Origin of the sequence: Thiohalophilus sp. (assembly GCF_034522235.1) — a bacterium.
In the GTDB taxonomy this organism is placed as follows: Bacteria; Pseudomonadota; Gammaproteobacteria; order UBA6429; family Thiohalophilaceae; genus Thiohalophilus.
In genome coordinates this window covers 339,885-396,687 of sequence record NZ_JAXHLN010000003.1, presented here as the reverse complement: position 1 = coordinate 396,687, position 56,803 = coordinate 339,885, and the positions used below count along the sequence as shown (strand labels likewise).

The 56,803-nt window shown below is 54.7% G+C and carries 54 protein-coding genes (1 of these 54 running past the window's edge); 12 read left to right on the top strand and 42 right to left on the bottom strand.

The genetic code is table 11. The features are described 5' to 3' along the window. The first annotated feature begins 200 nt into the window (after positions 1-200). Positions 201-692 (top strand): DsrE family protein, encoded by a 492-nt coding sequence (locus U5J94_RS04780; protein ID WP_322564499.1) that lies wholly within the window; start codon positions 201-203, stop codon positions 690-692. Between the two features lie 166 nt (positions 693-858). Here U5J94_RS04780 and msrA read toward each other — a convergent pair whose 3' ends face one another. The 3 genes from msrA to U5J94_RS04765 form a co-directional block, all read right to left on the bottom strand. After that, on the bottom strand, positions 859-1,440 hold the full coding sequence (msrA, locus tag U5J94_RS04775) for a peptide-methionine (S)-S-oxide reductase MsrA (protein ID WP_322564498.1): 582 nt from the start codon (positions 1,438-1,440) through the stop codon (positions 859-861). Positions 1,441-1,643: 203 nt separating this feature from the next. Further along, positions 1,644-3,098 carry an exodeoxyribonuclease I gene (sbcB, locus tag U5J94_RS04770; RefSeq protein WP_322564497.1) on the bottom strand — a complete coding sequence of 485 codons (1,455 nt, stop codon included), beginning with the start codon at positions 3,096-3,098 and terminating at the stop codon, positions 1,644-1,646. Between the two features lie 147 nt (positions 3,099-3,245). Further along, positions 3,246-4,226, bottom strand: coding sequence for an MBL fold metallo-hydrolase (locus U5J94_RS04765; protein ID WP_322564496.1), 981 nt, complete (start codon positions 4,224-4,226; stop codon positions 3,246-3,248). A gap of 149 nt (positions 4,227-4,375) precedes the next feature. Between U5J94_RS04765 and U5J94_RS04760 the strand changes: the two genes are divergently transcribed. Beyond that, positions 4,376-4,780, top strand: a complete 405-nt coding sequence (locus tag U5J94_RS04760; RefSeq protein WP_322564495.1) for a hypothetical protein — start codon at positions 4,376-4,378, stop codon at positions 4,778-4,780. Between the two features lie 80 nt (positions 4,781-4,860). Here the strand turns inward: U5J94_RS04760 and U5J94_RS04755 are convergent, their stop codons facing one another. The 3 genes from U5J94_RS04755 to U5J94_RS04745 form a co-directional block, all read right to left on the bottom strand. Beyond that, positions 4,861-5,262 carry a GGDEF domain-containing protein gene (locus tag U5J94_RS04755; protein ID WP_322564494.1) on the bottom strand — a complete coding sequence of 134 codons (402 nt, stop codon included), beginning with the start codon at positions 5,260-5,262 and terminating at the stop codon, positions 4,861-4,863. Between the two features lie 10 nt (positions 5,263-5,272). Continuing rightward, entirely contained in the window at positions 5,273-6,034 is a 762-nt protein-coding gene (locus U5J94_RS04750) for an ABC transporter permease (RefSeq protein WP_322564493.1), read from the bottom strand. Positions 6,035-6,269: 235 nt separating this feature from the next. Beyond that, the gene (locus U5J94_RS04745; RefSeq protein WP_322564492.1) at positions 6,270-7,196 is read right to left on the bottom strand and encodes an ABC transporter ATP-binding protein; all 927 of its coding nucleotides are present in this window, start codon (positions 7,194-7,196) and stop codon (positions 6,270-6,272) included. Positions 7,197-7,511: 315 nt separating this feature from the next. Between U5J94_RS04745 and U5J94_RS04740 the strand changes: the two genes are divergently transcribed. The 3 genes from U5J94_RS04740 to msrB all read left to right on the top strand — a co-directional run bounded on the left by U5J94_RS04740 (position 7,512) and on the right by msrB (position 10,732). After that, on the top strand, positions 7,512-8,627 hold the full coding sequence (locus tag U5J94_RS04740; protein ID WP_322564491.1) for a PQQ-dependent sugar dehydrogenase: 1,116 nt from the start codon (positions 7,512-7,514) through the stop codon (positions 8,625-8,627). Between the two features lie 257 nt (positions 8,628-8,884). After that, entirely contained in the window at positions 8,885-9,727 is an 843-nt protein-coding gene (locus U5J94_RS04735; protein ID WP_322564490.1) for a hypothetical protein, read from the top strand. A 516-nt stretch (positions 9,728-10,243) separates the two neighbouring features. Next, the gene (msrB, locus tag U5J94_RS04730; RefSeq protein WP_322564489.1) at positions 10,244-10,732 is read left to right on the top strand and encodes a peptide-methionine (R)-S-oxide reductase MsrB; all 489 of its coding nucleotides are present in this window, start codon (positions 10,244-10,246) and stop codon (positions 10,730-10,732) included. 76 nt (positions 10,733-10,808) lie between these two features. Here msrB and U5J94_RS04725 read toward each other — a convergent pair whose 3' ends face one another. Together U5J94_RS04725 and U5J94_RS04720 are read right to left on the bottom strand one after the other, a co-directional pair. Beyond that, entirely contained in the window at positions 10,809-11,261 is a 453-nt protein-coding gene (locus tag U5J94_RS04725) for a DUF1499 domain-containing protein (RefSeq protein WP_322564488.1), read from the bottom strand. Between the two features lie 18 nt (positions 11,262-11,279). Next, a complete protein-coding gene (locus tag U5J94_RS04720) occupies positions 11,280-11,492 on the bottom strand; it encodes a hypothetical protein (protein ID WP_322564487.1) in 213 nt (70 codons plus the stop codon). 515 nt (positions 11,493-12,007) lie between these two features. Here U5J94_RS04720 and U5J94_RS04715 point away from each other — a divergent pair. The 3 genes from U5J94_RS04715 to U5J94_RS04705 all read left to right on the top strand — a co-directional run bounded on the left by U5J94_RS04715 (position 12,008) and on the right by U5J94_RS04705 (position 12,587). Beyond that, a complete protein-coding gene (locus U5J94_RS04715) occupies positions 12,008-12,160 on the top strand; it encodes a hypothetical protein (protein WP_322564486.1) in 153 nt (50 codons plus the stop codon). A gap of 23 nt (positions 12,161-12,183) precedes the next feature. Then, positions 12,184-12,339: a hypothetical protein gene (locus tag U5J94_RS04710; protein WP_322564485.1), complete on the top strand. Its 156-nt coding sequence runs from the start codon at positions 12,184-12,186 to the stop codon at positions 12,337-12,339. Positions 12,340-12,434: 95 nt separating this feature from the next. Further along, a complete protein-coding gene (locus U5J94_RS04705; protein ID WP_322564484.1) occupies positions 12,435-12,587 on the top strand; it encodes a hypothetical protein in 153 nt (50 codons plus the stop codon). Between the two features lie 109 nt (positions 12,588-12,696). On the opposite strand, the gene U5J94_RS04700 is transcribed toward U5J94_RS04705, so the two are convergent. The 16 genes from U5J94_RS04700 to U5J94_RS15230 form a co-directional block, all read right to left on the bottom strand. Beyond that, positions 12,697-13,374 (bottom strand): cupin domain-containing protein, encoded by a 678-nt coding sequence (locus U5J94_RS04700; RefSeq protein WP_322564483.1) that lies wholly within the window; start codon positions 13,372-13,374, stop codon positions 12,697-12,699. 79 nt (positions 13,375-13,453) lie between these two features. Beyond that, positions 13,454-17,494, bottom strand: coding sequence for an ATP-dependent RNA helicase HrpA (gene hrpA / locus U5J94_RS04695; protein WP_322564482.1), 4,041 nt, complete (start codon positions 17,492-17,494; stop codon positions 13,454-13,456). Between the two features lie 158 nt (positions 17,495-17,652). Then, the gene (locus U5J94_RS04690) at positions 17,653-17,913 is read right to left on the bottom strand and encodes a hypothetical protein (protein WP_322564481.1); all 261 of its coding nucleotides are present in this window, start codon (positions 17,911-17,913) and stop codon (positions 17,653-17,655) included. Further along, positions 17,910-18,569, bottom strand: coding sequence for a nucleotidyl transferase AbiEii/AbiGii toxin family protein (locus U5J94_RS04685; protein WP_322564480.1), 660 nt, complete (start codon positions 18,567-18,569; stop codon positions 17,910-17,912). The genes U5J94_RS04690 and U5J94_RS04685 overlap by 4 nt, the downstream gene beginning before the upstream one ends. After that, positions 18,544-19,371 carry a type IV toxin-antitoxin system AbiEi family antitoxin domain-containing protein gene (locus U5J94_RS04680; RefSeq protein WP_322564479.1) on the bottom strand — a complete coding sequence of 276 codons (828 nt, stop codon included), beginning with the start codon at positions 19,369-19,371 and terminating at the stop codon, positions 18,544-18,546. Before U5J94_RS04680 ends, U5J94_RS04685 begins: the two co-directional genes overlap by 26 nt. A gap of 103 nt (positions 19,372-19,474) precedes the next feature. Continuing rightward, positions 19,475-20,182 (bottom strand): UPF0149 family protein, encoded by a 708-nt coding sequence (locus U5J94_RS04675; protein WP_322564478.1) that lies wholly within the window; start codon positions 20,180-20,182, stop codon positions 19,475-19,477. A gap of 91 nt (positions 20,183-20,273) precedes the next feature. Further along, positions 20,274-21,128 carry a nucleotidyl transferase AbiEii/AbiGii toxin family protein gene (locus tag U5J94_RS04670; protein ID WP_322564477.1) on the bottom strand — a complete coding sequence of 285 codons (855 nt, stop codon included), beginning with the start codon at positions 21,126-21,128 and terminating at the stop codon, positions 20,274-20,276. Then, positions 21,125-21,775: a hypothetical protein gene (locus U5J94_RS04665; RefSeq protein ID WP_322564476.1), complete on the bottom strand. Its 651-nt coding sequence runs from the start codon at positions 21,773-21,775 to the stop codon at positions 21,125-21,127. The genes U5J94_RS04670 and U5J94_RS04665 overlap by 4 nt, the downstream gene beginning before the upstream one ends. A gap of 1,117 nt (positions 21,776-22,892) precedes the next feature. Further along, positions 22,893-24,647 carry a protein adenylyltransferase SelO gene (locus U5J94_RS04660; RefSeq protein WP_322564475.1) on the bottom strand — a complete coding sequence of 585 codons (1,755 nt, stop codon included), beginning with the start codon at positions 24,645-24,647 and terminating at the stop codon, positions 22,893-22,895. 164 nt (positions 24,648-24,811) lie between these two features. Then, entirely contained in the window at positions 24,812-25,111 is a 300-nt protein-coding gene (locus tag U5J94_RS04655; protein WP_322564474.1) for a DUF3883 domain-containing protein, read from the bottom strand. A 175-nt stretch (positions 25,112-25,286) separates the two neighbouring features. Beyond that, entirely contained in the window at positions 25,287-25,991 is a 705-nt protein-coding gene (locus U5J94_RS04650) for a hypothetical protein (protein WP_322564473.1), read from the bottom strand. After that, positions 25,984-26,547: a hypothetical protein gene (locus tag U5J94_RS04645; protein WP_322564472.1), complete on the bottom strand. Its 564-nt coding sequence runs from the start codon at positions 26,545-26,547 to the stop codon at positions 25,984-25,986. The genes U5J94_RS04650 and U5J94_RS04645 overlap by 8 nt, the downstream gene beginning before the upstream one ends. Positions 26,548-26,669: 122 nt before the next feature. Continuing rightward, the gene (locus U5J94_RS04640) at positions 26,670-27,083 is read right to left on the bottom strand and encodes a transcriptional regulator (RefSeq protein WP_322564471.1); all 414 of its coding nucleotides are present in this window, start codon (positions 27,081-27,083) and stop codon (positions 26,670-26,672) included. A gap of 141 nt (positions 27,084-27,224) precedes the next feature. Beyond that, positions 27,225-27,980, bottom strand: coding sequence for an IS21-like element helper ATPase IstB (gene istB / locus U5J94_RS04635; protein ID WP_322564470.1), 756 nt, complete (start codon positions 27,978-27,980; stop codon positions 27,225-27,227). A 26-nt stretch (positions 27,981-28,006) separates the two neighbouring features. Next, positions 28,007-29,548 (bottom strand): IS21 family transposase, encoded by a 1,542-nt coding sequence (gene istA / locus U5J94_RS04630; RefSeq protein ID WP_322564469.1) that lies wholly within the window; start codon positions 29,546-29,548, stop codon positions 28,007-28,009. Between the two features lie 198 nt (positions 29,549-29,746). Continuing rightward, positions 29,747-29,938 (bottom strand): type II toxin-antitoxin system HigB family toxin, encoded by a 192-nt coding sequence (locus U5J94_RS15230; protein WP_416224150.1) that lies wholly within the window; start codon positions 29,936-29,938, stop codon positions 29,747-29,749. On the opposite strand from U5J94_RS15230, the gene U5J94_RS04625 reads away from it, so the two are divergent. Then, positions 29,924-30,505: a DUF6933 domain-containing protein gene (locus tag U5J94_RS04625; protein WP_322564468.1), complete on the top strand. Its 582-nt coding sequence runs from the start codon at positions 29,924-29,926 to the stop codon at positions 30,503-30,505. The genes U5J94_RS15230 and U5J94_RS04625 overlap by 15 nt on opposite strands. A 328-nt stretch (positions 30,506-30,833) precedes the next feature. Here the strand turns inward: U5J94_RS04625 and U5J94_RS04620 are convergent, their stop codons facing one another. From U5J94_RS04620 to U5J94_RS04575, 12 genes are all read right to left on the bottom strand, one after another. Next, positions 30,834-31,550: a hypothetical protein gene (locus U5J94_RS04620; protein ID WP_322564467.1), complete on the bottom strand. Its 717-nt coding sequence runs from the start codon at positions 31,548-31,550 to the stop codon at positions 30,834-30,836. Between the two features lie 103 nt (positions 31,551-31,653). Next, positions 31,654-32,430 carry a DUF3883 domain-containing protein gene (locus tag U5J94_RS04615; protein ID WP_322564466.1) on the bottom strand — a complete coding sequence of 259 codons (777 nt, stop codon included), beginning with the start codon at positions 32,428-32,430 and terminating at the stop codon, positions 31,654-31,656. A gap of 254 nt (positions 32,431-32,684) precedes the next feature. Continuing rightward, positions 32,685-33,494: a hypothetical protein gene (locus tag U5J94_RS04610; RefSeq protein ID WP_322564465.1), complete on the bottom strand. Its 810-nt coding sequence runs from the start codon at positions 33,492-33,494 to the stop codon at positions 32,685-32,687. Further along, a complete protein-coding gene (locus U5J94_RS04605; protein ID WP_322564464.1) occupies positions 33,487-34,827 on the bottom strand; it encodes a DNA cytosine methyltransferase in 1,341 nt (446 codons plus the stop codon). Before U5J94_RS04605 ends, U5J94_RS04610 begins: the two co-directional genes overlap by 8 nt. A gap of 52 nt (positions 34,828-34,879) precedes the next feature. Next, positions 34,880-35,287 (bottom strand): very short patch repair endonuclease, encoded by a 408-nt coding sequence (locus tag U5J94_RS15225; protein ID WP_416224149.1) that lies wholly within the window; start codon positions 35,285-35,287, stop codon positions 34,880-34,882. Between the two features lie 33 nt (positions 35,288-35,320). Beyond that, on the bottom strand, positions 35,321-35,500 hold the full coding sequence (locus tag U5J94_RS15220; RefSeq protein ID WP_416224190.1) for a plasmid-related protein: 180 nt from the start codon (positions 35,498-35,500) through the stop codon (positions 35,321-35,323). A gap of 249 nt (positions 35,501-35,749) precedes the next feature. Next, complete coding sequence (locus tag U5J94_RS04600) at positions 35,750-36,709, bottom strand: O-methyltransferase (protein WP_322564463.1); 960 nt, start codon at positions 36,707-36,709, stop codon at positions 35,750-35,752. After that, complete coding sequence (locus U5J94_RS04595; RefSeq protein ID WP_322564462.1) at positions 36,709-38,034, bottom strand: ATP-binding protein; 1,326 nt, start codon at positions 38,032-38,034, stop codon at positions 36,709-36,711. Before U5J94_RS04595 ends, U5J94_RS04600 begins: the two co-directional genes overlap by 1 nt. A 292-nt stretch (positions 38,035-38,326) precedes the next feature. Continuing rightward, a complete protein-coding gene (locus tag U5J94_RS04590; RefSeq protein ID WP_322564461.1) occupies positions 38,327-39,310 on the bottom strand; it encodes a rhomboid family intramembrane serine protease in 984 nt (327 codons plus the stop codon). 587 nt (positions 39,311-39,897) lie between these two features. Further along, the gene (locus U5J94_RS04585) at positions 39,898-41,127 is read right to left on the bottom strand and encodes a type II toxin-antitoxin system HipA family toxin (protein WP_322564460.1); all 1,230 of its coding nucleotides are present in this window, start codon (positions 41,125-41,127) and stop codon (positions 39,898-39,900) included. Next, positions 41,120-41,737 carry a helix-turn-helix transcriptional regulator gene (locus U5J94_RS04580; RefSeq protein ID WP_322564459.1) on the bottom strand — a complete coding sequence of 206 codons (618 nt, stop codon included), beginning with the start codon at positions 41,735-41,737 and terminating at the stop codon, positions 41,120-41,122. The genes U5J94_RS04585 and U5J94_RS04580 overlap by 8 nt, the downstream gene beginning before the upstream one ends. A gap of 748 nt (positions 41,738-42,485) precedes the next feature. Continuing rightward, positions 42,486-43,412 (bottom strand): hypothetical protein, encoded by a 927-nt coding sequence (locus U5J94_RS04575; RefSeq protein WP_322564458.1) that lies wholly within the window; start codon positions 43,410-43,412, stop codon positions 42,486-42,488. Positions 43,413-44,205: 793 nt separating this feature from the next. On the opposite strand from U5J94_RS04575, the gene U5J94_RS04570 reads away from it, so the two are divergent. Next, positions 44,206-46,461 carry a diguanylate cyclase gene (locus U5J94_RS04570; RefSeq protein WP_322564457.1) on the top strand — a complete coding sequence of 752 codons (2,256 nt, stop codon included), beginning with the start codon at positions 44,206-44,208 and terminating at the stop codon, positions 46,459-46,461. A 433-nt stretch (positions 46,462-46,894) separates the two neighbouring features. On the opposite strand, the gene U5J94_RS04565 is transcribed toward U5J94_RS04570, so the two are convergent. The 3 genes from U5J94_RS04565 to U5J94_RS04555 form a co-directional block, all read right to left on the bottom strand. After that, positions 46,895-48,835, bottom strand: a complete 1,941-nt coding sequence (locus U5J94_RS04565; RefSeq protein WP_322564456.1) for a M48 family metallopeptidase — start codon at positions 48,833-48,835, stop codon at positions 46,895-46,897. Positions 48,836-49,041: 206 nt separating this feature from the next. Beyond that, positions 49,042-49,638 (bottom strand): LemA family protein, encoded by a 597-nt coding sequence (locus U5J94_RS04560; RefSeq protein ID WP_322564455.1) that lies wholly within the window; start codon positions 49,636-49,638, stop codon positions 49,042-49,044. A 373-nt stretch (positions 49,639-50,011) separates the two neighbouring features. Then, on the bottom strand, positions 50,012-50,947 hold the full coding sequence (locus U5J94_RS04555) for a hydrogen peroxide-inducible genes activator (protein WP_322564454.1): 936 nt from the start codon (positions 50,945-50,947) through the stop codon (positions 50,012-50,014). A 98-nt stretch (positions 50,948-51,045) separates the two neighbouring features. Between U5J94_RS04555 and U5J94_RS04550 the strand changes: the two genes are divergently transcribed. After that, the gene (locus tag U5J94_RS04550) at positions 51,046-51,798 is read left to right on the top strand and encodes a 2,3-bisphosphoglycerate-dependent phosphoglycerate mutase (RefSeq protein ID WP_416224189.1); all 753 of its coding nucleotides are present in this window, start codon (positions 51,046-51,048) and stop codon (positions 51,796-51,798) included. A 216-nt stretch (positions 51,799-52,014) separates the two neighbouring features. Here the strand turns inward: U5J94_RS04550 and U5J94_RS04545 are convergent, their stop codons facing one another. Beyond that, positions 52,015-52,374, bottom strand: coding sequence for a PhnD/SsuA/transferrin family substrate-binding protein (locus U5J94_RS04545; protein ID WP_322564452.1), 360 nt, complete (start codon positions 52,372-52,374; stop codon positions 52,015-52,017). 549 nt (positions 52,375-52,923) lie between these two features. Here U5J94_RS04545 and U5J94_RS04540 point away from each other — a divergent pair. Beyond that, the gene (locus U5J94_RS04540; RefSeq protein ID WP_322564451.1) at positions 52,924-54,621 is read left to right on the top strand and encodes a hypothetical protein; all 1,698 of its coding nucleotides are present in this window, start codon (positions 52,924-52,926) and stop codon (positions 54,619-54,621) included. A gap of 17 nt (positions 54,622-54,638) precedes the next feature. Here U5J94_RS04540 and U5J94_RS04535 read toward each other — a convergent pair whose 3' ends face one another. Together U5J94_RS04535 and U5J94_RS04530 are read right to left on the bottom strand one after the other, a co-directional pair. Beyond that, entirely contained in the window at positions 54,639-56,453 is a 1,815-nt protein-coding gene (locus U5J94_RS04535; RefSeq protein ID WP_322564450.1) for a thioredoxin domain-containing protein, read from the bottom strand. Between the two features lie 298 nt (positions 56,454-56,751). Further along, positions 56,752-56,803, bottom strand: the final stretch of a protein-coding gene (locus U5J94_RS04530; RefSeq protein WP_322564449.1) for a sigma-54 dependent transcriptional regulator. It continues 1,298 nt past the right edge of the window; the window shows 52 of its 1,350 coding nt (coding positions 1,299-1,350); its start codon lies beyond the right edge, outside the window; the stop codon is at positions 56,752-56,754.

Sequence of the window (56,803 nt, the reverse complement as noted above, 5' to 3'; positions counted from 1 at the left end):
TTAGCCGGACTTTTTTCGGGTAGCACCCCGACACCGGCACAGATCATACAGCTTGTCTTGTCTATAATTAACAGTAGCGTGTTGTCGCCCAAAAGGTCAAAAACTATCACTGCAAACTTCACTGCCAAAACGGAACAAATTTTGAGGGACTCGCTAACTCTTTGCGGAGGTTTCTTATGCCCCCCATGACCCTATCCTCAATGCGTACTCTTCATCCCTGGTTGGCCGCGATCCTGCTTGCCTTTGCCGTGTATCTCGTGCCTGTCCCATCCGCGCAAGCCATCGAAGAGAAAAAGGTGGCCTATCATGCCGATTTTTCTGATCCGCGTCGCTTCAGTGCCATGCTGACCAGCATCAATAACATGGTAACCACCTACAAGAGTGAATTGTTGAACTACGATATCCGAATTGTGTTCGTCGCCCACGGGATCCGTTTTTTGACCGATGATAATCTGGAAGATACACCGTTTGAAGCCGACAGCGAATTACGTGAACGCCGCCAGGATCTGTCAGGCCGCCTGAAAAGTCTGGTCGATGTACACAACGTCAAGCTCGAGCTGTGCAATATCACGCGCTCCGAAATCAACCTCTCCAGGGACAAACTGTATGACGGTGTCGAGATGGTCCAGTCAGGCGTCGTACGACTTACCGAATTGCAGGAAGACGGCTTCGCCTATCTGAAAATCGAGTAAGCCGCGGCAGAAACAGGGAGTGGCGAGACTAATGTGTGTTCAGAATACCATTTCAGAAAGATTGCTTCGTCACGTTGTTCCTCGCAATGACCGCACTATTTTCGATCATTGCGAACGACGAGAAGCAATCTTTCGAACAAAGTGATCGGGTATTCGAAACAGTTATTTAGTCCCTCTTACCCCATATCTCTTCCAGGCGACTGTCGCGCCCACAGCTCAGGCGGTAGAACCTGTAACGCAGGGGCGATTTCTTGTAATAGTCCTGGTGGTAACTCTCGTTGCCTTTGATTGGCCAGAACGTGTCGGCCTCCAGGATCGGCGTGACCACCTTTTTATCGGGGAACTGTTCGACCACTTTCTGGCGCGAGGCTTCGGCCAGGCGCCGCTGCTTGTCATTGGCAACAAAGATGGCGCTCAAATAGGAGTGCCCTTTGTCGCAAAACTGACCCTTGTCATCAAACGGGTCGATATTCACCCAGTAATGATCCAGCAGATCCCGGTAACTCACGACCTCGGGATCATAGATCACCCGCACTGCTTCATAATGGCCTTCGTGATTGCCTTTATAGGTCGGGTTCTTGATCTCACCGCCGGTAAAGCCCGAGATGACCTCGGAAACCCCGTCGAGCTTTTCAAAATCCGCTTCCATGCACCAGAAACAACCTCCGGCGAAAACGGCTTCATCGGCCAGCGCCGAAGAAAACGGAAATAACATCACGAATAAAAATACCAGGACTTTATGATGCATGGGGATAACCTCTTGTAAAACAGGTTTCAGGCGCCGATAAACAGCCCGGACGCTGTGGGAGCGCCTTTCAGGCGCAACTCTCGAACCGGGCAGGTCGCCGCTAAAAGCGCCTCCCACAGCCCTTCGGACGGGGGCTATAAATCCTCGTACCTCGTAACTCGTACCTCGTACCTCGTCCCTGCCCGAAGGGCCGCGGAGGGCCATTACTGCTGTTTGATAAAACTCTCCAGCTCACGCCCGAAGGCTTCCACTTCCTTTAATAGACCCGCTTTACCCGCATCCAGTTCCCCGCCGTTACGCAATGCCTCGATTTCGGCATAAAAATCCTTGAAGCTCAAAAACCCGGACTCCCCTTCGACCAGCCGGGCCCGGCAATGTTCCAGCCACTGGACCTGTTCATCAGGATTCAGGCTTTCGGGATAATTGCGCGCCCGGTAGCGGAACAGCATCTCCGGCAGACGCTTGTCGCCAAAACTCCAGGTCTGCGTTCCCAGTTCCTCTGGCGAGGTATCATGAATACGCTGCATCAGCGCCTTGTCCTTGTCATCGAAAAATCCGCCGGCGTAGATCATCATATCGGGATCCTCCACCGGCTCGAAGGGGCGCTGCTCGAAGATCTTGGTCAGCTTCTGCTGGATCGCCTTGCGCTGGTTGAGCAGGGTTTGTCGGTGCTGCTTGCACTTCATAATATCGATATTGAGGCGTTTGGCAGCCGCCCCGTCCAGCGTCGAGGTCGGTGCAATAACCGGACACTTGTTGATCAGCAGCTGCTTTAATGCCGGACGCTCCACGCCCTCGGGCAGATCGTCATTGGCCGTATAGAGTCGTTCGACCAGGGTCCTGGCGCTGTGATCCAGCAACAACGACGGATTCTGGCTCAGGTCGAAGACGATAATGCTGTTCTTGTTGGTCGGGTGTGCGGCGATCGGCACGACCATGCGGGTATTGCCGTGGTCACTGCCGTACATACCGGAGGTATGCAGGATCGGTGTCATCTCCTTGAGATCGATATATTTCAACACTTCCTGCTTGCGCCGCAGCTGATAGAAGAAATCAAACAGATTCGGTTGATGCTTTTTAAGCAGCCGCGCGATACCCAGCGTGGCATAGACATCGGCCAGTGCGTCATGCGCCTGACCATGCTCGATGCCGTTGGTCACGCTCAGCTCATCGAGTTTGTAGCTGGGTCGATCGGCATCCTCGCGCTGCGGCCAGGTGATTCCCTCCGGGCGCAGATCGTGACAGGCACGTACTACATCGATCAGATCCCAACGGGAGTTGCTGTTCTGCCATTCCCGCCCGTAAGGATCGTAGAGATTGCGATACAACGTGTTGCGCGTTACCTCATCATCAAAACGGATCGAGTTGTAGCCCACGCCGCAGGTTCCCGGTTGCGACAATTCCGCCAGGATACGGCTGATAAACTCGGTTTCGGGCAGCCCCTGTTCCAGCGCCTGCTGCGGGGTGATGCCGGTGATCAGCGTCGACATCGGATGGGGCAGATTGTCCGGCGCGGGCCGGGCCATGATATTCAGCGGCTCGCCGATAATGTTGAGATCTTCGTCGGTGCGCAGCCCGGCGAACTGCACCGGGCGATCCCGGCGGGGATCCGTACCAAAGGTTTCATAATCGTGCCAGTAGAGGGTGTTTTGCGTCATGGAACTACCTTATAGATATGCTGAACGCACCCTAGCATATAGCCCGCTCCGGGACGACTCCGGGGATGAACCAGGGTGGCTCCCGGACGATACCCGGCCGGCTAACCAGATGGATTCAGGCCAGTCCCGCTTTCCCGCCTGCGGGGATCAACAACCCGACTGACAATGCCCGTTAGGCCCGAACGTTATCGTACGGCCGCTGAGCGGTACATGCACCGGCATCCCTGCCGCCTTGATAAAGGCCTCGGTACGTGTGCCGGCGATCACCTTGCCCTCCTCGGTCGCCGCCTCGTTGGCATGGGAGGCGATCACGGCGCGGGGTTTGACCAGCTCGTTCACCACATAGGCCGCCTCGGCCGGGCCCGTGGTAAAGGTATCGCCGATATTCATGACCGCCAGCTTGGCATCATAGTGGCGGCGTACCGCCGACTCCTGATCAGCAGTAATGCCGGTATCGCCGGAGAGATAGACCTCCATGCCGTTGGAGAAGGTCAGCACATAACCGGTGGGCGGCCCGGCATAGGCCGTCAGTCCCGCGGCATCGAGCATCGCCCCCAACTCGCCGCCAATCATCTCCCCGCTGATCCCGTTGGAGTGCACCGCGGGAACGGTGGTGATCGTCACCCCGCCCGCCCTGAGCGATCCGCCAAAGCGCACCAGTTTTGATGCACCGGGATCACCGCCCACTGCCTTGAGCTTGGCGGCAAAAAACTTCGGCATCTCGCTGCCTGTAATGATGGTGGCGTTTTTGGCCAGGGCGATGTTCACGCTGTTGGTGTTGGGCAACACATTCACCGGGGTCTCGGGTTGCGCGCAGCTGCCGGCATTGCGCTGCCGGATATGCCGGTCACCCACATGATCGCCGTGCAAATGCGACACCAGCACCACATCGATCTTGCCCAGGCGTTCGTCCTCCGGGCCCGCCACCGTGCGCCCGGCGTCATACAGGATCCGCGTGCCGTCCGGGTCCTCGAAAATCAGCGCCCGGTCCCGACTGCAAAACTCGCCGTCGTGACTGCCCAGTGGCGTGACCCTGACCACCTTCTCGGCGGCGAATACCACCGGGGCAAGAACAACGCCGATCCCACCGATGAACAAGGGCAAAAGCGATCGAAGAGAATGGCGCATGATGACGGACTCCGGGATGGGGTAAACAGAGTTCCATTCTAACTGGAAACAACACAACATCAATCAATACCCGGGCCGGGCCCACTGGCCAATCCCGGGCACGCCTGTTATTGTTTTCAGGTCTTCTTGCCAGGCGGAGCCGTTCTCCCATGCACCGATTCACCCGCACCATCCTCGTCGTCACGCTACCGATGCTGCTGTTTTTCGCGCAATCTGCACCAGCCGCCGAAACCCTCAATGCCGATCAGGTCAGGGCGTTGTTCAGCGGCAAGACCATCGAATACCAGCATGAAAGACTGGGCTTCAAATTTGTCGTCTACCACGCCCCCGACGGCAGCCTGCGCGGCACCCGCGAAGGCCAGCTTATGAGCGAGCTGCAGTGGTCAGTCAACGAACAGGGAGAGCTGTGTATCGCCTACGGCGGAAAAAATCGCTGTCAGCCGATCATGAAGGATAACGGGGTTTACAAAAAATATACTGTCGGCAAAGACGGGCAAAAGAAAACCGTGGTGACCTACCAGCGATTTATCGAGGGCAATCCGAATAATTTCTAGAGGCCATCGCACGCACCCGGCGGACTGATAACAACCACTGTGGACTCAGTAACATTCCCTGTTGCGTTTTTACCTGATTATCAGGCTTTTCCGGCATCGCGCTGCGCCTGGTCCGCATCAGGCGCCGGTGAGGCAGGCTGTACAAGGTTGCGCCCGAGCGCCTTTGCCTCATACAGGGCGTTGTCTGCTCGATTGATCAGCTCATCCAGCGAAGAATGTCCATCCCACTGCGCCACACCCAGGCTCACCGTTACCACGAGAGTCTGATCTTCATAGCTGATTTGCAGGGCTTCGAGCGCCTTGCGGATCCGCTCGGCAACCTTGACGGCCATATCCTGCGGCACATCCGGCAGCAGAATCAAAAATTCCTCCCCACCGAAACGACCAAACATATCCAGTGGGCGAATCGTCTCTTTCACAACATCAACAATCCGATTGAGAACCATGTCGCCGGCGTGCTGCTTTTCCTCGCCACTCGCCACTCGTCACTCGTCACTGTTTTAGCCGATACCCGGTCTTGAACATCCACCAGACAATGCTCAGGCAGACAATCAAAAACCCCAGGATCATCCCGACACTCACCGCCACACTCACATCAGCAATCTCGAAAAAGCTCCAGCGAAAGCCACTGATGAGATAAACCACCGGGTTAAACAGGGTCACGGTCTGCCAGGCCTCGGGCAGCATATCGATGGAATAGAAGGTACCGCCGAGAAACACCAGCGGGGTCACTACCAGCAGCGGGATCAGTTGCAGTTTTTCAAAGTCGGTCGCCCACAGGCCGATGATGAACCCGAACAGGCTGAACGACACACAGGTGAGCACCAGAAACGTCAGCATCCAGAACGGATGGGCAATCTCGATGGGCACAAAGAAGCCGGCAGTGGCCAGGATGACCAGGCCGATGATCAGCGACTTGGTCGCCGCCGCGCCCACGTAACCGATCACGATCTCCACAAACGAGACCGGCGCGGAAAGCAGTTCATAGATCGCCCCGGTAAACTTGGGAAAGAATATCCCGAACGAGGCATTAGACAGGCTCTGGGTCAGGATCGCCAGCATCATCAGCCCGGGCACGATGAACGAACCATACGCCACACCACCCACTGACTCGATACGTGAGCCAATGGCCGAGCCGAACACCACGAAGTACAGCACCGTGGTCAGCACCGGCGAGGCGAAACTCTGCGCCACGGTCTCGAACGCCCGGCGCATTTCGTGTTTGTAGATCACCCGTATGGCGTAAATATTCATTGGTTTTTGTAATAGCCTGTCATCGCGAATTGATACTTTGTATACAGAGATTGCTTCGTTATTTCATTCCTCGCAATGACCCTGCCAGTTGCTGTCATTGCGAGCGAGCAACGCGAGCGCGGCAATCTTTCCACTAATCGCATGCCAGCCTGGTTCATCCCGGTTCCACTCTGCCTGATCCGGCCTTCCTCTTTTGACTGCCATCTGCCAACTGCAAACTGCCAACTGTTCCTTTTCATTTTTTACCCTTCACCAGATTGACGAAGATCTCTTCAAGCGACGTTTGCGTCGTCTGCACATCCTTGATCACCAGTCCGCTCTCGGCGAGGGCCTGCAGCAGTTCGTGGATCCCGGTATGCGATTTATGCGGATCATACGTATAGGCCAGTTTATCCCCGGCCTCCGACAGCTCCAGCTTCCAGGGCGCCAGTTCCCCGGGCAAGGCTGACAACGGCGTCTCCAGTTCGATTACCAGCTGGCGCTTGCCCAGCTTGTGCATCAGCGCGTCCTTGTCATCCACCAGCAGCAATTCACCATTGTTAATCACCCCGACCCGATCCGCGATCGCCTCGGCCTCTTCGATATAGTGGGTCGTGAGAATAATGGTCACCCCCGAGGCGCGCAGCCGCCGCACCAGCGCCCACATCTCCTGGCGCAGCTCCACGTCCACCCCGGCGGTCGGTTCGTCCAGAAACAGAACCATCGGCTCATGGGCCAGCGCCTTGCCGATCAGCACCCGGCGTTTCATGCCGCCGGAGAGCATCATCAGCATGTTGTTGCGCTTGTCCCACAGGGTCAGGTCTTTGAGTAGCTGCTCGATATAGTCCGGGTTGGGCGGCTTGCCGAACAGCCCGCGGCTGAAACACATCGTGTGCCAGACCTTCTCGAACGCCCCCAGGCTCAGCTCCTGCGGCACCAGCCCGATACGGCTGCGGGTCTGGCGATAATCACGCTGAATATCATAACCGTCCACCGTCACCGATCCGCCGCCGGGATTGACGATGCCGCAGATGATCGAGATCAGCGTGGTCTTGCCCGCGCCGTTGGGTCCCAGCAGCGCCAGGATCTCGCCCGGCTGAATCTCCAGGTTGACGTTCTTCAGCGCCTTGAACCCGCTGCCGTAGGTCTTGGACAGGTTGTTAATGGAGACGATGGGCTGCATGGGATATCCGTGAATAGTGCATCCCTAATAGTAAAAGGAAAAGACGGTTATTACGAGGGCCTCTCCCGGCGCTTTCTCCAGGAAAAGGGAAAAACCATTCCGGTTAACTGACCCGGTAATGAGGGAGTATGCGCTGTACGACAAACGCTATTACGAGCCGGGCGCTGAACGCCGCTTTTACGCCGGCCTCGAAGTCACCTGGCCCTGATTACCAACGGGTTGTTGATAAGGAAACCATCGACACTGTCGCCGGTCTGACTACACTGAAAGCACCACCCTCGGTATCCAGCGCCGACTATATATAAGGAGCCCGGTATGTTCCGACCTCTGTTTTTCGCCAGCCTGAGCCTGTTGTTGCTCGGCGCGTGCAACGCCGCCACCGATACCGACCAGTCCCGGGCCTACCAGGTGGAGGTGCTGACCGACGAACTCCGTCATCCCTGGTCCATGGCCTTTTTGCCCAATGGCGTGGTGTTGATTACCGAACGAGCCGGACGCCTGCGCCTGTTCCGCGACGGCAAGCTGGATCCCGAAGCGGTCAATGGCCTGCCGCCGATCCATCCCACCGGCCAGGGCGGGCTGCTGGATCTGGCCCTGCATCCTGATTTTGCCAACAACCGCTGGCTCTACTTCAGCTATGCGGCGAAACATCACGGAGATGCCACCACCCACGTGGCGCGCGGCCGCTATCGCGACGGCAAACTGAGTGACGTGGCAGTGCTGTTTATCGCCGAGCCGGTCGGGCGCACCGGCCGCCACTTTGGCTCGCGGCTGGTCTTTGATAAACAGGGCTATCTGTATCTCACCGTCGGCGATCGCGGCGAGCAACCCCGCGCCCAGGATTTGAGCGATGATGCCGGCGGCACCCATCGCCTGCACGACGACGGGCGCATCCCTGATGACAACCCGTTCGTGAACAAGCCTGACGCGAAACCCTCGTTCTACACCTACGGCAACCGCAACGCCCAGGGTATGACCGTGCATCCCGGCACCGGCGTCATCTGGCAGGTGGAACACGGCCCGCGCGGCGGCGATGAACTGAACATCATCCGCGCCGGGGTCAACTACGGCTGGCCGGTAATCAGCTACGGCATCAACTACAGCGGCACTCAGGTGGGCGAAGGCATCACCCATAAAGAAGGCATGGCACAACCCGTTTACTACTGGGATCCCTCCATCGCCCCCTCCGGCCTGGCCGTCTACACCGGCGACGCCTTCCCCGACTGGCAGGGCAACCTGTTCGTTGGCGCCCTGGCCCACGAACATCTCGCGCGGCTGGTGATAAAAGACAACAAGGTGGTTAAAGAAGAAAAGCTGTTACAGGAGCGCGGCGAGCGCATCCGCGACGTACGCCAGGGACCGGACGGCCTGCTGTGGATCCTCACCGACGAATCCAACGGATCATTACTGCGGCTCAAACCCGCTAAATAAATCCCTCGCCCTGTCCGAAGGGCATGTAGGAGCGCCCCACGGGCGCGATTCTCAACGAGCCGGATCCGCTCCGCTTGATCCGGCCTACCGGAACTGACGACCGCCTCTGCCCTCTGCCCTCTGCCAACTGCCCTCTGCCAACTGCTATCTGCCAACTATCTCCCGGGGCCTGGTTCACAAACTCCGGCATTGACTTCGGCCGTCGCCCCCAAACATGTTATAAAACAGGCTGATAATAACAATCAGAGAAACCCAGCATGGGACGACTGCTACTCATCACCCTGGTCCTGTTCTCGGCCACCGCACTCTATAGCGAGACACAGGCGGCGGAGTACCGGGTACTCAGCCAGGCGAACGATACAGACATCGCCTACCAGGCCAACGATTTTTATTCGATCTATTATCTCTACTTCAATCTCATCCAGGCCCTGAACGTGGAGCGGCATCTGCCCGAGGCGGCCGTCCGCGAGATCATCTTCGATACCCTCGACAACCTGAAACGCCAGCGCTTCAGCCAGCTGCAGATCCGCGACGCCTACGCAGGCCCCGAACCCCTGCGCGTCACCCTGCGCACCGATGTCATCGCCGACGACAACAAACCGATCCTCTGGCTGATTTCCAACTACAGCCTCAAGGAACAGGCCGTGGTCACCGGCAAGGCGGCCCGACACGCCTACGGCACCTATTTTTACCTGGCCGGCGACAAGCTGGTGAAATACCAGCGTCTCAAGGAGCCCAAAACCGCCGAACAGCTGGCCGCCCTGTCGGCCAATGCCCGCGCCGACTATTACTTGCTGGATGAAAGCGCCGACAACGATCAGGCCGGCAAACAGCTGCTGCTCAACGCCCTGGACAAACCCGCCAGCCAGGGTGAAGAGGTAATCCTGAACCTCACCCTCTCTCAATATCACCTGCTGGACGGCAATCTCAAAGGGGCCAACGCCCGGCTCGACCGGGCCCGGGACATCCTGCGCGCGATGTCGCGCAGCGAGCGCCGCAAACTGCGCGTGCTGTTCCATCACGCCAAACAGCTGGTCGCGTTATACAGCGAATACCGGACGAGGCAGGCCCAATCGCCTGACACCAGTGCGACCGGCTAACACACGCAAATTCCAATAGAAAGTGTCGCGCATTCAATATCTTGTCCCGGTCCGAGCCCGGATCATTCCCCAACCCGTCCCGAAAGCCAGGCCCGCTTTGCATTGCCCGGATCGCCCGGCTGTCTATACTTGAATAAAGTACACCGCCACGTCGTGTTTCGTCACTGGAGAAAAAATAACCTTGGTCGAGCCCTTCTCTATGACTGCCAACTGCCTTCTGCTAACTGCCAACTATCTCTAATCGCCCTCGCCCGAAGGGCCCGGCCTGTGGGAGCATCCCACAGGCACGATTCTCAATGTTCCCCGGATCCGCGCTATTTGATCCCGACCCTCTCTCATCTCCAGCACAAAATATACTGTAACCTTTTGTCATTCATCTATTCCGTGACCCCAATCCGCCACTGAACCAATTCACCAGCCGTCTGTCTACATGAATACACTTCGAATGAAATCGGTATAACAACTCAACGCCAGGCCCCTGCCGTTGCGGGACGGGCCAGGCCGGAGGTCCGGCACATGAACCGACGTCGCTTCATCATCCAGCTCGCGGGCATCACCTCGGCGACCCTGCTCGCGCCCCGGATGCTTCTCAGTGCCGGGGAACGCCAGGCGGCGATCGAAAAAATCAGCAAAAGCGAGGCGCAGTGGAAGCGAATCCTGACGCCGGAAGAATTCCACATCCTGCGCGAGGACGGCACCGAGCCGGCCCACACCAGCCCCCTCAATGACGAAAAGCGCAAGGGCACCTATGTCTGCGCCGGCTGTGCCCTGCCCCTGTTCACCTCCGAGATGAAATATGACAGCGGCACCGGCTGGCCCAGTTTCACCACCACCCTGCCCGGCGCCGTCGAAACCAGCCTCGACTTCAAACTGGTCTGGCCGCGCACCGAATACCACTGCGCGCGCTGCGAAGGCCATCAGGGCCACGTGTTTGATGACGGTCCGCCGCCCACCGGTCAGCGCTGGTGTAACAACGGCCTCGCCCTCAACTTCATCCCGGACTGACGTCCCGAAACAACAGGGCGTAAAACGCCAGGCCGCGACACCGCCCCGGGGGCTTTGCCCCTGGAATTGATCCTGTTTATTCGTTGAACGCCGCCCGGATTGTTTCCACCCGTTTACGATTGGCCCCAAAATCGGACCGCCCCACCCGCGACGCCGAGCGCACATGGATCACCTGCTGGTGTTTATCCAGCCGCAGCTCCACGTCATCGATAAACCGTAACCACGGCGTTTGATAGACCGCGTGCAGATAGTCCGCCTCCTCACCAATCACCTCCCCGCCGGTATCGCCAATCACCTGTTTAAGTCTGGCCAACGCATTCTCCGGTGAACCGTTATAACCCAGCGGTTTAATATAGGCATCGTTCGACGGATATTCACTGCAGACACAGTTTGGCGACGCCGGACAGGGCGGTAACCGGCCATCGACCAGGCCCAGCTCGGGCTGTTTGCGTGAAGCGATCGACAGCGCCACCAGAATGGCGCCGACGACAACGATCAGCGCGGCAAGAGAGTAAATATACGGTTTCATCAAAAGCTCGACAGGGTCTTATTCCTGGCTTAACAACCGCTGCAGGATCTGCTGCAGCTCATCCTCACTCATATCAATGTACTCCACCACCCGGCCATAGAGCATCGCGGTCGGCACGTTCCGGCCATCCCGTTCGGCCTGCGCCTCATGGAGACAATACAGCACGATCCGTTCCCTGCGCGTCAGCCCGTCGCGCACATCGGGGAGATTGTCAATGTCAATTTTATTCATGGTGCACTACATAAAACTTGGCTGATGTATTTGCACTATTGTGAATTTGGTTTAAACAACCAAATTTCACCCAGTCCCTGTTTTTTACTCTCACCTCAAACATCCCTATGAGTCAAGCGGCCAATCGAAAGCCGCTGTTACCGGCACAGCCGCACAACCGGGTCGAACCAACTCAACTTATAAGCCGGTCCCCGACTTACCTTCATCAGTTAATATGATGAGCTATTTTAACGATAACAGCCTATAGTCAGCCTCGAACATCGCTACATCCTCTACCCTTACCGGTAAACCACCAACAGGATGCAGTCCCGCCAGACGCGGCGCATTTCGCGACGCTTTGCAAGCGGCCGGCGATGTCACCGGAGGCGCCTGTGCCTGTCAAATTTACCCCCATCTCCCCCTCTGCCATCAAGCACCCGTTTCTAAGGCCCCTGGCCAACAAGTTCCGGCTGCCTGACCTGATGCCAACACCTTGCCCGCCAGCTACCGCTCCCGTGGCCGGGAAGAATATCAAGATGGCAAAGTATCATCCGTTCCTGAAAGTCAGCGATCCGATGACCGTGTTGTCCATAAAAACGAATCGTCAGTCAATCCGGTGTATCCCGTTCCACTACCCGAATCTGAGCCTGACCTTCCCCGCCAGCAATGACGACAAGCGGGACAGTTAGCCGTCACATACGCAGAGAAGACCATGAGCAAGAATCAGAAAAGTAACAAAGAAAGCAAGAAAAAAGCCCTGTTAACGCCAAAAGAGAAAAAGGCGGCAAAACGCGACAAAGCACCAATCAACACCCTTGTCGGCGACGCCATCGATAACGGCAAACACCACCGCCAGCAGGGGAAATAATCAAGGGCAGCAGTGCATACAGGCACTGACTCCCTTTTTGTGAACGGTTCCCGCACAGCAGTCTTCTGACCGTGGTGTACAAAGGTGATCAGAACATGAGTAAAAGCCAGAAAGCCGATAAGGCTAACAAACCAAACCCCCCGCTGACATCAAAGCAAAAGCGCTCCGCCAAGCGCGACAAGGACTCGATCAACCTTACAGAAGCAGGAACAAACAGCGGAAAACATCATCACCAGGACTGGAATTGATCGACGGGTTTCGTCCGGAACAAATGTTCTCACCGTGCTGGGGCGGTGGGGCTTTGACAGGCTATTTTCTGATTAAAATTCTGTCCCTCCGCCCTCTTTTTTAAACCCTTTAATCGTCGGTAGCCTTATCCAGGTGTCCAACCTTGACCAGGATCAACGTGGGCTCTTCCACGCGCGGATGGTGTTGACTCATGTGGGGGCTGCGTAGCCAGCTGCCGGCCGGGTATTCGCCGTGTTCGTCGATAAACCGGCCTTCGAGCACCACGATCTCCTCGCCGCCCCAGTGGGTATGGGGCTGGAAGACTTCATTGGCCGGCCAGTAGACCAGGGCCGTGCTCTCGGTGCCATAGGTATACAGCGGCAGGACTTTCAGGTTGCCGATCCCGGGCTGCCAGTGCTGGTCCTCGGGGCGAATGACAACATGTTGCGTATCCTCTTCCTGGAACTGATCCAGCTTCACAAACAACGTGCAACCCTGTTCGGTAAAAGGCTGGTGCCGTGAGCCCGGCGGATTACGCAGGTAAGAGCCCGCCGGGTAATCCCCGTTCTCATCGGAGAACACCCCGTCGAGAACATAGATTTCTTCTCCCATGGGATGGGTATGCGCGTTAAAGAACGAGCCGGGTTCAAAACGGACAAAGCTGGTCGTGTGGCCCGACTCGGCGGCCTCGCGTTCCAGGTGGATGCGTGACACGCCATCTGAGGGGCTCGTCACCCACTGCTGATCGTCGGGCAGCACGCAGGCCACCTGGGAAAAGTCCATATTTAGCCGACAGGCATCTGTCATATTTTAACCTTTCAATAACCCGGGCATTCAGGAGATCGCTATACTGTCCCCGTATCGCTCCATTCCCGTCTGCATGATATTAAAGCCGCGCGGCCTGTTGATCGAGTTTTTTGATGGAAACCGGCAGGGAGGTCCCGAGCTCCTGCGCAAACAACGACACGCGCATTTCCTCCACCATCCAGCGGTAGATCTCCCACTCGGGGCCGAGCTTTTGTTGCGGCGCCTCGCCGATCTGATCATAAACCCGGTTCCAGTGCTTTTGCACCTCTCCCTGGCGTTGTTTGTCCGCCGCCAGCGCGCCGCGTTCCAGCTTGTCCAGTCGCAGATTAATGGCCTTGAGATAACGCGGCAGCTGTTTTAGCCAGTGGCGGGGCGTGTGGCTGATAAAGCCTTCGTAGACCAGGCACTCCAGTTGCTGGCGGATATCCTGGATGGCATCAAACCAGGCCAGCGGAATATTACCCTGCAGCCGCCTGGCGGCATTATGGTATTGCGACAAAATCTCGTACAGCCGATCACAGAGGTCATTCGAGACGCGCATCAACTCGCCTTTGGCCTCATCAACCCGGTGATTAAATATCTCCTGTGAACGAATATCCTCGATATCGTCCAGCAGGGCCTCATCGATAATGGCATCGATGAGATCCTGCAACAGGCTTTGCTTGTCGCCGATCGAGGTATAAAACAACTGGCTTTTGTCGATGTGGCGCAGATTCTTGCGCAGATACTTCATCTCCTTGCGGGCCACCAGCCGGAACAGCGCGCGCAGGCCGGGTCTTTGTGCATCACTTGCCTGTTCTTCATCACTGAACAGACGCACCGACACACTCTCGCCATCCTCACTGTCATCCACCAGTGCCGGGTAAGCGCGGATCGTCAGCCCGTGTTGCTCCAGCTCCACCACCTCGGGCAGATCGCCGAAGTCCCATTGGGTAATATTCACCTTCTCAATATCCGAGGTGGGCAGCTCGGCCAGCACCCCTTCACTCAGGGTCGCGAGCTCCTGCTGCAACTGCGCCAGGTCCCGGCCGACGCCCAGCACCTGGTTGTCCGGGTTCACCACGCGAAAGTTCATGTGATAAAACTCGGGCAGGTTATCCAGTTGCCAGACGTTACGATCGATGGTGGTGCCACTGATTTTTTGCAAATGCGCCGTCAGATTGTCCAGTAACGGCCGATTGCGATCATAGTTTGAGGCCAGAAAGTCATCGGCATAACCGGGCACCGGCACAAACTGCTTGCGCAACGCCTTGGGCAGACACTTGATCAGAGCAATCACCTTGTCGCGCAACAGGCCGGGGACCAGGTAATCGAACGCGGCCTGGCGTAACTGGCCCAGGACGGCCAGCGGCACGATCGCCGTCACCCCGTCCTCGGCATGGCCCGGTTCAAAGTGGTAATCCAGCTCGAGCGTGACCCCGTCGACCTCCATGGCGCCGGGGAACTGTGTCTCGTTAACATGTTCCGCCTCATGGCGCATCAGGGATTCTTTTTGCAGATAGAGGATCTCGGGATTCGTTTGCTGCACGGTCTTGAGCCATTTCTCAAAGGCCTTGCCGCTGTAGATCCCTTCCGGAATACGCTCGTCGTAAAACTCGAACAGCGCCTGTTCATCCACCAGGATATCCCGGCGCCGGCTCCTGGCCTCCAGCGATTCGATCTCCTCGATCACCGACTGGTTATATTTAAAGAATGACGCGCGGGTGTCATAGTCCCCCTGCACCAGGGCCTCGCGGATAAAGATCTCGCGCGCCAGCACCGGGTCGATGGGGCCATAGTTAATACGCCGTTTCGGGGTAATCGTAATCCCATACAGGGTGGTGCGCTCAAAGGCCGCGACCTGGGCCGGTTTTTTCTGCCAATGAGGCTCCGAATAACTGCGCTTGAGCAAATGGGCCGCGAGCTCTTCAATCCACTGCGGCTCAATCCGTGCCACCATCCGCCCGTACAACCGGGTGGTCTCCACCAGCTCGGCACACATGATCCACTTGGGCGGCTTTTTGGCCTGCCACGAGCCCGGGTGAATATGAAAACGAATATTGCGTGCGCCAAAGAACTCGTTGTTCTCGACGGACTTGTTACCAATATTGCCCAGCAGGCCTGACAACAGGGCCCGGTGGATGTCGTCATACCCGGCCGCCGTGGTATTGAGCCTGACGCCCTGCTCCTTGAACAGCGTGTAGATCTGCTGGTAAATATCCCGCCACTCCTGCATGCGGTTGTAGGAGAGAAAATGCTGCTTGCAGAACCTGCGCAGCTTGTTCTGGCTCAGATGCTTGCGCTTGGCTTCATATAGCTGCCACAGCCTCAGGTAAAACAGAAAGTCAGATCGTTGCTCTATCTTTTTCGAGCTGTCTTTTTTCTGTTTGTGCTTGTGTGTATTGGACGGGTTGTCCGGGTCCGCGTCTTCCGGCGGGCTGTTTATCAGGCGGTGTTTCTCATCGGCCTGTTGCTGCCTGTCCGCCGGGCGTTCCCGCGGGTCCTGCACACTCAGGGCAGTGCCAATGATCAACAGCTCCTGCAGGCAGTTGAACTGCCGGGCCGCGATCAACATGCGACCGATCTTGGGGTCCGCCGGCAGGCGGGCAAGTTCTTTTCCCAGCTTCGTCACCGTCTGGTGTTCATCGACCGCGCCCAGCTCATACAGTAACTTGTAGCCGTCCTTGATGTAGCGGGCGTCCGGCGGCTCGATGAAGGGGAAGTCTTCAATATGCCCCAGCCGCAATGCCTCCATCTGCAGAATGACCGCCGCCAGGTTGGTGCGCCTGATCTCCGGGTCGGTAAACTCGGGCCGCGCGTTAAAATCGGCTTCCGAGTACAGCCGAATACACACCCCCTCAGCAATCCGCCCACAACGCCCCTTGCGCTGATTGGCGCTGGACCGGGAGACCGGCTCGATGGGCAGGCGCTGGATCTTGCTGCGATAACTATAACGGCTGATCCGGACCGTGCCGGTATCGATCACATAATGGATGCCAGGCACCGTCAACGAGGTCTCGGCGACATTGGTTGCCAGCACAATGCGCCGGTGCCTGGCCGGGCTGAACACCCGGTTTTGTTCCGCGCCACTCAGGCGGGCATATAACGGTAGGATCTCGGTCTGCGGTGGATGATGCTTGCGCAGCGCCTCGGCCGCCTGGCGGATCTCCCGCTCGCCACTGAAGAAGATCAAAATATGCCCCGGGCTCTTGCCCTGCGCGGTATCGATTGCCGCCAGCTCATCGACCGCTTCCAGCAGGGCCTGTTGCATGTCTTTGGGTGACCCGTCGCTGTCATCGCCAGAAGAGGTTTCACCCGACTTGTTTTGACTGGACTGGCTCTCATCCATCAGCGGCCGGTAACGCACCTCGACCGGGTACGTGCGGCCCGAGACCTCGATGACCGGGGCATGATCAAAATGGCGTGAAAACCGTTCGGTATCGATCGTCGCCGAGGTAATGATCACCTTCAGGTCAGGGCGCTTTGGCAACAGCTGTTTGAGATACCCCAGCAGAAAATCAATATTCAGACTGCGTTCGTGGGCCTCATCGATGATCAGGGTATCGTAATCGTTCAAAAACCGATCGCCCTGGATCTCGGCCAGCAAGATGCCGTCGGTCATCAGTTTCAGGTACGTCCCGGGACCCACCCGGTCCTTGAACCGGACCTTGTAACCCACCGTGGCGCCCAGCTCACTCTGCAGCTCGTCGGCCACCCGCCCGGCAATGCTGCGCGCCGCCAGGCGCCGCGGTTGGGTGTGGCCAATCATCCCGGCCACGCCCCGGCCCAGCTCCATGCAAATCTTGGGTAACTGCGTCGTCTTGCCCGAGCCGGTCTCCCCGGCCACGATCACCACCTGGTGCTGTTCGATCGCCTCGCGAAGCTCATCGCGGCGCTCACTGACCGGCAGATTCTCGGGGAAGTCCGGCACCGGCAGGGCGGCCTGTCGCTGCGCACGCCGCGACACCGAGGCCCGGATATCCGCCGCCAATTTCTGCCATTGCGGGTCAGCATCGTCCGTCTTGCGCTTTGACTGCCGGAGTTTCTTCAAACGCCGACGAAAGCGGAACTGATCGCGCAGCATGCCGTTGGCGATCTGCTCAGATAATGATTCGGTATTGGATTCCGGCGGCGCGTTCATCAGGTATTATCGGGCGGGAGTATTGGGGATATTCAAAGGACGGTATGATAGCAATTTCAGGCAGGCCAGTGCTATCGATGCGGGTCACATCGAACGAATGAAGACGGGTCATATTGAATGACACATGGTTTTCTATCGAGCGAAGCCCTGAGCAACATTTAACCGTATAATACTTTCTCAAGCTTCACCAGGGCCGCTTTATGTTTGTATCCGGACATACTGCGAATGTTATGTAGCTTCCACTGAATTGCCGGCAGTTTCTCAATTCCCGGCCTGTTCAATAATCCCCATTCAGGCTCTCCTTTTTTCAAAGACAACAAAAACTGTTTATGAGTGTCAGTGAGACTTCCGTTTACTTGTGTAATCAATTGCTCGCGGGTTTGATGTAACATTTCAACATCGACAGGCTCCCGGGTCATCCCTGAAAATTCTTCAACAAACCCCGATCAAGTTCATATTTCACCGGGTCCAACAGTTCCGCCATCGGCCTGTTGCTGCATGCCAAATAAACCAGAAAAACTTCCAGAAACTGCTCGTTCAAGCCTTCATTCCTCAGCAGTATTGCTACATCAAATAGATCCCGCGGATGCTGACGACTCAATGCCGCACACAACTTGCCCGCATATAAATCATTGAAGGCCACCACCGGCACCTGCACATAACCGAATGTCAGGCGTGTTTGTGCCGAGGTTCCCATCAGAACCGACGGCTCCACGACACCACGCATCACCGGAGAAACCTCGATTTTCACCTGGACTGCCTCCAGCTGTGCGACGAGCTTGTAGTAGTAACCGGTCCCTGCCAGCGTGGCACCCACCACTCGCATACCTGGCAATTGTTTTTCCAGATCCGACTGCAAGGCACGCAAAGCGGCATCCATTGCCGCCAGAGCCTCATCACGAGGATGAACAGGAAGGTAAGTCACGTCGATATCCACCGACAGTCTCGGCAAATCACGCACAAACAGGTTAATGGCGGTACCGCCTTTCAAGGCAAAGCATTTCTGCCTGGCCACCAGTGGCAATATGCGTACCAGCAGTTCAACCTGGCTAAAATAGGGGCTGCCCGGTTCCATCCGGCTTTTCTCCATTGGCATATTCGCGGGGCACGGTGATCCTGTACCGCTTGTCCAACACCCCGTTCTTGTAAACCATTCGCTTGCCGCTGCCCAGCTCCAGGGCGTTCTCGTTCAATTGCGCCAACCAGGCATGCTGATGCCTTTGCGCCAGCCATAGAAACAGGCGCTTTGTCCTGATCCGCTTGCAGGCCTGCAGCAAGCTCATCAGCAGCTCGGGCCGGAAGCTGGTGGCCCCTTCCATGTATTTATCCGCCATATCCAGATCGGCCCGCTCGGGCAGGCCGTCCACGTACTCCAGCAGGGCCCGCTCTCTTGTTGAATAATTCAGCGGCCAGTCCCAGCTGCCAAACGGCAGGCGGGTATAGCCGGCCACCGGCACATCGGCGGTGAACAGGGCGCGGGAATGAAGTGCAAACTCCGCATTGGTCTCGACGCTGGATAACCAGCCCGGCAGCTTGCCCCCGGCATAGAGATGGATCGTCTCACGCCCGGCCATGGGCAGGTAATGCACCATACCCTGGTGGTCCAGCGCCGATCGCCCGCCGATATGGAGCGCAAAACCCAGTTCCTGGAGTGAATACACCAAGTGCTGCCACTTCAGCGCGGGCCCCGGCCAGCGGTAGATGCCGCGGGCAACCGCTTGCAACGCCCCGCTGCGCAGGTAGTAGTCCACCAAAGGGCGGTTGAATCCCATGCTTTTCAGCCACTTGCGATCAACCAGCAGGCCCTCGGGCAACACCGCCCCCAGCGGTTTCCGGCCCGACACCTGATACTGGTTTGGATTTTCGTTTATTTGCATAGTAATACTATGCAAATATAGCTATATTTGAACTCGATGCAAGTTTATTCTTCTGATAATTTGCATAAAATAGCTATGCGTTTGGCAGTTTTTTAAACCTGAACTAATGCAAACAGCACTTCTTGTACTTCTTGCCGCTGCCGCAGGGACAGGGATCGTTACGCCCAATCTTCGGCCCGGCCACATGAGGCTCCCGGGGTTCGGCCACCTCCGCCAGGACCCGGGCGATGCTGTTGCCCAGGTCGGCATAACTGCGCATGGCCTCCTCGAACAGATCAAACAGGGTGGCGGCATAGTCCTCGATCGTATCACCGGGTTTGTCCAGCTCCCGGTGATAGGACTGCGCCAGATCCCGGCTCGAGAAGAAGGTCAGGATCATCACGCTGCTACCCAGTTCCTCATCCAGCTCGTCCGGGGTATATTCATCCCACAACGCCATCATCCCGTTATGCACTTGGGCAAAACCCGTTGACCACTGCCCCAGGGCGGTCTCCTCACCCACGTTGTTGATCGGCGGCTGAAGGATCTCGATATCCTCCGGCAGGCCCACCTCGCCGGAAACCACCTGCAGATTGATACGGTTGTAGAGCTCGAAAATTGCCTGGTAAACCGCCTTCGCCTCCGCCTCATCGGCGAAACCGGGATCCTCGTCATTGAAGATCAGCGGCATCCATTCGGAGGGTTTGATCATGTCCGGCGCGCAGGCCAACCCGAACAGAAAGCCCTGCAACTGGTAAAAGGTCAACGTCCCTTGCGGCCGCTGCGGCGCGGAAAGAAAACAGGTGAGTAGTTGATTTTGATCTTCAGGCATAGCAAAACAAACTGTCATGGCGTGTGGCCATTATAGCGCGCCGGTGACTTTCCTGTCGCAATTTTCCAGGGTTGCGAAGGTCAGACCTCGCTTAGCCGCCCAACATAGACTCCAATGCTCTTAATTTATTTTCATAAAACCGCTCACTCCAGAGACTCAGACTTTTATGTTCAACCGGCCTCAGAAACCGCTCGACATCGCTAGCCGCATCCTGCCAATTGATGGAAGCAACCTTTTCTCTCAGTGCATTGACAAGCCATTCCCGACTCACATCTAATTCTTGACTTTGATACGGTCCATATTGAAATAGTGCATTTTTTAGTAGCACCAGATTAGGAACAATTTCTCGAGCGATATACCAGTTAAAATCATACCAATCCCGTCCCTTTAGATAAGGTCTGCATAACAGGGCATGCATTTTCAGCGCAAAGTTGCTACTGAGATCCTGGTGACAAACTTCATAGTCAACCGGGAAATCCAGATAGGTGTAATCAAACTCAGAGCCGGCCGGTGGGTTGCAGTCGATTTCCAGTTTGATTTTTAATTTCTGGTCCCTGTGACTCACAAAACCCAGATTCAGCTGATTGGCAATGGAGTTATCCTTGATCAGGGCGGCTTTCACATTTTGATCCATTTGATTCCTGTCCAACACCTCCGGCTCAATACCGAACTCCTTGCACGTCTCGGCAAGGTTTTTCAGGTGAGACTGCCAGCTAAAAGCGGGATCAGGTTCCAGCAGAATAAAATCAATGTCTTCCGAAAATCGCGGCATCCCATGCAGAATTCGCAGGCTGGTCCCACCCTGGAATGCCGCGACCTCAAAGAATCCTTCACGCCATAATGCAAATAATAAAATCTCCTGCACAATCTCCTTGAGGGCATTTTCCTCCTCAAGCGGACTACCGGGGTTATAGGCTTCCAATCGCTTTTGAATCAACTCAATCATAGTCTCAGCTCCCTCTGCAGTTCGGCAAGGAACGCCTGTTCCCGCCTGCCTTTATAGACGTCCATCAACCGCGAAATATCCAGCCGGGTCACGCTGCGCAGTTGTTGTTCATCGATCCGCATTCCCCTGGTCAAAAACTCCAGCCCCTGCCACTCGAACTTGCGCAAATACACCAGGTCCAGCAATGCCCGCAGCGGTTCGGCAATCAAGGCGACCTGGTGACCCAGCTCATGCCTGGCGACTGACTGCAGGAAATAACCGGTTCTCACCGTCATACGCCGGAACTCGAATCGCCCCAATTGCGCACTCTCGTATGTCACGGACTTTCCACCATGCGTCATGCTCAGCACAGTGTGCACAGACTCCGGAATCCAGCCATGAAACCCCAATGCCGATTCGGCCGAGACATAACTGCCCGGCAGCATTTGCTGGGCCAGGACAAAAGGGTGCAAGGAGTGTCTACGATAAAGCGGATTCAGAACATAGAGTCCGCGGCGGGCTTTAATTAGCTCCCCCGCCTTGAGGGCACGATTGACCTGACCATAGCGACGGGCATCGCTGCCCCCCACCAGGCGCTCGACCTGACTGGCGGAGAGCGGCCGATCGGCCAGGCCGGCGTGAATAATCTTTTCTGTGAGTGGCACCATGCCAATAATTTACAATAACTTCCATATTTTGCAAGTTTTTGTAAATTATAGATACCTGTGAATGGGCCAGATAGTTCCTATATTATTGATTTTATTACTTCTTACGCCGTCACAGGCGAATCTGACCCACTCAACTCACTGCCTCGCCACCAGTGGCAGTATTCGGACCAGCAAACTGGCTAAAATAGGGGCTGCCCGGTTCCATCCGGCTTTTCTCCATTGGCATATTCACGGGGCCAGGCACGCTTGAGAACAGCCCGGAATAAAATAACGGTTTGTGCGCGACACAGTCGCGATTTTACTGCCGTGGTTGGTGCAGGAGCGCCCCCGCGGGTGTGATTCTCAATCTGCCTGAAGGGTGCTGCCTGCCCCGGCTCTTCTCTGCCGACTGCTATCTGCCAACTATCTTTGCCCATTTCAACCAAAAAAGTCTTCCAAGCCCCTGACAAGCTCTGAATTCCGAGTATTTATCCGGTAGTTCAATAGCTTGCGGGGTCCGTCCCCGCTCAGGCCTGCATTAAATCGCGGCTGGCGTCACTCTCGACATCCGTATCTACCGTGACATTACCACTTCCCTGTGCGTCAGCCCCTCCTACACGGGTCCCTTCATTCTGCAGGACGCGATTGACGCACAGGGTAGTGCTAATACCCAAAACACTCGTGTTACTCGCGGGCTGGTCTCTATCAAACCCCATCGACCCCGTAGGCCCGATAAAGCAACGCGGTATCGGGCAATTGCCTGTTGCGCCGGATACCGTTTCACTCTATCCGGCCTACCTCTGCCAGATCCGCAGGCTGCAATAGCGCAGCGTATTGCGCTGAGTTGTCAGGTATCACGTCATGCCGGCCTCGAGCCGGCATCCAGCTTTAATATTGGATTCCGGGTCGCGCCGCCGGCTTACCCGAAATGACGATCACAGTATCGCGTTGCCGTGGCAGCGGAATCTCCCGGTCGCCGATGCGTCGCTCACGGCATCCATGCCTTCCGCGACATTAGTACATCCATGTACGTCAATCGCCTCCTAGAACTCCCCTGATCTTGCCCGCTGCCCTCGTGTGGTCCTTGATTCGGATCTTTTCTGACGACTGCTATCTGCCAACTGCCAACTATCTTTTATCAGGACGAACAGCTCATATGCGATACCCCACCGAGATCACTGACCTCAGGGGGTTTTTGTCGATAGTACTTCTCTTCTATCGCTGGCGATTGCTCGGCATAGGGTTGCGTCATCACGTCCTGAAGTTCGTGAATAAGATCGTAATTGCCCCTGGCCGCTTGCTGATAGGCCGGGGCCAGCAACCATTCCCGCAAACTGTATTTGGGGTTAACGCGTTTCATCTGTGCTGAAATTTCTTCAGGCGTGCGCGGCGCATTGGTAACCAGCGATTTCCATTTTGTCAGCCACTCGGCCCAGCGCTGTTCCAACTCGTCATTCAACTGACCGTAAAAACTTTTCTTAAGCGGACCAATGTCCTCCGGTATCGACGACAGTTCGCGGAAAAAGATCGTGTAATCGACCGAGGTTTGCATCATGAGACTGGCGAGCTCATTGAACAGGTCGACGTCCAACGTCTCCAGTCCCAGTTTGGCCGCAAACATGTTTTGCATGGCCTCTTGCATCGCGTTGGCAAAGCCATTTCGAATCTCGTCGAGCTGCTGTCTCGCCGCGTAATTCCCTTCCAGTAACGGCCGCAGCGCCGTGCAGAACATCTCGAAGTTGCGTTCGGCGGCCACGGGCTGGTTCCAGAACGAAAAGTGCTCGCCACCGCCCGTCCAGGGCTGGTAGTAGGGATCAAAGACTTCCATGAAGCCGAAGGGCCCGTAATCCAGGGTAATACCTCCCGCCTGCGTGTTGTCGCTGTTGAAATTGCCCTGGCAATAACCGACCCGGATCCAGTTTGCCACCAGCGAGGTCAGGCGGTGGCGAAATTCCCGTGCAAGCAATACCACTTTCTCGGGGGTACTCAGACTCGGGTCGATCACCTCCGCGTACTCACGGTCGACCAGGTGCAACACCAGCTGCTCCAGTTCCGCCAGCGCAGCGGAGTGTTCCTGCTTGCGAGCACGGCGACCAAACAGCTCGAGCTGGCCCACCCGAATGAATGACGGTGCAACGCGCGTCGAGATCGCCACCGCCTCAGAGACAATTCGGTCGGGATCGTGGGAGCGTGACCCTTCCGAATACCAGGGTCGCTGCACCCGCTCGGTTTTCGACACATACAGGCTCAAAGACCGGGAGGTCGGCACCCCCAGGGCGTGCATGTGCTCCTGGGCCAGGAACTCCCGAACACTCGAGCGCAACACCGCGCGACCGTCCGCGCCACGGCAATAGGGCGTACGACCGCCCCCTTTGAGCTGCATCTCCCAGCGTCGGCCCCTATTCAGATCACGGTTCCGATCCCCGTTCTGATCCCAGTTCCGATCAGGGATGACCGCTTCCAGCACCGACATGGCACGGCCATCCCCATAGCCGTTACCGGTCTGAAACGGGCACTGCTGGATGTATTCGGTGCCGAAAATGGAAAGAGCATACCCCGTCGCCCAGCCCACCGGGCGCATCGGCGCCGGCACCTGCGAAAGATCCCCGCTGAACACCCGCATGAAACCGGCGGACTCGGCCAGGCTGTCGGCCAGACCCAGCTCCTGGAAAAACTGCCAGCTGTGTGCGACGTACTCGGGGTTCTCAATGGGCGTCGGTTTCACGGGGACATAATGCCCCGAGAAGACCTGGCGCGGATCGTGATCAGCGCCGTTTTCATTCGCCTGCGGATCGCGGTTGAGCGTATCCATGAAGGAATAGTCGGCGAGTTGAGCCAACTCTTCTATCGTCGAGATGCCGGGTGCTGATTCCTGGAATAGTTGATTTTTCATAGGGTAATTAGACACTGTTTAATCTGATCTTAACTATGACATGTATACGGAGGCGTTGTGAATAAGACACTACAGCAACGCAGGGGTTCAGAAGGAAATAGTGCCAAACAACAAGGGATTATAACTTAAAGAGGACGGTTGCTTAATTAGCTAACACGACTTAATTAAAAGCTCGCTCTATACAATTCAGGCTGCAAATTAACATGGTCATGGATGTTTCCCTCCAAGGCAAATAATCTCGCTTTATGTCGGAAATCAAAAACCCTATATAGTGCGTACTTGTCCCTGGTTATTTCAGAAAAGGTGACTTCATTGTCGCTGATCATAAATGGCTGGTATTTGCTGGAATCAGTTGTTTTAACCTCGATGAACAACTCTTCCTCATGCTGCGCATCAAATGACCGTATATCATAGCCAGCACCATCACCCAGTTTCTGGCTTGTCCATTCAATTTCACGGGCCAAATCCGATCGCCCTGCCTGTTCGAGTCTGCAAAATAAGCCCCTGGCGAAAAGCTGCTGTACGTAGCATCGCAAGCTCGACCGCCATTGAAACGAACGAGTCTATTGATAAAATCGAAGCCAAACTCAATCGCCCGCGCTCTGCCGGGAAACAAGTAACACTTGCCTGAAAATTACTTCAATTTGCTTCTGTTAATTCTTTCATGGTGTTTAAAATAATTGATACCCGCGCCTGGCTTGTTTCGTCAGAAGGCATATGCCCTGATACTGCATCAACAAAACGAGGCTCTCGCAACAAATTTTGAAATCGTTCTGATAATTCTTTGGCAAGCTCGGCTTCTGACTGTCTGACTTCATCCACTATCTCTGGCCTGCCATCAAGTACGGCAATGATATCCTCAATATCATGGCTCATCAGATAGTCACCAGCACCCCTACCATCAAATGCCTCAAGTTTGGTGACAAGAAAATAAGGTGCCGATACCAGATGAATTATCTTCCCGTTTGGCAACTCAATATCCTGCGAGTGTTCCATCGCGGGTGCATACCATTTATTACCAAAGCCTAGAATCCGTGTATCGGTTGGCATGACATCCATGATGACTTTATCTGCAACCCAGCGACATATGGGTGCTTCATCGCTAATGTCTTCCTTGAAACCCGTTGCACGTAATTTTTCAGATAATTTGTAAAACCCAGCACGCGATACGACCTGAACAATAGCATCCACATCCCGAGTTACACGAATCGGAGGCGCCGCAGGATCGGTAATCAATAAGCCTGTCGCACAGCCGCCCAGGAACACCATCTCATCCGCAAGCTCGCCCAGCCTTTCAACGGCGAGCATCAATATGTCAAGGTTCGGATTTTGCTCTCTAGCCATATTGCTCCAAGCGCTTTTTTAATTCCTTTTTAGCGATCTCACGTTCTCTGGCCCGACCACCGCGTACTGCGTCCACCAGGGCAAGCAATTCATAGAGTTCGGAATCATGCTTCGCCGCAACCGGTGCCGATTTATATAAAGGTGAAAAAGACTCACCCCGCACCTTGCCTTGCGGATCAGGCCAAACCGGCGGCGGTTGTTTATCCTCTACAAACCAGGTGTCCATGGGCGCAGCCGCATGGGCAGTCGGCATACCCCGGTTCAGTCCCCCCCGATCCGGCACGAACACGTACTGAATACCATGCAATAAGAAATCTTCCAGATTTCGGATATTCGGCCATATCTTGTCGTCCTCTTTCACTGCCAGCCTGGCGGCAAGCGCCCGTTTGGCAGCGGCATGCACTTCCGAAGGGCTCATTCCCAGTTCGACAGCTAACTTATTGAATGACCAGGGTTCTTTACCCCCGGCAACCAGTTTGAGCAAAAACAAAACATCCTGGGGCTTCAAGTTCATCGAAATATTCTCTGTTCGCGATTCGCGAATAGAGAATAACATTCCCACATCCGGTGTCAAGCGACCAGCATAAAACCGACGGTAACAGAGCTCGTGGCGGTCAGAACCTGGGCACACCATTGGCCCAGAACTAAAGCTACGATTATTACCCTGAAAAGGGCCTTTTAAGGCCTGTTTTGAGCGTAATCGATACCCGACTCTTGCGGGATTTCCTCGCCCGGTTCCTGGATCAGCACCTCGGCAGGGATGCCCAGGCCCCTGTTCAGGGCCCGGATCATGCGCAGGGTGAGCGGCCGCTTGCGCGCCAGGATTTCAGATACGCGCGTTGCCGAACCGATATAGGGCACCAGGTCTTTTTGTTTGAGCCCTTGCTGCTCCATGCGGAATTTGATGGCATCGACCGGATCCGGCAGACCGATATCGGTGTGCTTGTTTTCGTAATCCTCCAGGAGCAGCCCCAGGAGTTCGAGCTGGTTTGCCTCGTCGGTGCCGGCCTTCGGATCCCGATCCATCAGGGTCTCCAGGGTCTGGATGGCCTCCTCGTACTGGGCCGGGTTTTTGATTACTGCGATGTCCATGGTCGCCTCCTCACCACTTTTGCTTGTCATACTCGGCATGGGTGCCCAGCCATTTGACCAGTGCGTATTCCGGCGAAGATGAACACCGATTCCGGACGAACGTGAACACCTGATTTCACAACGCATCACGGGGTTGGGTTTTTAACCCAGGTGTTCATCTTCCGTCAACTGGCCGAGTACTTTGCGCATGGACTCGCCCTTGAGCGGGAGCCGATGGGCGTTGTGCATCAGCCGGTCCAGGATGGCGTCGGCGAGCGTGTTGTCGCCGATGCTGGTATACCACTGGTCGGTCGGCAGTTGACTGAGCACCAGGGTGGAAGTCTGGCCGTGGCGGTCGTCCATGATTTCCATCAGGTCGTTGCGGTGGGCCAGTGTCAACGGCTCCAGACCCCAGTCATCGATGATCAGTAACTGGATCTTGGCCAGCTGCTTGAGCTGTTTGTGGTAGCTGCCGTCGGCCTTGGCCTGGGTCAGCTCCAGTAACAACCGTGACAGGCGGTAGTAGCGGACACTGTAGCCGTGCAGGCAAGCGTTATGACCCAGCGCACAGGCCAGGTAGGTCTTGCCGCTGCCGCAGGGGCCGGTGACCAGCAGATTCTGGCCACGGTTGATCCAGTCGCTTTGCGCCAGCCGTGCGATCTGTGCCGGCTTGAGGTTGCGCGGGTGTTGGTAGTCGATGTCGGGCACGCAGGCGGTGAGCTTGAAGCGCGCCTGGCGGATCAGACGTTCTTGCTTGTGCTGTTCACGGCTTAAGCGTTCTTGCTCGACCAGCAGTGCGAGGCGTTCGGTAAAGGCCAGCCCTTCATAGGTGCCGACCTGTTCCAGCTGGCTTTGCAGGGCATGGGCCATGCCGGGGAGTTTGAGTTGGCGCAGTGCGCTCAGGGTGTGTGTGCTCATGGGTTTGTCTCCTTGGTTTGCTTGGGTTAGTGGAAGGTGCGGGGACCGCGGATGTTCTCGTGGTCCTGGGGTAGCGCGGTGTCGAGATCGAGCTGTTCGGGCAGTTGATCCCGGTTGCTGGCGAGGACCGATTGGATCTGTTTCAGGCGAACCAGCCCGGCCTGGTTGGCGATCCGGCAGGCGGCCTCGAGGCGTTCCCGTGGATAGGCCCGGCTGAGATTGAGCAGGCCGAGACAGATCCGATAAGCCTGCTCGGGATGGGCTTTGATCTCGATCTGTGCGGTCACCCATTTCAGCGTCTCGGGACCGATATCGCGCGCCCAGTGCTTCAGCCGCCCGGGTGTCCACTGCTGGTGTTTCTGGTGACGCCTGGGCATGTGGGCCGGTTCGGTGGTCATGCCCGGGCGGTGCTGGCGGGCATGGGTGGCCACCGGTTGTTGGCCGAAGTAGAGCGTGATTAGCGTATCGCTGGCGTGCAGCTCCAGCGTTTCGCCCACGTACGGGTGTGGGACCGAGTAGTGATGCTGCCGGTACTGCACGTGATAGTCGATATTGACCTTGACCGGTTTGATATCGACATAACGATAAGGGTATCGGGGCAGCGGTTTGAGGGCGGGCTGATCCAGTTGCTCGAACGCTTCTCGGCGGTTACCCGGCAACTGCTTGAATGGCTTTTTGTTCAGCTCATCCAGCAAGGCACGGATGCACTGGTTCAGCTCAGCCAGTGAGAAGAAGGTGTGGTGGCGCAGACGCGCCAGGATCCAGCGCTCGACGATCTGCACGCCGACCTCGGCCTTGGCCTTGTCTTTTGGCTTGTAGGGCCGCGCCGGTATCACCGCCACCTGATAGTGTTCAGCCCACTGCTGGTAACTGGCATTGAGATCGGGGTCGTAGCGACACGCCCGCGTGACACCGCTTTTCAGATTATCCGGCACAACGATCTCGGTGCAACCGCCAAAGTACTCAAACGCCCGCACATGGCTGCCCAGCCAGTCGGGCAACGTCTGGCTCAGGGTGGCTTCGGCATAGGTGTAATTGGAGGCCCCCAGTATCGCCACGAACACCTGGGCGGGATGGATCTCACCGGTGTTGGCACAGACGATCGGCACCGTGGGACCGCAGTAATCGACAAAGCACTTCTCCCCGGCCTTGTGCAGCTGACGCATGGAGCGCTTTTGCAGACCCCGCCAGTGGGCGTAACGGTCGCAGAACTGCGAGTAGCTGTAACAGCGGTTGGGATACTGCTGGGTGTATTCCTCCCACAGCAGTTGCTTGGTCATGCCTTTACGTTTGAGTTCCTGGTGGATAGCCGACCACTCGGGTACCTGGTAACGGCGGGAGACGCGGGTATCGGCATCGGGATAGAACAGCCGGGCCAGCTGGGTGTCATCCAGCGCCGGCGGCAGCGGCCAGCTCAGCCCCAGCGCCTCGGCTTTGGTCAGCAGTTTCTGGATGGCACCGACACTGAGCTTGCTACTGGCTTTGATCTGGCGGATCGACAGACCACCGGCATGCCGTAATCGTAGAACCTCTCGAATTTTTCGCATTGTCGTCCTCTTGGCTGGCATGAGCGCTCCCAAAAAGTGGAGGAGCATACCAAATAGATTGAAAAACAATGCGTTGGGAAGGATTCCGGTCGAACGTGAACACCCATTCCGGCCGCGTGAACAGCAATTCCGGAAAATTCCGAAAAGTGTTCACCTTGAACCGGAATGGGCGTTCACGTTCGACCAGAATCGGTGTTCACGTTGAACCGGAATGGCTGTTCACCTTGGGCCGGAATATGCAACCAGTACGTGCTGGGTCTCGTAGGCTACTTTGACGACCAGCCGGTAGTGGTTACCTTTAATATTAAAAATCACTATTTGGTAAATATCCAGATTTGTCTTTTTGACTTCGGAAAATAAATCTGTCCCGAGGCCCTTAACCAAGCGAACAATGCCATGATCCAGTTTCATCTCTCCAAAACACTCAGCAAGGACCTGGCCATGCATCTGAGCCAGGCGCAAGCGGTCAACGCGAGCGCCATGCAGTGGTACGCCCATCGGGTGACGGTGCTGCGGCGCAAATGCATCATCGCCATGGAGTGGCAAAGCCGCTATAGCATGGTGTTTTGCGGCCTGACCAAAAACGAATTCAGCCAGTTTCCCGAAATCTTTGCCGACCGCCTGTGGCGAGAGGCCGTCTCGCTCTGCCAGCTTGACGAACACGGATCAGAAAAACTCGTGGCCTTGATCGATATGCTCTCGGCGGAACAGCATTTCCAGACCGGCAGCGACCGCAGCGTGCAGGCCCACATCAACGATGTCGCCTGGCACCTGAAAGACATGGCCGGGCGGATTGGTCACCTGCCCGAATCACCCGAAGATGCCTTTGGCTTTGGGGTGCAGATGAATGAGTGGTTGCGCAAATGCAAGGGCGACAAAGACTACTTCAAACCCATCGAGGTGTTTCGGGATTTCTGGCTGGGGATGCTGGGACACCTGGCATTGGAACAACGAGACATCGCCCACTTCCCTGCCTAAAGGCATGGCAGAATGCTTCCTCCTTAAAGCGAACATTTCATCCCTGAAAATGGCCTTCTAAGCCCCGATCAGGCCTGAATTTTGCCCCTTTATCATTGTGTTTCAATGGTTTGCGGTGGTCCGACCCTCGCTCAACCTATACATTGTGAATAAGACACTACAGCAACGCGGGGGTTCAAAAGGAAATAGTGCCTGACAACAAAGGGACTCTAATATCAGAAATAATTCTGTCGCGCGTTAAAGCACGCTAGCAACTTATACGAATCTGTATTGTTTGTCACCGACATCTTTTATTTATGATGGGCATCTGTCAACGTCAATTTTATTCCTAATATCGAGGCAATCCCACATAGGTACGCATCAGGCCCTCTAGGTCGAACAGCGAAGCGTCAAGTAAACATGGGAAAGTTTCTGCAGCTTTACATAAAGCAATAACATATTCCTCAGACTTGAGATATGTGAGACCTGGATCCATAGAGAAGGGGGGAGACTCTAAAATTGTGCGAATGCGTGAATCGAAAGGAATTGTCCAAACACTGTAGCCAAGATACTGCCAGAAGTTTCTGGATTGTTTAGGCCCAATCCCATCGACTCCTTTGCGCAGGAAATCCGCTGCGTCTACCTCGGCAGCGTATCGCTCTTGAATATTGTGGACTGGAATTCGCCTTAGAGCCCGCTTATATTCGTCAAGCTCTTCAACATTCTTAAGAAGCCATCTCCTTGCGGTGCGTAGGTAGGATTTTTTGCGCTCATTGTAATTAAACCCTTTCACTGTGCGAGTGATGGATGCAGGGTCGTTGATGGCAATTTCCCATCTCAACCATCCTGAATCCAGGAGTTCTCGAACACGATTAGATCTACCAGTCGAACGCTGCTGGGAGGTTAAAATACTAAGCAGGAGACCATTCCAGGTATGGTCAATCGATTTCCGCCGCTTCACTCCACGTACATTCCTTCTAAGACGCTCAGCGTAGAGACTCTTAGGCGAATCCTCACCAATGGAAGAGAGTATCTTAATTGTTTTTATAGCTTTGGAATGCGACATGTAATTTCCTGGTGGAAAAATAAAAAATTGGTCTAGCAGAACAGAAGTCTATAATATTGAGATTAATTATACTTTTATCTCTTTTTTCTATTACTGCATGGCATTAAAATGTGGCTCTATATAACTTAGGCTGCAAATTAACAAGCTCCTGGATATTTCCCTCCAAGGTAAATATCCTTGCTTTATGCCGAAAATCAAAAACCCTATATAGTGCGTACTTGTCCTTGGTTGATACGGAAAATGCGACTTCATTGTCGCTGATCATGAATGGCTGGTATTTGCCGGAATTCGTTGTTTTAACCTCTATGAACAACTCTTCCTCACGCTGCGCATCAAATGACCGTATATCATAGCCAGCACCATCACCCAGTTTCTGGCTCGTCCATTCAATTTCACGGGCTAAATCTGATCGCCCTGCCTGCTCAAGCCGGTATTTCTCGAATTCGAGTACGAATTCCTCGCCAAGTTTGCCCAGTTGCCGATTTCGCTCTTCTCGCTCGGCATAGTTAAGATGCCGAGGCATGAACTCACTGGTCTGTATTTCCGGCGAATTTGGGAGGCGATCCGGCGGGATATCAAGTACGGCCTCCCAATCGACCGCATGGGATATCTCCGGAACTTGCTCGGCCAGTGCGACTGCCTCGGCCTCTATTTCACCTGGCTGTGACTTCAAGTGCGCCTGGACGGCATCTTTGAGAATTTTCTGATAATTAAAAGCTGGCTTGTAGCCTGGGATATAGGGATAACCGAGTTCGAGTAGAATCGCACTGATATTCTGATGCTTATATTCAATCGAGCCGTCAGAACGCTTCACCTGGCTCGACTGTAAAGCTCTGCGGTGTTTGGCCTTAGAGTATGCATTCCCGGAGATATCTTCCATCAGCATCTGGAAGTAGTCTCGGACAATTGCCTCACATTCAATCTGAGTCCAATGTGACATTAGCTCTGTTCATAGCTAGATTGTTATAACGTAAGAGATTGTTCCACATAGATCGGATCATTATTTCGGGGTCACATGTTCCTCAATGAACCATGAAATTGGTGTTAGAGAGCAGTATTCTCTAAATCCAGAAATAATTGTGCTCCGACTACATCCCCCTCCGACACCACTTTCTTTTACATATTACTTGATCGCTAGTTGCGATATTTATATTTCTGCAAATCATGTGAAGTAATTTCTTTAGCAGGCACAAGTTTATAATGCCGCTCTTCAATGATTCTTACCTCATCATCCTCCACAGTTAGTTCGAATATTGCAATTAAGTCATCTTCCATAAATTGAGTTGATATTGCACGACAAATAAGATTTTGAAATTTCTCTGAACAGCAATCAACATCCTGTTTTGTCTGTACAACTGACAATTGATCATTACCAGTTTTTGCCTGAACAGGTATAATATAATGATTACCCTGCTTATCGATTCCAACATACACTTCATCGATCTCAATTTGACCGATATCTTTAACTGTAGTACGAAGATGGTTCTGTAGAGAATAGACAGATATACCTAAGAATATGTCTATCAACCGGTTGTACCTTACCTTTGCGAGCAAAGCTTGCTCATCAGACAAGGAGTAATTAGATATTATTTCAGGTGTAGCATCAGGGATCTTAGTTACAGCCAAATCAGGATTAGGAGCTATTCTATTGAGCCGAACTAGCTTAAATGCATATCTTGAACGCCCTACTCCTATGATTATCCATTCCATATCTTTTGGCTGAATGGATAATATTGATTCCGGCATAGGAGTTCGATACCGTATTGAATAAATCACATCGCCTAGGTTTTTTGGCAATGTAATCTCAAGTAATTTTGCCGCACTTTCTAATTCATTCCTTTCAAATTCTATTAAAGTATCGTTCTCTTTGTAGTGGTCAAAGAATATCTTTTCGATTAACGCCTTGTAACGGCTTTGGCTTTTACTGGAGCTACTATTAGCCATATGCATTCTCACTTATCCCTGCTATGCGCAGCTGCTCAATCTCAGACTGTTTACGTTTTTTAGCTCCACTTTTACGGTTCCGCTTGCCAATAGCAATCGGGACATTCCAATATTCAGCTGCTTCAGTCATATCCATTTCTAATAATAATGGATCGCCTAATTCAATTTTCTGGCGTGGTTTTTGCGGTATCACGTCCAACGCTCTAAGTATTTCTGCGCCCAGCGCTCTGGCCAAGGGGGGCGCCACAGCATTACCAACTTGACGCGCCCCATGCCATTTAGTCACATGGAACCGGAACCAATCAGGGAACCCATGTAATCGCGCCATTTCTCTAACTGTTATACACCGCGGTGTTTTGTAATGTATTGGACGTGGACTAGTAAATGCACCGCGCGCAGAATCTGTACCAGCACGTAATGTGTTTGATATTCCACCCGAAGGCAATTTATAAAATCGAGAGATTGGCTCTACCTGACCTTCTTCAGTTTCTGCAAAACGTTTGCGAGAAATTTCTGTATGATTCGTTCTCGCACTAGAAGTTAGGATCATGGGATCCCATTTTCTCTGAAAACTATAGTGCCATGACTCTCGGTCGACGCAACGAAGCTCGTGAGCATATTTGCTTGGTTTTCCCCATTGGGACGTTTTCACAAAATCATATTGTTCCAGTTTACTAAAACGCTCTGGCTCAGGGAGGTCGCCTAATGCATCGCGACAAGTAGGCCCTTCTGGTAGGTCCAATAGCATAGGATCTGTTCCAGCTGATCGAGTTCGCGGAACAGGATACTCTGGAAGTCGATAATTCTTTTTAGCGCCTATCAGTATAAGCCTTTCTCTATTTTGGGGTACACCATATTGTGCAGCTTGAAGCACCTGCCACGGCGTTTGAACGCGGTAACCTATTGAGTTAAATTCTTCAATAATTTCTTCCAAAAGCACACGATGCTTACCTACCGTAAGACCCTTAACATTCTCGAAGACAAAATATGATGCTTTTAGTTCTTTTACAACTCGGACGAAATCTCGTACTAATGAATTGCGAGGGTCATCCAAAGCCCTTTGACCAATTAATGAAAAACCTTGACAAGGCGCCCCACCAATAACTACATGTACTCGCTTATTGCCAATCCCAGCAGCTCTTCTAATATCAGAACCTGTCAGCTCTGATACCGATTTAGGAATAACAGTGCAGGTTGGAAAATTAAATTTGTGCACACATGCATGTATAGGATCAACATCTACAGCAGCAGCAATATCAAAACCAGCTTGTTCGAAACCGAGGCTCATTCCTCCTGCGCCACTAAATAAATCTATCGCAATTGGTCTAGTCATAATATTATATCTCGTAAATTTTATAAAAAATTGCCATACAATAATTTATACTCTAATCTTTAAGAAACCGTTTAAGTCTTTGTTGAAGAAAGCTAGGATTCCTTAACTCACATTGCCATACAGTGAGCACCTCCCATCCAAGTTTTTTTAGAGCATCAACGTTTTTTTTATCCCGTTTCTTTGTTGCTTCTAATTTCGGCAGCCAATAATCTAACTTCGATTTAGGAGGTTTATCATATTTGCAGTTATGAGAGTGCCAAAAACATCCATTTACGAAAATCACCTTATGTCTGCTAGGAAAAACAATATCTGGTCTGCCGGGTAAACCTTTTCTATGTAATCTAAATCTGTAGCCCATTCTATGGAGCATACTCCGAACATACATTTCTGGTCTTGTGTTCTTATCGTGAACACTCGACATAATTCGTGATCGTTGTTCTTTTGATCGAGTATCAACCATTATTTGTGTTTATTTACTTAGGAATTTTCATCCCTACCCTTTCTTGTAGCTTGCATTTTGTTCCGCTACAAAGAGCTCACCTTGGCTAACTACGGGATTTTGCATAACATATTCGCGCATGAATTCGCGAATCACCTGTGCTGCTGGTTTGTCAATCTGCTGGCAAGCGTCAAGGAAAGCACGATGTAGATCGGGGTCCAGCCTAATCCTCATGGAAGAGCTTTTGTTCATATCAGAAAGAGCCAATGGCTATACATTTGTGTATCCATTGTAGCCACATAACTTTAAAAGTCAAACGGTTTGATCAAGAAAGGCAATTTCTTTAATAACTATGTTTTATATGGCTTTTATATAGAAAGGTTTGAGCATTAATCACTCCGCACATTTGAGTTTTTAGCTGTACACGTGTTCCTCTAAACAACTTACGAAGCGAAGCTAGTAAATACGATATATAAATACCGATCAATTCTGCATTTCACCAAACAATGGATAAAACCTGTAAAAACGCTGATAATCGCGCAATTGGGACTGCTTTATACTGAAACCATAGCGTCTCTTCACTTCTTCTTCTTTCGGACCGCCTACTGATGGTAGGAGTTGGTCAATCGCGAATTTTTCTTTCATTGTCAATGGTGGCACATTTATTCGATATTGAGTCTCTACCGTCGCATATTCACATGACGCGCTGAGATTACACTTATCAAAAGCTAGTTTACGTTGCTCGTCTACTATCATTCCCCCAACAGTAACCATCGGTGTATCATCTTTATATGCAAAATTGAACATTGGCATAAAATCTTTGCTTGGATCTGCTTTTTTCACACAATGTGCTAGATGAGCAAATACAATCTTACCTAAAATTTTCTGAAATCCTTTTTGGGTTAATACCTCAGGATTGATATCACTTGGAACAAGGTCCGGGGCGAGCCTGCTTAAAACATCCACTTTTCCTTCATTACTATTTTCCATTGAAGATGGGCCTAGCTGCCCAATATGTGCATTCAATGTGATAATAAAAACACTTCCAGGTTTAAGCTCACCTGCAGAAATACGCACATCTTCTAATACAGGTCCAGTCAGGTCTGAATCATAATCTAGCCAGATAATGCATGGCTCTCTAGCTAACTCTATTGTCGGCAAAATATTTGTTGTAAACCCTGAATGTACCTCAATACATGCTAAGGGCTTATTAAAACTAGCCCGCTCTGCCAAGGCTGCGGTCTCAATTGAATCCATTGCAACAATAGAGAACGATTTATGGAATAGTAAAAAATCGGCGAACCAAAATGATCCCATTCCAATATAACGGTATTTCGAGAAATCAAAATGCGGCTGCATTGTACGCAAACACTCAACTATAAGCTTGCGTTCAATATTTTTATTAGTCCTCAATACGAAATGTACCTTTTCAGAGGAAGACATCACTCATCCTCCACTTCATTTGAATAGAAGTACTCAAATGTTTTTATCCCAATTTGGGTTAAAGTCATACCTTTGCTGCCAAGCTGCTCTCCGACCTGACGAGCTCGGTCGCGTTCGACTCTATACTGAATATTAGCCATGTCAACTTTTGATTTTCCCGAAAACGATGGCACCCTAAACAATTCACGATTTTTAAGCTCTAATATCGGCTTCGGCTTTGCTTTATCCTCTAAGGCTCGTGCCTCATCCGTGCTATCTTTTCTCTCGTTTGTATAGTCAATGTAGTTTCGCGTCACTTTTTTCATATGATGAAGCGCTCGCTTATATATGGCGTCCTGAAGATCGATTTCACGCTTAGTCGTCGTCCACGGTAACAAACTAGGGTCGGATGACTTGAAATTCACTATACCCATAAACCCATTATATTGAGTATGCCATACTGGGAATTCATCTCCCCAAACGGTAGCCTTTGTTTTATCGCCTGCTAAAACGATTCGATCATTACACGCAACAAACCATCCATAGTATTCAACTTTATCGTCTTGCTGGCTGGGAGAAATGTCTTCCGGGGGCAAACCGGACATTCCCGCTATGATTTCGACCTCCACACCTTCCTCATCAATATAAGTGTGTCGCATAGGTTCGAATTCATCGCTTTCTCTCAACATAAACCTATATGGCTCAATTGGTTCATTGTCCATCAATACAAGAAACCCTTTCTGTATAAAAAACGAATAATCTCGCGCAATAATCCTTTTAAGTGTATTCTTAAAAACCTGATCTGAGAATTCTCTCGACACCGCTTCTTTCAACTCCGTCACTTTAATTGAAGTACCCAGGCTCTCTTTATTTTCTACCTCATCAAGGTCAAAATCCCAATCTTTAGGATGTTCTAACCAATGGTTTACATCGATATTTACCTGGAAGCATTCATTATCTGTACATGACGATATATTTATAAGATTCCCTAGCTTGAAAATAGCTCGCTTCATTCCTATCCCATAAAGACCAATAGCAAATTCAGTGTCTTTCGGCGCGTCAGGTCGCCTACCAAAGTGGAATGCATAATCAATAGCCTCATCTAACGAAATACCACCGCAATTGTCATCAATAAAGAAACTATTTTCTTTGACAACTATTTTTGCCTGATACCCTTCATACAGGCTATCTTCACTATGAGAGATACCTTTTCGCTCTAGATCCTTCCCTGCACCGTCAATACAATTATCCAGAAGATCTAATATACAATCCTCTAGCGTGATATCCCTTGTGATCATACGAACAAAAAAATCTTTCGTTGGACTTGCATCAATTTTTTTCGACATTTAAATCCTACCTTAATCTCGCCTTGTTCAAACCTGCCCAATTATTCTGAACTACCCAGCTCGCCACGATGAGCTTTTGGTCAATCTCTTCGCGGGTTTGGGCTTCCAATACTGTGTCGTTCGAGGTCACTGCTGACAGTATGACTCTTTTATCTTATTCAAACTCACTTCGAAGCCTAGCCCATATTTTCCAGCAAAAATATCAGGGACATTACTGAGCCGTAAGCCAAATTCAATTGCATACATCTCAAACAGCCACTCACTGTCCCTTTTCCCGCTGCACCGTTTTCTCTCAAAACCGCCCCACCCGATGCACCCGCTCCTGCTGGTAACGGATCAGCTCTTTGTCGATATTCTCCTGCAGCTCGCCCTTGCGTTGCCGGTAAAACAGCCCTGCGATGCCGTAACCGAACAGCGCACCCATGACGTGGGCCAGGTAGTTGACCGACGAGGCGCCGGTGGTGAACAGGTAGAAGACATCCCAGCCGACGTACCACAGCGCCAGCACCCAGACTGCCAGTGTGCCATGCCAGAAGTAGAACAGGATACCGAACAGGCAGCGGATCTGCCCGCGCGGGATGGCATAGGCCAGAAAGCCGATCATGCCGGAGACGACACCCGACAGCCCCAGGGTCACCTCCGCCGGCGAGGAGAGCATGGCGATCGACCAGGAGAAGTCCAGTCCCACCTCGATGGCGAACAGGCTGAGCAGGAACTTGCCGGTGTGGGCGATGAACACCTCCACCGCGCCGGCGAAGGCGAGAAAGAACACCAGGTTGCCGATCACGTGCCACCAGTCGGCATGGGCGAAGGCGGACAGGAACGAACTGAACGGGTTGAACGAGCCGGCCCGGTAACTCAGGAAGCGGGTGAGATCCAGCGGCGCCTGATCGGCGAAATCGTGATAGGTCATGCTCAGGTGGACTGCCAGGCTTTGCGGGTTGATGCCCGCTTCTTTCAGTTCTTCGCCGTGTTCGCTCACCAGGTTATGGATGATGCTGTCCGGCTGTTTCTCACTGTGCAGGTACACCAGGTATTGCTGACACGCACTGGCAGTGCTCTCAATGAATTCGTTTTCTTTTTCGAGCCTGCCCAGAAATCTGTCCAGGGTCATGCCATGGTCGCCTGCGCAGAACTGCGCTGCCGATTGTTCGATACGGACCGTGGCGCTGGATTGCAGGTAGTAGATCAGCAGGCACAGCAGCGCAATGGTCCAGGTCACCCACGGGCGGCGGTGTAACGGGTGGGCGAGCTTGTAGGGTAACAGGAGGAACATGCGCGGTACCGCCGCTGGCTTTTGTCATACTACTTGTAATGCGGACTCTCCAAGACTAGCCCAGGGCGGTCGGGATGAGTATTCGGGTTTACCCCTAGTCGAGAGGCGCTGGGGGCCATTGCGGTCGGGATGTCGCGGTCGTAGCCCGCTCCCACAGGTCTCGGGCACGGCCGAGTGACGAGCGAAATCGCGGTCGTGGCCCGCTCCCACAGGTCTTTCGGACACGAGAGCCAATTCGCGGTCGCGTCACTCACAACGTCCGTGTCTACCGTGACATTAGCACTTCCCTGTGCGTCAGCCCGCTCCCACGGGGCCTTCGGGCAGGAGGAAGTGCTGAGTTCCGAGTTCCAAGTGCTGGATGCTGAGTCAAAATCGCGCCCGTGGGGCGAATAAAGATAGTTAACAGTTGGCAGATGGCAGATGGCAGTCGTCAGAAAAGTGCCGGATCGCCGGTATAGTCGATATCGGCCCGTGGAGCGCTCCTGCAGGGGTCGGCTGAGTTCTGAGTTCTGAGTTCTGGGTTCTGAGTGCCGGGTGCCGGGTGCCGGGTGCCGGGTGCCGGGCAGTCAATCAGAATCGCTTTACCCTTATTGTAATTCTTCAACCAACGCGATCGATTTCACATGCTTATCGATCGTATTAATCGTCTCCGCAGATAGTGGCAGCTCTGCTTTCCGTTTTGGCCAGATATCCAGAAAATCCTGAACGGTCTTCCGCGCCGCATTTATAACAAGTGTCTTCGGTAACTGAGCCCTGGCAGAAAAATGGCTCAATTCATCAACGCTCAGCTCAGTCATACTCTTGGTGCGGCTATATTTCAATGCCATAGTTACATCTGGAAGATAGGGAATGGTTGAAACAAAATCATACCCCGGTGCAAGTGCCGGTGTCCGCCCATCAGGATAAATTAGCGACCAGTTCTTCAAATGCATATCGGCATTGCCAATTAGCGTATTGAACACAAGACGTCGCACAAACTCAATAATACCTGGCTCCCCGATTTCCGCCCAAATCACCTGTGCAATATTTCGGTAATTGGCTTTTTTATATTTGTTGTCTGGATAGATGTCGAACACTTGAGCGAAGTCTTCAATATGAATCGCAATATCATCCTCGGTACGATCAAATCGCTTGATTGCCAGTGCCTGTCCACCAATATTTCCCATACCCTCAGGCAAATTATCGATCTGTTCAGTCGGGTGAAGTGCGATTTCAGGTATATCCATTCCAAGCTCAGCCGCAAGGCTCATCATCGAGAATTCATTTTCGGGCACATCATCATACTTCGCGGAAGGAAGCTTGATAATCCAGGAGCCACCCACTCCCTGTGCCGGAATCGTGAGACCACCGGTAGCACTCATAACAGCGGAGAATTTGATCTGAACACCGGCAAGAGAAAAACGCAGTGCCTGTTCATGACCATGAGCAGACCGAGCTTCATCCTCAATGTCATCATCCGGCCAGGCCTCACCATCGGCTGGTTGAACCACAATCGAACCGGGTAGATCGCGACCAAGCACCCAAAGAAGAAAGAATTCCCTTTTTGAATTTACACCTGCCCGTTCTGCGAGATAATCACGCATATGGCCTTCGGGCAGGAGATTTGAAAAAAATGGCGGAACTTGTACCTGTCGAGGCTTTATATCAGTAATGAGATTACCAAGCTGATCTTTGAAGGAAAGGCTCAGCGTCGGGCGCGATGTATCGTTAATATATTCTTCAGTAAATGCAAAAAGGTTGCGATCGTGACCGATCTGGGTCAGCGTGCCGATCTGACGGCCATGGAGAAGAACATCCAGGACAGTTACATTAGCCATTGTCCTGTCCCTCATCCTCGTCCAGGCGATAGGCCGGCTGAGGCTCTTCGATTCTATGAGATGCATCATCAGTGGCATACACAAGGCTGTTACGCATGGACTGTAGCTCCTTAAAGGCATTCTGAATGTATGAAATATCGCCGATACCTTTCTGAAACTGCTTGAGCTGTTTGTTGATTTTATCCAACTGTTCAAACTGTTGCGTCACAGCGGGAATTGTCTTTAGTTGCTCGGCCAGCCGGCTGACACGCGCCAACTCATTAATATTCTTGTATTTGTGCGAGAGCTCATCAGATAGTTTGTGAATACGATTTAGCTGCTGAACGGCTTTTTGCATGGATTCTGCTTTGGTGAACTGCTCCGTTTCAGAGCTGCGAATAATGCTCTGAACAGTCGGCACCAACTTGCGCGGCACAAGCGAAAGCTCCAAATCCAGTACCCGGGCAAATTCGATGAGGCTCGAGACCCGTATATCCACATTGCCGTTCTCAATCCTGGAGATATGACTCTGCGGCACGCCGACCTTCTCAGCCAAATCGCGCTGGCTAAGATTTTTGCGTAACCGGGCCGCCTTCAGCTGACGGGCAATGTCTTCAACAACATAGCTCATTTGATATGCCTGAATATATCATTATCTAATTAATATATTTTTAAACATATCGGCAATTATTATATAGATCAAGTATTGATATGTTTATTTATATCATTAATTATTGATTATATATTATTACATATCTATTTCAATTAAGGGGTCAAATTAAGGGGTCAAATTAAGGGGTCAAAGCCCTTTAATTAGTCCGGGCTTTCCCTGGTCGAAAGGCGTTCTGGGGCCCATTGCCGTCGGGACGAGAAGAGAAAGTAGGCAGTTGGCAGATGGCAGTCGTCAGACAAGCGTCGGATCTCCGGCATAGTCGATATCGCGCCCGTGGGGCAAAGGGAAAGTTGGCAGATAGCAGATAGCAGTCCTCAGAGAAGAGCCAGATCAAGTCAAAATCACGCCCGTGGGGCGAATAAAGATTGTTAGCAGTAAGCAAGGTGAATCCGCCTGCGGCTTGATCCACCCTACGATTCAAACAGGCAGGGTGGATCAAGCGACGCGGATCCGGCGCTTTATCCGGACCTGCCCCCGGGCACCAACTCCTGGCCCCAACGGCGTCCGGCCGGGGGATTCATCAGGCCTAACCCAAGGTTTTCACTCCCACGTCCCTTCGCCCCATACCATCTCGCCCCAGGTAGAGCTGCTTGCCCCGCTGTTATCCCCACTGCCCCCGCCGCCGCCTCCGCAGGCGGCAAGCAGCAACGTCGCGAGCAGGGGTGCTATTAACCAGTGCTTGTACATAGCCGATGCTCCTTCTTGTTCAGGGGATGGTCTGGTAGTCGCTGGTCGCAGATTCATTCTGACCGCCGAGAATGCTGCTGGCGATACCATATGCGGTATTGCCTTCGCCGCCGCTGACACTACTGTACCGGCCCGATGCGGTATTCTGTATACCGCCACTGACGCTGCTGTAGGTACCGGAAGCGGTATTCTCCCGTCCGCCGCTGACCGTTGCGTTCGCGTAAGTGGCACTGTTGTCATAACCGCCCAGTACCGCGGAACGATGCCCGGAGGCGACATTATTCTGCCCCCCGGCCACTGCCGCATGACTGCCGCTCGCCACGTTAACCCAACCGCCGGTGACACTGGCGTGCCCCCGGTTGATAGCACTGTGCTCGCCCGCCACGATCCCGCCGTACTGGCTGTAGGCATTTCCATGGCCGACGATCAGATTATGCGAGCCGCTCTTGTGGCTGGGCTGCCACAGCTCGCTATTGTCTACACAGTCGGTCTGATTATCATACTGCCCGTCGGAACAGATCGAGTTGTCGGTGCCAAGATTGCGGGCCTCGTTGTAGCCGACGATGAGATTACCCAGGCCGTTGACCGACTCGGTCTGCCCTTCGCCATTGACGATCTGCAGATTTACACCGGAAAAGCGCACGGTGTATTCATTCAGGATGTTGTCATCAGGAACAAGCTCCACGTAGTCGTTGAGGGCGAGTACATTCTGCGCCTCATCGAGCGCCGTCTGGGCCTGGGCAAGTTCACTTTCCAGGGTGTTGATGCGCAACAGTGCGTCATTCAGGCCGTCTTCCAGCGCCTGGAAATTGGCATTAACCTCTGCCGCCACAGCGGTCTCGCCGGACGCGAAGGTATTGGGAATATTCACCTGGGCCAGCAGCGGGACAGAACCCAGTGCCAACAACAGCACGCCGGGCAGGTATTGGAATTTTCTTTTGTTCATCTTCACTCTCCTCGTTCAGTAATCCAGGGTGACCGGGGCATGGTGCGGCCACCGCTAACAGCACCTTCCAGGCGTACGACTCGCCAGTAGTCCCGTAGATGCAGCCCGACTGCAACGGCTCCCTGCCCGACACAAACAATCGGGCGGGCCATACGGGACGCTATTCCGATCTAATTTAACCGGGGGTGGCACCGGCGTATTGTGAAAATCGGACACAAACCGGGATTGTCCGCTCCGGCGGCGCGGGTGAGCTCGCGAGTGCGCGGCGGAACGATGCCGGTGTACGGCGGGCTGTTCCTCTCGCCGGAGCGACCGAAATTTCCGGATTTTTTCGCGCCCTTCTGCCCTGGAGAATGTGCAACGCCGGTTCGGGCGGGTGCGATCCGGATACTCCGCAGGATTGAGTTCTGAGTGCTAAGTGCCAGATTCAGCATGGTGCGTTCTACGCACCATAAAACCACCGACACGAAGGAGCTGGTGCGTGGGACGCACCCTGCTCGGCACTCAGTACTTTTAACCAGCAAAGGCAGCTGGCGAGGGTGCGCCATACCCCTGGTCAGGTCAGACCTGTGGTCGCTATAATGCAGCAAATCCGCGAAGGCCGATGTTGCTGATCTTTCAAGTACAGCGCCTACCTGCCGATAACAAGCTTCCGAACGCAGGCTGCCCTGTATGCGCCCCCTAACTCTCTGCCTCGAAGCGGGTTATTATTAGCCAGTTAACTTACCGTAATTAAATTGAACTGATGCCTTCTGCTATCTTATCCCGGGTTTTGTGTCTGCTCTGCCTCGCAATGGCACTTCCGACACCGCTGGCGGCCGACAAGGCGGATCCCGCGCCGCTGGTGATCTCGCAGGATCACAGCTGGCCGCCGCTGGCGTTTCGGGATCGCCACGGCGAGCCGCGCGGGTTGCTGGTGGATCTGTGGCGGGCACTGGGCGAGCAGATGGGCCGGCCTGTGGCGTTTCGTCTGGCGGACTGGCCACAAACCATCGAGCAGGTGCGTAACGGGACGGTGCCGGTGCACGGCGGACTGTTCCCCTCGCCGGAGCGCTCGAAGTTTCTGGATTTTTCTCATCCGCTGATTCCGCTGGAGACGGTGTTGTTTGTCAGTGCCGACATTCAGGCCCGCACGCTGGATGATCCGGCACTGGCCCCTGTCGGTGTGGTGGCCGGCAGTTACGAGCGGGAGTTTTTGCAGGGACGGTATCCGGAACTGCCATTGCGCGAGTATCCCAATAACGCCGATCTGGTCACCGCCGCGGTGGCGGGCGAGGTTACGGCGTTTGCCGCCGATCACCCGGTGGGGCGTTATCTGCTGGATCAGTACGCCGCGCCCGGCGACTTCCATGTGCTGGAAGTGCTGTACCGGCAGCAACTGGTGGCGGCGGTGCGGCTCGAGGACTCCGCCCTGTTAAAAAAAGTCAACGAGGCTATCGCCAACCTGCCGGACACCGAGCTGGATCGTATTACCCAGCGCTGGGCCCACACCAGCACCGTTGAGGTTACTCCGGGCTGGCTGATGCCAACCCTGGTCGCAGCCCTGTTGGTACTGGCATTGATCTTTTTCAGCCTCTACCTGCACGGCCTGCGTCGTCAGCGGGCCGAACTGACCCTGCAATTACAGGAACGCACCCGTGAACTGCAGGAGCAAAAAAATCAGCTGCAGGCGTTGTTCGATAACAGCTCGGTCTCGGTGATGGTGCATGATCCACACACCGCCGAGGTACGGCAGGCCAATGAACGTGCCCTGGAGATTTACGGCGTGGCGGATGTGGCAGAGCTGAACCGATTGTCTTTCGAGCTGCGCAGCGTCTGGGGTGAGCCGCCCTATAGCCTGGAAGATGTGCAACGCTGGTTCGAACGCGTGCACAAATATGGACCACAACGCTTCGAATGGCTTACTTATAATGCCGGGGGCAAGGCCATGTGGGAGGATGTATTCCTGCAGCCAATGACAGTCGGTGGTGAGGAGCGCATTGTCTCGACCTCCATCGATATCACCGCTAAAAAACAGGCCGAGGAAGACCTGCAACAGCAACTGCAACTGGAAGAACTGCTGCGTGACGTTTCCCTGTCATTATTAAACAATGATACCGATGCAAAGCATAATGGCATCTGTCACGCGCTCGAAAGCCTGGGAGAATTTTTACAAACCCGCCGCTGTATGTTGTTTGATTACAGCCCCGAAAACGGCGGTCTGGGTATGCATCTGCAGTGGTGCGCCCGGGGGGTCACACCACGCGAGGCGGACTTCCATATTCCGGCTGTCGTCGTTGCACCTTATTATCAAAAACTGTTGCATACCGACGCCGTTATTGTGCATGCCGAGAGTGAGAATCGGGACGTCCTTGAGCATACCCTGCTGGTCTCCGGCGGCGATCAGTCCGTGCTGGTATTACCCATCCTGCGGGATGGCATACTGGCGAGTGTATTGATGTTCTCCTTTGCCGAACAACAATCTCACTGGTCACATAATTATCTTAAATTGTTGCAGGTCGCAGCGGAGCTGATTGGCGGCACCCGGGTTCGCCAGCATCTGTTCAATAAACTGGAACAGCAGGCCATTCATGACGCTCTCACCGGACTGTATAACCGGCGCAAATTTGAAGCGTTGCTATCGCAGGAGCTGGAACGCGTGGCCCGTTATCATCGCGCGTTGGCGTTGATTCTGTTTGATCTCGATCACTTCAAGTCCGTCAATGATCGTTTCGGCCACAATGTGGGCGACGAAGTACTGCGCCTGCTCGCCGACACCCTGCGCGAACAACTGCGCAGCAGCGACATCCCGGCACGCTGGGGTGGTGAAGAGTTCATTGTTCTGTTGCCTGAAACAGAGCTCGATGCCGCCCTGCAGGCGGCTGATCATCTGCGCCAGCGCATTGCCGATATCGACTTCCCGTCGGCCGGACAGATCACCGTCAGTCTGGGAGTCAGTACCTACCAACCCGGAGACAGACTCGAAAGCCTGGTCAAACGGGCCGATGATGCGCTGTACAAGGCCAAGGAAGGCGGCAGGAACCGGGTCGTGGGGAGTTCTGAGTTCTGAGTTCTGAGTGCTGAGTGCTGAAGAGAAAGTTGGCAGTAGACAGTTTTCAGTTAGCAGAATAGTCCACTGTCCGAGTGTCATCGTGATGCCGGCGCAGGTCGGCATGACGATGTGTTGCTCTATACCGAGTGCTGAGTTTGCAGTTGGCAGCAAGTTAGTGCCAGGTGATGTGGGAGGGGCTTTTAGCCGCGACTTTTCTAATCCCGGGCAGGTCGCCGACAAAGTCGCCTCCTATGGGTTCTGAGTTCAGTCACGCAGGCTGCGCCAACAGCCCTTCGGGCAGGGACCAGGCTCCAGGTTCTAGAATCTTCCCGCAATCATAAAATCTGAGTTCTTAGGATTCCCCCTTTGAGTAGGGTGCGTTCTACGCACCATAAAACCACCGACATACAGGATCCGGTGCGTGGGATGCACCCTACCTGAAACTCGGCACTCAGAACTCAGAACTTTTAACTAATATTGGCATGGGACTGTCGAGGCAGCTGGCGAGGGTGCGCAGCAGTTCCTGGGCGGGGACGGTGGTGTTGCCGTCGTGCAGGATGCAGACGGCACAGGCTTTGAGCAGGCGGGGTTTGGCCAGGGGTTTGAGTTGTTCGAGGCTGTCGAGTGCGTGGTTGAGTGTGTTGAGATCGAGCGCATCGCGCGGCAGCAAGGTGAGATCGGTCATACCGGCTTCGGCCGCGCCGGCATTAAACGCCTGTTCGGCCTGTTGCGCGTCGGGGTACTCGGTATGCGCCGCCAGCGAGAGCATCACCTGCAACTGGGCTTTTACCTGCGTCAGCTTGCCGTGTATCGCTCTGGCGGGCTTGCGCAGGCCGAAGTGTTGATCGAGTTGCCGGATCACCAGCCGCTGCAGGATCCATTCTTTGAGATCGACGCGCTTGTCCGCGGCGATCAACGCCTGCACCACAGCCCGAAAACGCCGATACTGCTCCTCGGACAGGCCTTCCAGCGCCGGCAGGGTCAGTTCGATCAACGGCAGGCGGATCGCTTCGGGCAGATCCCGGCGCAGTTCCGCCAGGGCCTGGCATACCTGGACCACTTGCGGATCGGCCTGTTGTTCCAGCAGCCGTTGTTGTTCGCGTTCGACCCGGGGACGGGGATCGAGTAACAACACGTAAATCACCGCGCGGGCGCCGAAGGGTTCGGCGGCGGCCTCGCGCAGTTCGGGCGGGATGGCGGCGATGATCGCCTGTGCCGCCTCGACCTGTTGCTCGTCGAAGTGGCCGACCTGGTCCACCATCTTGCCGGCGCTGAGGACGCCGGCGGCCACTACTGCGCCGACGATATCCAGCGATGGTTTGGGGGCTGCTTCGGGGGTCGGCTCGGCCTCAGTGGATTGTTTGACCGGCACGACAAACTCACCGTCCCAGGTGGGGTCGAGACGCCTGATCCGATCCGGCAACGGCGGGTGGGTGGAAAACAGCGACTGCATGAAGCCTTTGACCCCCTGGGCCAGGTAGGCATGGCTGTATTCGGGGGCGGCCGGGGTTTCCAGCAGCGAGCCGTGCAGGGCGCCGCCGATCTTTTTCAACGCCCCGGCGATGCCCTGCTTGTTGCGGGTAAACTGTACCGCCGAGGCGTCGGCCAGGTATTCGCGCTGGCGACTGACCATGGCCTTGATCCATTGCCCGAAGAAATGGCCCACGTAACCGATCACCAGCAGACCGATCCCCAGGCCGATGATCGCCACCACCAGTCCGCCGGATTGGCGGTTGCGAGAGGCGCGGACAAAGAAAGAGGAGCGCAACAAAAAGTAGCCGACCAGCGCCAGCAACAAAATCCCGTGCAGCACACCGATCAGGCGAATATTCATGCGCATGTCGCCGTTGAAGATGTGACTGAACTCGTGGGCGATAACGCCTTGCAGCTCATCGCGGGTCAGCGTCTCCATGGCGCCGCGGGTGATGCCGATCACCGCGTTGTTGGGGCTGGAGCCGGCGGCGAAGGCGTTAATGCCCGCCTCCTCCAGCAGATAGACCCGGGGTACCGGCATGCCGGCGGCGATGGCGATCTCTTCCACCACGTTCAGCACACGGCGTTCATCGGGATCGCGGCTGTCGGAACTGAGCGCGCGGCCACCGAGCATCTCGGCCACCTTGTGACCGCCGCCGGAGAGCGACATCGTTTTATAGGCACTGCCGAGAAACACCAGTGCGATGACCACCGCGGCCACACCGAGGAACACATCCCACTGAAACTGCTGCGCCAACAATTCGGGCGAGAAAGTCGGTACCCCGGTCTGGTTATAGGCGAGCACACCCAGTACCAGCAGATTGGTCAGCAGGATCAGCCCCATCACCGCCAGCATAAACAGCACGACCAGCCAGCCGGTCTGGCGTCGGGCTCGATCCTGTGCTTCAAAAAAGTCCATGGCTATCCAAACGCTCCGAATACCCGATCACGTTGTTCAAAAGATTGCTTCGCTTCGCTCGGCTTTGGCGTCCTGCGTCGCTCTACCACCTGCGTCCATGCAGGCGTCGCAATGACCGAAAACAGTGACGTCATTGCGAGGAACAACGTGACGAAGCAATCTCTTTGAACGGGCATTCAAAACTCCTGTTTAGCGCAACAGCCGGGTCAAAATGAGACGCTGGGCGCGGCCTGGATCTCGGCGCTGTCTTCGAACTCCAGCAGGTGAGCATCCTGGCCGTGGCCGAACAGGCCGGCGAACACATTCTGCGGGAAGGACTGCTTGTAGGTGTTGTAGGCCATGACCGCGTCATTGAACGCCTGGCGCGCGAAGGCGACCTTGTTCTCGGTGCTGGTCAGCTCCTCATTAAGCTGCATCATGTTCTGATTGGCCTTGAGATCGGGATAGGCCTCGACCACCACGTTGAAGCGCCCCAGCGCGCCGGCCAGATTGCCTTCGGCCCGGCTCAGGTTATCGATCGCATCGGGGTTACCGGGATCGTCATGGGCCTGATCCAGCCCCTGCTGCGCCGCGTTGCGCGCCTGCACGACGGCATCGAGGGTTTCGCGTTCGTGCTTGAGATACCCCCTGGCGGTTTCCACCAGGTTGGGGATCAGATCATAACGGCGTTTGAGCTGCACCTCGATCTGGGCGAACGCATTCTTGAAGCGGTTCTGCAACGCCACCAGGCGGTTGTAGATCGCGATGATGTAGACCACGATGATGCCCAGTACCACCAGGATCACGATTGTCGAAATATCCATTTTTGCTCTCCAGCGCGGTTCTTCAAGGCATCATAGCTCGATATAGAGACAGGGGCCACAAGTTCTGAGTGCTGAGTGCTGAGTGCTGAGTGCTGAGTGCTGAGTTCGCAGTTGGCAGTTGGCAGTTGGCAGCAAGCTAGTGGCAGGTGATGTAGGAGGGGCTTTTAGCCGCGATTTTTCTGCCACGTCAATGCCCTCCCACGACAACAGAGGCGAGTTTCCAGGTGCTAGACACTGACTATGTCGAAGGACCTGTGGGAGGCGCTTGCAGCGGCGACTTCTGTGCCACTTGTCCTGTCGCGCTTGCAAATTACTCCCACACGAATAAGTACCAGGTATTAAACGCTGGTTACTAGAATCTAGCTCCTGGTTACTAGCCCCTGACGCCAACGGCGTCAATTGGCGTCACGGTATTGGGCAGGTGTTCGAGAATGACGCGTGCGAGGGTGTGCAGGGCTTCCATGCGCGGGTAGCTGGTGCGGTAGACGAGGGAGACGCGGCGATAGGCGTCTGGCAGATCCAGTTGGCGGGTGACGATGCCGCTGCCGGTGGCCCAGCTGCCACGCATGGCCAACGCCGGCACCAGGGTGGAACCGAAGCCGGCGCCGACCAGTTGTAGCAGGGTCTCCAGGCTGGCGGCGCGCAGGTCCGCCATCTCGCCCCGTTCGCTGCGCTCTTTCAACCGGCACACTTCCATCGCCTGCTTGGCCAGGCAGTGGCCTTCGGCGAGTAACAACAGCTCGGTGTTTTCCAGATCCTCGCGGGTGATGGTCTCCTTATTATAAAAAGCGTGATCCCGCGGATGGGCTAGCCAGAAGGGTTCGTCGAACAGAGGCATGACGGCCAGATCCGGCTCGTCCACCGGCGTGGCCAGCAGGGCGGCGTCGATCTCGTGGTGTTGCAAACGGCGGATCAGGGTGTCGGTCATCTCCTCGGAGAGGACCAGCTTGAGCTGCGGATACTGCCGTTTGAGCGGCACCAGGATCAGCGGCATCAGGTAAGGACTGATGGTGGGAATCGCCCCCAGGCGCAGGGGCCCGGCCAGTGGATCCTGATGGGCCTGCGCCAGCTGCTCGATGGCGTTCATCTGCTCCATCATCAGCCTGGCATGGCGCAGGATCGCCTCGCCGATGGGGGTGACCTCCACCGAGCGGTTGGTGCGCTCGAAGATCGCCACACCCAGCGACTCCTCGAGCTTTTTGATCTGGCCGCTGAGGGTCGGCTGGCTGACGAAACTGCGCTCGGCCGCCTTGCCAAAATGGCGGGTTTCGGCCACGGCGATGATGTACTGCAGGTCTCTGATATTCATACGTTTTCTGGCCCGGCCTTATGATAGGCAATACCGATTAATACAGTATAAACAAACGATTTGAAAAATAAAGAGATCCAGCCTAGGCTAAAGCTATGATGAAAACGACAACGACAAAACCGACTCAAACCCGCCCCGGCCCGGTACCGGTGGTTCTGATTCGCCACGCCCAGAGCCAGTGGAACAAAGAGAACCGTTTCACCGGCTGGGCCGATCCGCCGCTGACCGAAGCCGGGATTGCCGAAGCGCACGCCGCCGGCAAACTTCTGCGCGAGCAGGGGTTCGTCTTCGACGCGGCCTACAGTTCGCGATTGCAGCGGGCGGTGACTACGCTGGGTATCCTGCTGGCCGAACTGGGTCAGGATGGCATTCCGCGCACCCGGGCCTGGCAGCTGAACGAACGCCATTACGGCGCCCTGCAGGGGCTGGACAAGGGTGAGGCCACCGCACGCCATGGCGAGCAGCAGGTGTGGCGCTGGCGCCGGGGTTATCACGATCGTGCCGGTGCCCTGCGCCGCGAGGATGCACGGCACAGCTGTCACGATCCGCTTTGCCACGATATCGACCCGGCCCAACTACCCGATGTGGAGAACCTGGCCGAGACCCGCGAACGGGTCATGCGCTACTGGGATGAGGACATCATCCCGCGTATCCGCCGCGGCGAGCGGCTGCTGATCAGCGCCCACGGCAACACCCTGCGTGCACTGATCATGGCGCTGGCGGACATGAGCGTGGCGGAAGTCGAATGTTTCGAGATTCCGACTGCCATGCCGATCGTTTATCACTTCGACCACAACGGGTCGCCGCTGGATTGGTACTATCTAAATGGGCAAGATGATCAGGCGGCATAAGATAGTGCTGAGTTCTGAGTTCTGAGCGGGTAGGCCGGATCAAGTGCAGCGGATCCGGCGCTTCCAGGTGCGAAGTATCAAGCGAGAATGGTGGATCCGCCTGCGGCTTGATCCACCCTACAGCTCAAACAGGTAGTAAAAGCCACATCATAATTACTTCGCGGCCTCTGCGTCTCGGCGTTCTTTGCGTTTAATGTCCAGCGCGTTGCACCGAGGTTACCAGCCGAAAATCACACCTTCGAGCAGGGTATTGTAATCCTTGAATTCCGCATTATCGGTTGCAATAAAACGTTTGGCCTTGCTGGCAAAGCGGTTCAGCGTCGGTTGCAAGGCCTGTGTTCCGGCTTCGGAAAGCAATGCCTGACGCAACTTGCTGCGCTCTTGTGACGTCAATCGACTGCTGACCGAGATGGACTGGTTGGGCATGGCATCTGATGTATAAACAATCTTCAATTCCTGGCGATCTTCTTCGCTCATGACATTCTGGTAAAACGAGGTGCGTACCACGAAGGCGTCACACTCCCCGTTTTTGAACGCCTTGTAAACGGCCCCCATCCCGCCCTTGACGCCACGCACGACCGGCTGACGCGCGGGGTTTCGGAAGCGGGCCAGACGGCATACTGTTTCTCGCCCGCCGCCAGAGATTCGCGCGGCGGCGCGGTCATAATCAAAGTCTCGGCAGCGAACAGCGGCTGTAACAGCGCCGCCCCCCAGAGTAAAAGAAAAATGCGTGCTTTCATGCTGGCCCCTTATTTTGTTGTGCAAATACCTGTTGTTGCCGCAAAGGCAAGACAGCGTCCGATATCGCCGGCATTATTATTGCCGTGCGACAGGCAGTCTCTGTAATTTACCGGCATTTTTTGTTGTTATTTGTCCGGCCGGTAACGGGTCCGACACGACACTATGCAAACTCCGCGCCTGACAGGCATAGTGGGGGAAATGCGCCATAAGTTTAAGTGTTTTCTGACAAAAGCTCTGCCCGGATCACAAAAGCTTCCTCGTCGTTTCCGACCACAGCATCCTGTGGTCGCGAAATGCACACCAGCGTTATGCAGTTTGCACCATACACCCCCCCGCTGACTGCGTTATACTTTTCCCGTAACCTGGCAACTGGATGATGCACACGTGACGTTACCTGCTCTGGATATCCCCTCCCGGGAGCTGACGCGACGGGGTCGGCCGCCACTACGGATCAAGAAGCTTCGCCAGTGGATTCACGACCTGCCCACCGCCAATACCCGCAAGACGGTCCACCTGTTTGTCGATCAGCTCAAGCTGCTCAACCAGTCAACCTGCTCGCCTGCTGATCGGATCCAGCTGCTGGATACGCTGCGGCCGGTGGCGCGTCAGCTGCTGGTGACCCTCGCGCGGCATCTGAAACAGGCGCAGATTCCGCTGAGCCGGAAAAACCTCGACACTTATCACGACCTTCACGCCGTCCTGGAAGGCATGGCCACCGGTTACAAGATCATCGTCAGTGAACTGGCCCTGGCCGATTCGACCAGGGAGCATCAACAGTTACTATTGCGCGAGGCCATTTATCAAACTATCCAGTATCTGGGCCGCCGCTTGCTGACCTGTTACATGGTTTATGCCAACGAACCGGACAAGATCTGGTACGAGCTGCACCAGTTATACCGTTACGCCGAATCACGGGGCTATCACGATCAGCCGGTGGATGATCCGGTCCCCGATTACAGCCTGCCGGTCAACTACACCATCGATCTGGTCTACAAGCGCGCATTGCTGCTCTCGCTGGCCGAGCCCTATCATCTGATGCCCGGCGAAGCCGATGATATTCATTACCTGGTTTCCGCCTGGACGCTGTACTGTCATCTACGTCCACTGGCGGGACACAGCCTGACCGGGGAATTTGCATTGGACTTTGAGTCGGATCAGCCGCCGCGCTTTATCAGCGAGGAGATCCGGTGGCAGCCGCACGACGGGCGCATCATCGATATCCATGAGGTCAAACAGCGCCTGGAGGCACACCTGCAACGGATACTCAAGACCACCATGCATAATCTGGAAGAAGACAGGCATTCCATGGTGCTGCGTTATCAGCGGGACATGCTGTTGCGTTTATCCGATGCCTGGCGGGGGGCTCTGAAACGCCGGACGCCGCGCCACAGCGCCAGGGCGACCATCCGCATGGCGATGGGGCTTAATGCTTCGCATCACTATATTAATCGGCGTAATGACTTTACACCGGAGATGGATGAGTTCGTCATCAGGTATCGCGACCAGGACGATATCCCTTCCGAGGTGCTGGCCACCGCCTATGACGAGGCGATGCAAAAGGACAGTTACCACACCACGCGCGAGTATGATGCCAACCCCTGGTGGCAACAGAACGCCAGCCCCCATGGCGCGGCCCTGGCCTGCACCCCCGAGTCGGGCTGCTCGAACGTCAAGGTCGGCGAAGTGGTCGCCTGGTGCGACAGCCAGAACTGCCTGCATTGGCAGCTCGGGATGGTCCGCTGGCTCAAGACCCGGCCTGGCGAAGGGATGGAGCTGGGGATCATGAGCGTGGCCAACTCCGCCGTACCCATCGCGATCAAAGGTCTGCAGGGTACCGGTGAAGGCACCGGCTATTTTCGCGGCCTGTTGATCCCCAAACAAGTCTCGGTACAACAACGGCGCAGCCTGATCATCCCCGCCTCGGTGTTTGATATCGACTCGATTATCTCGGTCAATATGAAGCGTCGTCTGTTTTATGTGCGATTAAGAAAGTTGTTGCTCTCGACCCACTCTTTCAACCAGTTCGAGTTTGAAGTGCTGGAACGGCCGCCGGTGGATCCGAGCACGTTGTTCATTGCCTGATCCCGATCCGACCGGGCTCAGCGCTGCAGCATGATATGGCCGGCATACCAGAACGGTAACTCCAGCATGGCCGCCTCGCGTAATCCCAGCGCCAGCTGCAGCGACTTTTCCAGTGCCGGATCGGGACGCTGATCCAGCAATGTTCGGGTGGCCCGCATCAACACCGCCGAAGGCGCCGGCATGGGGCCATCGGCCAGTACCGACTGGCGGGCGCCATATTTAAGCAGGGACTGGCGCTGCAATAACCAGCCCTCGGGGCTGAGAAAGTCCTCCCAGGCCTGGTGGATGATGTCGCCGGCGACGTTCAATGTCGCCTCGTCATTGCGATAACGCGCATAATCCAGCAGGCCCTGCGCGACATATGCGTAATCCTCCAGTCCAACACGACCCAGTTGCTGCTGCTCACCGTGGGCCCGCTTGAGCTGCGAACCGTCCCACAGCTGATCGATAATAAATCCCTGTAACGCCACCGCGGCCTGCTTCAGTCCGTGATCTTCGCGCGCGCCGGCGACAAAGGCGGAGAGTGCCAGACCGTTCCAGGCGGCAATCTGCTTGGTATCCGCCGGCAGGGTGCGTTGGCGACGTTGCTGCAGAAGCTTGGCACGGCTGCGCGCCAGGATTTGCTCGATCTGCTCAACGGGCTGTTGCCGTGCATCAGCCACTGTTTCGACACTCGAGGCGATACGCAGATGATGACCGTGCTCCAGTTCCGGCGGGCCGCTCACGCCCCAGACGCGGCGCGCCACATCGAACTCCGCGTCGCTGAGCAGCTGTTCGAGTTCCGCTTCCCGCCACAGGTAATAGCCGCCCTCGATGCCTTGATTGTCGATGGCGGAGAAACTCGACAACAAGCCGCCGTTATCCCGCTGAAAATCGCGGCGCATAAACTCCAGCGTCTCCAGGGCAACCCGGCGGTATGCCGGCTCATCCAGTACCCTTGCCGCACGCAAATAGAGGGAAGCCAGCAGCGCATTGTCGTACAACATTTTTTCAAAGTGCGGCTCTTGCCAGCCCGGATCGACGGTATAACGGAAAAAACCGCCTGCCAGATGATCATACAAGCCCTGGCGCGCCATGCTCTGCAGGGTAAGGTTCAAAAAATCATCCAGCGTGCCTTGCCTGTCCTGTTGATGGATTGTCAGCAAGGCATTCAATTGCGGTACCGAGGGAAACTTGTTCTCGCTGCCAAAACCGCCTTCCAGCTCATCGGCCCGGCCAAGACTGGCCTTGAGGAACTTGTCGCGCAGTTCAGCGGCACTGACATCGCGTAGCGGCGGTGCGTGACGACTCAGTTGCGCTGTCGTATCCCGGGCCAGTGCCTTGAGCTGGGCCGCCTCCGACTGCCATTCATCACGGATGCGCTCCAGGATATTCTTAAAATCTTCCGGAGGTTGATAGACCGTCCCCACCAGCGGATACCCTTCCGGCGTGACAAAGACATTCAACGGCCAGCCGCTGTAACCCTGGGTACGCTCGACAAAATCGATCAGGCGATCATCCAGTGCCGGATTCAGTTCGCGATCCACCTTGACCGGGATGAAGTGCTCATTGAGCAGCGCGGCGATTTGATCGTTTTGATAGCTCTCACGCTGCATAACGTGACACCAGTGACAGGAAAAATAGCCGCTGGAAATATAAAGCAACTTGTCCTGCGCCCTGGCCAGCTCGACTGTGTCCGCATTCCATTGTTGCCAGTGCACCGGATCTTCCCCATGCATGGCCAGATAGGCCGAACCGTGATCCGCCAGCCGATTGCGCAGCTCGTCACCGACGGCGCTTGCCGGCAACAGCAACAAACCGAGACAACATAACCATTTGGAAAGCAATGACATAATCGCGAATATCTACCTGAAGCCCGTGATTGAGACAATAGTAGCATGTAAAAATTCAGCGGAGTGTCGCATGAGCAATACGCTCAATCTACTTATTCGACAGCCTGGTAAAAAACGCGGAGCTCGCGGAGTCGCAGAGACGCGGAGAAGTGATTTTATAACAGTGACTATGAACACTTTTATGGGCTGTGTGTTAATCCACTAGCACAGTAAACTCAGATAATTTTTACTTTGCGCCTCTGCGACTCCGCGAGCTCCGCGTTAACTTCAAGAGCAATTGAGAAATGTCTCGGCATAGTTATTCGCTACCGTCTTCCTGTTTGTAGCTTTGCAGTTTACGCCACAGGGTG

What these genes read in the sequence shown, in the direction of transcription:
- U5J94_RS04705 (WP_322564484.1), top strand. Translation starts at nt 12,435, where the DNA reads ATGAGTAAAAGCCAGAAAGCCGATAAGGCTAACAAACCAAACCCCCCG.
- U5J94_RS04570 (WP_322564457.1), top strand. Translation starts at nt 44,206, where the DNA reads ATGGCACTTCCGACACCGCTGGCGGCCGACAAGGCGGATCCCGCGCCG.
- U5J94_RS04560 (WP_322564455.1), bottom strand. Translation starts at nt 49,638, where the DNA reads ATGGATATTTCGACAATCGTGATCCTGGTGGTACTGGGCATCATCGTG.
- U5J94_RS04575 (WP_322564458.1), bottom strand. Translation starts at nt 43,412, where the DNA reads ATGAACAAAAGAAAATTCCAATACCTGCCCGGCGTGCTGTTGTTGGCA.
- U5J94_RS04740 (WP_322564491.1), top strand. Translation starts at nt 7,512, where the DNA reads ATGTTCCGACCTCTGTTTTTCGCCAGCCTGAGCCTGTTGTTGCTCGGC.
- U5J94_RS04765 (WP_322564496.1), bottom strand. Translation starts at nt 4,226, where the DNA reads ATGCGCCATTCTCTTCGATCGCTTTTGCCCTTGTTCATCGGTGGGATC.
- U5J94_RS04640 (WP_322564471.1), bottom strand. Translation starts at nt 27,083, where the DNA reads ATGGACATCGCAGTAATCAAAAACCCGGCCCAGTACGAGGAGGCCATC.
- U5J94_RS04590 (WP_322564461.1), bottom strand. Translation starts at nt 39,310, where the DNA reads ATGTTCCTCCTGTTACCCTACAAGCTCGCCCACCCGTTACACCGCCGC.
- U5J94_RS04675 (WP_322564478.1), bottom strand. Translation starts at nt 20,182, where the DNA reads ATGCCTGAAGATCAAAATCAACTACTCACCTGTTTTCTTTCCGCGCCG.
- msrA (WP_322564498.1), bottom strand. Translation starts at nt 1,440, where the DNA reads ATGCATCATAAAGTCCTGGTATTTTTATTCGTGATGTTATTTCCGTTT.
- U5J94_RS04710 (WP_322564485.1), top strand. Translation starts at nt 12,184, where the DNA reads ATGAGCAAGAATCAGAAAAGTAACAAAGAAAGCAAGAAAAAAGCCCTG.
- U5J94_RS04760 (WP_322564495.1), top strand. Translation starts at nt 4,376, where the DNA reads ATGCACCGATTCACCCGCACCATCCTCGTCGTCACGCTACCGATGCTG.
- U5J94_RS04660 (WP_322564475.1), bottom strand. Translation starts at nt 24,647, where the DNA reads ATGAAAAATCAACTATTCCAGGAATCAGCACCCGGCATCTCGACGATA.
- U5J94_RS04555 (WP_322564454.1), bottom strand. Translation starts at nt 50,947, where the DNA reads ATGAATATCAGAGACCTGCAGTACATCATCGCCGTGGCCGAAACCCGC.
- U5J94_RS04745 (WP_322564492.1), bottom strand. Translation starts at nt 7,196, where the DNA reads ATGCAGCCCATCGTCTCCATTAACAACCTGTCCAAGACCTACGGCAGC.
- U5J94_RS04780 (WP_322564499.1), top strand. Translation starts at nt 201, where the DNA reads ATGCGTACTCTTCATCCCTGGTTGGCCGCGATCCTGCTTGCCTTTGCC.
- U5J94_RS04700 (WP_322564483.1), bottom strand. Translation starts at nt 13,374, where the DNA reads ATGACAGATGCCTGTCGGCTAAATATGGACTTTTCCCAGGTGGCCTGC.
- U5J94_RS04565 (WP_322564456.1), bottom strand. Translation starts at nt 48,835, where the DNA reads ATGGACTTTTTTGAAGCACAGGATCGAGCCCGACGCCAGACCGGCTGG.
- U5J94_RS04620 (WP_322564467.1), bottom strand. Translation starts at nt 31,550, where the DNA reads ATGTCGCATTCCAAAGCTATAAAAACAATTAAGATACTCTCTTCCATT.
- U5J94_RS04725 (WP_322564488.1), bottom strand. Translation starts at nt 11,261, where the DNA reads ATGAAACCGTATATTTACTCTCTTGCCGCGCTGATCGTTGTCGTCGGC.
- U5J94_RS04585 (WP_322564460.1), bottom strand. Translation starts at nt 41,127, where the DNA reads ATGGCTAATGTAACTGTCCTGGATGTTCTTCTCCATGGCCGTCAGATC.
- U5J94_RS15220 (WP_416224190.1), bottom strand. Translation starts at nt 35,500, where the DNA reads ATGAGGATTAGGCTGGACCCCGATCTACATCGTGCTTTCCTTGACGCT.
- U5J94_RS04750 (WP_322564493.1), bottom strand. Translation starts at nt 6,034, where the DNA reads ATGAATATTTACGCCATACGGGTGATCTACAAACACGAAATGCGCCGG.
- U5J94_RS15230 (WP_416224150.1), bottom strand. Translation starts at nt 29,938, where the DNA reads ATGAAACTGGATCATGGCATTGTTCGCTTGGTTAAGGGCCTCGGGACA.
- U5J94_RS04550 (WP_416224189.1), top strand. Translation starts at nt 51,046, where the DNA reads ATGAAAACGACAACGACAAAACCGACTCAAACCCGCCCCGGCCCGGTA.
- U5J94_RS04535 (WP_322564450.1), bottom strand. Translation starts at nt 56,453, where the DNA reads ATGTCATTGCTTTCCAAATGGTTATGTTGTCTCGGTTTGTTGCTGTTG.
- U5J94_RS04680 (WP_322564479.1), bottom strand. Translation starts at nt 19,371, where the DNA reads ATGCAAATAAACGAAAATCCAAACCAGTATCAGGTGTCGGGCCGGAAA.
- hrpA (WP_322564482.1), bottom strand. Translation starts at nt 17,494, where the DNA reads ATGAACGCGCCGCCGGAATCCAATACCGAATCATTATCTGAGCAGATC.
- msrB (WP_322564489.1), top strand. Translation starts at nt 10,244, where the DNA reads ATGAACCGACGTCGCTTCATCATCCAGCTCGCGGGCATCACCTCGGCG.
- U5J94_RS04665 (WP_322564476.1), bottom strand. Translation starts at nt 21,775, where the DNA reads ATGGTGCCACTCACAGAAAAGATTATTCACGCCGGCCTGGCCGATCGG.
- U5J94_RS04650 (WP_322564473.1), bottom strand. Translation starts at nt 25,991, where the DNA reads ATGGCTAGAGAGCAAAATCCGAACCTTGACATATTGATGCTCGCCGTT.
- U5J94_RS04685 (WP_322564480.1), bottom strand. Translation starts at nt 18,569, where the DNA reads ATGGAACCGGGCAGCCCCTATTTTAGCCAGGTTGAACTGCTGGTACGC.
- sbcB (WP_322564497.1), bottom strand. Translation starts at nt 3,098, where the DNA reads ATGACGCAAAACACCCTCTACTGGCACGATTATGAAACCTTTGGTACG.
- U5J94_RS04715 (WP_322564486.1), top strand. Translation starts at nt 12,008, where the DNA reads ATGGCAAAGTATCATCCGTTCCTGAAAGTCAGCGATCCGATGACCGTG.
- U5J94_RS04600 (WP_322564463.1), bottom strand. Translation starts at nt 36,709, where the DNA reads ATGTCTTCCTCTGAAAAGGTACATTTCGTATTGAGGACTAATAAAAAT.
- U5J94_RS04690 (WP_322564481.1), bottom strand. Translation starts at nt 17,913, where the DNA reads ATGACCCGGGAGCCTGTCGATGTTGAAATGTTACATCAAACCCGCGAG.
- U5J94_RS04610 (WP_322564465.1), bottom strand. Translation starts at nt 33,494, where the DNA reads ATGGCTAATAGTAGCTCCAGTAAAAGCCAAAGCCGTTACAAGGCGTTA.
- U5J94_RS04670 (WP_322564477.1), bottom strand. Translation starts at nt 21,128, where the DNA reads ATGATTGAGTTGATTCAAAAGCGATTGGAAGCCTATAACCCCGGTAGT.
- U5J94_RS04720 (WP_322564487.1), bottom strand. Translation starts at nt 11,492, where the DNA reads ATGAATAAAATTGACATTGACAATCTCCCCGATGTGCGCGACGGGCTG.
- U5J94_RS04735 (WP_322564490.1), top strand. Translation starts at nt 8,885, where the DNA reads ATGGGACGACTGCTACTCATCACCCTGGTCCTGTTCTCGGCCACCGCA.
- U5J94_RS04580 (WP_322564459.1), bottom strand. Translation starts at nt 41,737, where the DNA reads ATGAGCTATGTTGTTGAAGACATTGCCCGTCAGCTGAAGGCGGCCCGG.
- istB (WP_322564470.1), bottom strand. Translation starts at nt 27,980, where the DNA reads ATGAGCACACACACCCTGAGCGCACTGCGCCAACTCAAACTCCCCGGC.
- U5J94_RS04605 (WP_322564464.1), bottom strand. Translation starts at nt 34,827, where the DNA reads ATGACTAGACCAATTGCGATAGATTTATTTAGTGGCGCAGGAGGAATG.
- U5J94_RS04625 (WP_322564468.1), top strand. Translation starts at nt 29,924, where the DNA reads ATGATCCAGTTTCATCTCTCCAAAACACTCAGCAAGGACCTGGCCATG.
- U5J94_RS15225 (WP_416224149.1), bottom strand. Translation starts at nt 35,287, where the DNA reads ATGGTTGATACTCGATCAAAAGAACAACGATCACGAATTATGTCGAGT.
- U5J94_RS04615 (WP_322564466.1), bottom strand. Translation starts at nt 32,430, where the DNA reads ATGGAAGATATCTCCGGGAATGCATACTCTAAGGCCAAACACCGCAGA.
- istA (WP_322564469.1), bottom strand. Translation starts at nt 29,548, where the DNA reads ATGCCAGCCAAGAGGACGACAATGCGAAAAATTCGAGAGGTTCTACGA.
- U5J94_RS04645 (WP_322564472.1), bottom strand. Translation starts at nt 26,547, where the DNA reads ATGTTATTCTCTATTCGCGAATCGCGAACAGAGAATATTTCGATGAAC.
- U5J94_RS04595 (WP_322564462.1), bottom strand. Translation starts at nt 38,034, where the DNA reads ATGTCGAAAAAAATTGATGCAAGTCCAACGAAAGATTTTTTTGTTCGT.